Consider the following 57,671-nt stretch of genomic DNA (forward strand, 5'->3'; position numbering starts at 1 on the left):
GTGTCATCTTCGCTTTGGTTGCAATGCTTGCAACAGCTTCAAGAAGAGTTACCAGCTACAGAATTCAGTATGTGGGTACGTCCGTTACAAGCGGAGCTCAATGGTAATACTCTAACTCTATTTGCACCAAACCGATTTGTACTCGATTGGGTGCGCGATAAGTACCTAAATAGCATTAACCGTTTGCTACAAGAATATTGTGGTAATGATATCCCGCATCTTCATTTTGAGATTGGAAGTAAACGAGTCATTGCTCCAAGGTCTGAGGCTATCGCCCCTGCTCGTACACGTACCGCTGCTGATGTAGCTGCTGAGTCGTCTGCACCTGCGCAGCTGCAAGCACGCAAACCAGTACACAATATCTGGCGTGATGAAGAACCTGTAGCAGTTGACCTTAATCACCGTTCAAACGTGAACCCAAAACATAAGTTCAATAACTTTGTTGAAGGTAAGTCGAACCAACTGGGTTTGGCTGCGGCACGTCAGGTTTCTGATAACCCAGGAACCGCTTACAACCCGTTGTTTTTGTATGGCGGTACTGGTTTAGGTAAAACGCACTTGTTGCATGCGGTGGGTAACGCCATTGTTGATAATAAGCCGAATGCTAAAGTGGTTTACATGCACTCAGAGCGCTTTGTTCAAGACATGGTGAAAGCGCTCCAAAACAATGCGATTGAAGAATTTAAGCGCTACTACCGTAGTGTTGATGCATTGCTTATCGATGATATCCAATTTTTTGCTAACAAAGAGCGCTCTCAAGAAGAGTTCTTCCATACCTTTAATGCGCTGCTTGAAGGCAATCAACAGATCATCCTAACGTCTGACCGTTATCCAAAAGAGATCAACGGGGTAGAGGATCGTCTTAAATCCCGCTTCGGTTGGGGTTTGACGGTTGCGATTGAGCCACCTGAGCTTGAGACTCGTGTGGCGATCTTGATGAAGAAAGCAGAAGACCACCAAATTCATCTTGCGGATGAAGTGGCGTTCTTTATTGCGAAGCGTTTACGCTCTAACGTTCGTGAGCTAGAAGGCGCATTGAACCGTGTTATTGCGAATGCAAACTTCACTGGCCGTCCGATCACGATCGATTTCGTGCGTGAGGCACTGCGTGACTTACTTGCCCTGCAAGAAAAACTGGTCACCATTGATAACATTCAAAAGACAGTCGCTGAATACTACAAAATCAAAGTCGCTGATCTATTATCTAAACGTCGTTCTCGTTCTGTTGCTCGTCCGCGCCAATTGGCGATGGCACTGGCTAAAGAGCTGACTAACCACAGCTTGCCTGAGATTGGTGATGCATTCGGTGGCCGTGACCACACGACCGTGCTGCACGCTTGTCGTAAAATTGCTCAGCTGCGTGAAGAGAGCCACGACATTAAAGAAGATTATTCGAACTTGATTCGTACCCTTTCTTCTTAATACACAGTATTCTTAACCTTAATAAGCAGAATCTTGGCCACGTACTATGACGCAGTGCCATTTAGACCGTAAGAGCAAGATATGAAATTTACCATTGAACGTAGTCACCTGATAAAGCCATTACAACAAGTATCTGGCGCACTCGGTGGCAGGCCAACGCTTCCAATTCTAGGAAACCTACTGATTAAAGTAGAAGATAACGTGTTGTCGATGACAGCGACGGATCTAGAAGTTGAATTGATCAGCCGTGTAACGCTTGAAGGTGATTTCGAAGCGGGCAGCATTACCGTACCTTCACGTAAGTTCCTAGATATCTGTCGCGGTTTGCCAGATAGCTCAGTGATCACTGTGGTATTGGATGGTGACCGTGTTCAGGTTCGTTCTGGTCGTAGCCGTTTCTCATTGGCAACATTACCTGCGGCAGATTTTCCAAATATTGAAGATTGGAGCAGTGAAGTTGAAGTGTCAGTGACACAAGCTGAATTGCGCGGTCTTATCGAGAAAACACAATTCTCAATGGCGAACCAAGACGTTCGTTACTACCTCAACGGTATGTTGTTTGAGATTGAAGGTTCTATCTTACGTAGTGTTGCAACTGATGGTCACCGTATGGCGGTATCTCAAGCGCAACTGGGTGCTGATTTTGCTCAGAAGCAGATCATTGTTCCTCGTAAAGGTGTGCAAGAGTTGGTGAAGCTACTCGATGCTCCTGAACAGCCAGTAACGCTGCAGATTGGTAACTCTAACGTGCGTGCTGAAGTGAACAACTATGTCTTCACTTCTAAGCTGGTTGATGGTCGTTTTCCTGATTATCGCCGCGTAATGCCACAAAATACCACTAAGACATTAGAAGCCGGCTGCGATGAGTTACGTTCAGCGTTTTCTCGTGCTGCGATTCTGTCGAATGAAAAATTCCGTGGTGTTCGCGTTAATCTTGTAGATACCGAGATGCGTATTACGGCGAACAACCCAGAACAAGAAGAAGCGGAAGAAGTGCTAGACGTCACCTTCGACGGTGACGCGCTAGAGATTGGCTTCAACGTAAGCTACGTATTGGATGTATTGAACACACTGCGTTGTGAACAGGTTCGAATCTCAATGTCAGACGCGAATGCGAGTGCGTTGATTGAAAATGCACAAGATGACAGCGCGATGTACGTTGTTATGCCGATTCGTTTGTAACTGTGTTTATTTATACATTATGTTTGCTTATCAACAACGTTTGTCTATCGAGCCGTGATTGAAGATTAATATGAAGACGTTATGCCTTTATCGCGCTTAATCGTAAAGCAGTTTAGAAATATTGAAGCCTGTGACATTCAACCGTCATCAGGCTTTAACTTTCTTATAGGGGCTAACGGAAGCGGCAAAACCAGCGTCCTTGAAGCGGTGTATCTGCTCGGACATGGTCGCTCGTTCAAAAGCTCCTTAACCGGTCGTATCATTCAAAATGAGTGTAGCGAACTGTTTGTCCATGGCCGTTTTATGACCTCGGATCAATTTGAGCTGCCAATTGGCATTAATAAGCAGCGCGATGGCACCACAGAGGTTAAAATAAGCGGTCAAACTGGGCAAAAATTGGCTCAGTTAGCCCAAGTCTTACCTTTGCAGTTGATTCACCCCGAAGGGTTTGATTTACTAACCGATGGACCTAAGCATCGTCGCGCATTCATTGATTGGGGAGTCTTCCACAGTGAGTCGGGTTTTTATGATGCTTGGGGCAGGGTAAAGCGCCTCAATAAACAGCGTAATGCATTATTGAAAACGGCGACGAACTATCGAGAACTGAGCTATTGGGATCAAGAATTGGCCCGTTTAGCTGAAAGCATCAGCCAGTGGCGTGCCACTTACGTTGAACAGCTTAAAGAAGTCGCCGAAGAAATTTGCGCGACCTTCTTACCTGAGTTTGAGATAAAGATTAACTACTATCGAGGTTGGGATAAAGACACCCCATACGCCGAGATATTAGAAAAGAATTTTGAAAGGGATCAGCAGCTTGGTTACACCTTCAGTGGGCCAAACAAAGCGGATCTAAAGATAAAAGTGAACGGCACTCCAGTGGAAGATGTCTTGTCACGAGGTCAGTTGAAGTTGATGGTGTGCGCGCTACGAGTAGCACAAGGGCAACACCTCACTCAAATGACAGGTAAGCAGTGCATCTACTTGATAGATGACTTTGCTTCCGAATTAGATAGCCAACGCCGAGCACGTCTTGCTGAGTGTTTAAAGGCGACCAAGGCTCAAGTTTTTGTAAGCTCTATTACCGCTGATCAGATTGCAGATATGCATGACGAAAATAGCAGGATGTTTCATGTGGAACATGGCAAAATAGAGCAAGGATAATTAGTCAGAGAGTAACTATGTCAGATAATTACGATTCATCGAGTATTAAAGTACTGAAGGGTCTGGATGCGGTACGTAAGCGTCCTGGAATGTACATTGGCGACACGGATGATGGTACCGGTCTGCACCACATGGTTTTTGAGGTGGTAGATAACTCTATTGATGAAGCACTCGCTGGTCACTGTAATGACATCATCGTAACTATCCATGAAGATAGTTCTGTGTCAGTAAGCGATGACGGCCGTGGTATTCCAACTGAATTGCACCCAGAAGAAAAAGTATCAGCAGCAGAAGTAATCATGACGGTTCTTCACGCTGGTGGTAAGTTCGATGATAACTCGTACAAAGTATCTGGTGGTCTGCACGGTGTTGGTGTTTCAGTAGTTAACGCACTTTCTAAGCAAGTTACTCTGACTATCCATCGCGGTGGCAAAATCCACACTCAAACATACTGCCACGGTGAGCCTCAAGCGCCACTAGCGGTTGTAGGTGACACGGACAAAACAGGTACAGAGATTCGTTTCTGGCCGAGTGAAGAAACCTTCACTAACATCGAGTTCCATTACGATATTTTAGCTAAGCGTTTACGCGAGCTATCATTCTTGAACTCAGGTGTATCAATTAAGTTAATTGATAAGCGCGAAGAAGACAAAATGGATCACTTCGAATACGAAGGCGGTATCCAAGCGTTTGTTGAGCACTTAAACACCAACAAAACACCAATTATCCAGAAAATATTCCATTTCGATCATGAGCGTGAAGACGGTATTACCGTTGAAGTTGCGATGCAATGGAATGACGGTTACCAAGAAAATATTTATTGTTTCACCAACAACATCCCTCAGCGTGATGGTGGTGCTCACTTAGCGGGTTTCCGTGGTGCACTAACACGTACATTGAACAGCTTCATGGACAAAGAAGGCTTCTCGAAGAAAGCGAAGACTTCAACATCAGGTGATGATGCTCGTGAAGGTTTGACGGCGATTGTTTCGGTGAAAGTGCCAGATCCTAAGTTCTCAAGCCAAACTAAAGACAAACTGGTTTCTTCAGAAGTGAAGTCTGCGGTTGAGTCTACAATGGGTGAGAAACTGTCTGAGTTCTTAATTGAGAACCCAGGTGAAGCGAAAATCGTTTGTTCGAAAATTATCGATGCAGCACGTGCTCGTGATGCAGCGCGTAAAGCTCGTGAGATGACACGTCGTAAAGGCGCATTAGATTTAGCGGGTCTTCCAGGTAAACTAGCTGACTGTCAGGAAAAAGATCCTGCACTGTCTGAACTGTACATTGTGGAAGGAGACTCTGCTGGCGGATCAGCTAAGCAGGGTCGTAACCGTAAGAACCAAGCAATCCTACCGCTTAAAGGTAAAATCCTTAACGTAGAGAAAGCACGCTTCGATAAAATGCTGTCTTCTCAAGAAGTCGCAACGCTCATTACAGCACTTGGTTGTGGTATTGGTCGTGACGAATACAACCCAGATAAATTGCGTTACCACAACATCATCATCATGACCGATGCCGATGTCGATGGTTCTCACATCCGTACTCTGCTACTGACGTTCTTCTACCGTCAAATGCCTGAACTGATTGAACGTGGTTACATCTACATTGCTCAGCCACCGCTTTACAAAGTGAAGAAGGGTAAGCAAGAGCAGTACATCAAAGATGAAGATGCGATGAACCAGTATCAAGTATCTTTGGCTTTAGACAATGCAGAATTGCACGTAAACCCTGAAGCACCTGCGTTTACTGGTGAAGGCTTAGAGAAGCTTGTTCATCAATACAATGCAGGTATTAAGCTGGTTGATCGTATGAGCCGTCGTTACCCACGAGCACTGATTCACGAACTGATTTATGTACCTCGCCTAACCGCTGAGCAGTGTCATGATGAAACGGCAGTTGAAGCTTGGGGTAAGCAGCTTGTAGAGCAGCTAAATGGCAAAGAAGCGGGTGCGAGCCAATACTCTCTTGAAGTTGAAAAACACGAAGAGCTAGGTTTAAGCGTTCCTAAGATTGTAGTACGTACACACGGTGTAACTCATGAGCACGTACTCAGCATTGACCTTATCAACTCGAAAGAGTTTGGTAAGCTAGCAGACCTTTCTGAAGCGCTTGACGGCTTGATTGAAGAAGGCGCTTACATCAAGCGTGGTGAGCGAACTCAAGCGGTTTCTAGCTTTGTTGAGGCTCTGAACTGGTTAGTGAAAGAGTCTCGTCGTGGTCTGAGCCTACAACGATACAAAGGTCTAGGTGAGATGAACCCTGATCAGCTTTGGGAAACGACAATGGATCCTGAAACTCGTCGTATGATGCAAGTAACGATTGAAGATGCTGTTGGTGCTGATCTGTTGTTTACTACGTTGATGGGCGACCAAGTAGAGCCTCGTCGTAACTTCATCGAAGAGAATGCATTGAAAGTAGCAAACCTAGACGTTTAGTATCTTTGATACTTTGCTTTTTCGCTTAATTTCTGTGTCAGAGGTGCTCACATACATTCGTATGCTCCGCGCCTCTTCCTTGAACTAAAACGAAATAGCTTCGTCTCAAAAAACTAAATTTGTTATTAAAAAGACTGCCAAAAATGGCGGTCTTTTTTGTTTTTAAGTGATTGAAAAATATTGAGTTGAAAAAATAATTGAAAATAATCCCTTGAAACTATTTTGCTCAATCCACATATCTAGTTGTGAAGAGGATGACTGTCTTGCTCTACAAGAGAAGAAACAGAACCTTCATAACCGTTGCTAGAGTATCGCTCAATAGAGGATAACTTTGGCAGCACACAACTTAAAAATTGATTCATTGCCATGTCCCAGCGTTGTCGCCAATAGAGGTGAAACCCGAGGAATGCGAATTGAATCCCTTAGCTGTTTACTGGATCACTCACAGGTTCGATCTCAGTAAAAATCACGGCTAAGACTATTGCTTACTAAAAGGATAGCATTATGAGAACTGTAGATTTCACTCCACTTTACCGCAACGCAATCGGCTTCGATCGTCTATTCAACATGATGGAAGCGAACACGTCGAAAAATACTTCTGGCGGTTACCCTCCTTACAATATCGAGCAAAAAGACGAGAACAATTACCGTATTACTATGGCAGTCGCTGGTTTTGCAGATGATCAATTAGACCTTACTCAAAAAGAGAACATGCTAATTGTTAAGGGTGAGCGTAAAGCAGAAGCCGAGAAAACTTTCGTATATCAAGGTATCGCAGAGCGCGATTTCGAGCGTAAATTCCAACTGGCTGACTATGTAAAAGTGGTGGGCGCAAGCATGGAAAATGGTCTTCTTCACATCGACCTAGAACGCGAAATCCCAGAAGCGATGCAACCGCGTAAGATTGCTATCAACGGTAATGGTCTAATCGAAGGCTAATACCCGTCATACTTGAAGCTACAGCGTTGTTGACGTCGTAAATTCCCCCTAATCACATAGGTTCCCTATGCTCATCGGGTTGAATTTTCTAGTCGCCTAGCTGAACCCCCAATTATTTAGGGTATTCAAGTGACAAAAACTATCGGGAAGTAGAAGTGAAAGAGCACCAATACCTTGAAGAAGGATGGTGCTCTTTTTGTATTTGGCCTACAGTAACCTAAAAGGTCTTATTGCTGTTCTGAGTAAGCCTTTTTCACTTCTTCAGCAATGATAGCAATGCCTTTCTGCATCGCTTCATCATCTTGTACGTAGTTCATACGCAAGCACTGGTGAGCATGATCCCACTCGTCTTCTTGGCCGATAAAGAAGTATTCACCCGGAACAATCAATACGCCACGAGCTTTGAGGCGATCGTACAGCTCCATGGTGGTAATCGGCAGCTCATCAAACCATAGCCATAAGAAAATCGCGCCTTCAGGCTTGTGGATACGGAAGCGAGGGTCATCGATCGCTTCTTGTAAGAGCTCAACTGCACGTAGAGATTTATCTTTATAGAAAGGTTTGATTACCTCGCTGCTTAAGCGCAGTAAATCGCCTTTTTCAATCATGTGGTTAGCAATCGCAGGGCCAACACTATTAGGTGCTAGGCTGATAATGCCATTCATGTTGGTCAGTGCTTGTGTTACTTCTTCGCTCGCAATCACGATACCGCAGCGCACGCCTGGCAAGCCAAGCTTGGATAGGCTCATGCATAGAATCGTATTTTCATTCCAGAACGGTTCAACATCTTCAAAGATGATGTTTGGAAACGGTAAGCCGTAAGCATTATCGATCAGCAGAGGAATGTTGTTTTCACGCGCTAGCTTATCCAGTTTACGGACTTCTTCGTCGGTTAGTACGTTGCCGGTTGGGTTAGTTGGACGAGAAGCACAGATAGCCGCTACTGAATCATCAACCTTGAGCTTTTCAAAATCGACGTGGTATTTGAACTGTCTGTTTTCAAGCAACTCTATTTCTGGGTGATATGAGATAAATATATCGTCATCAATGCCAGCATCGCCGTAACCGATGTACTCAGGCGCGATTGGCAGCAAGATTTTCTTGTGTGAGCCATCTGGCTGCTGACCTGCTAACAAGTTGAATAAGTAGAAGAAGCCACTTTGGCTGCCATTAGTTAGGCTAATGTTCTTCTCACTGATGTCCCAGCCGTAAGTATCTTTTAGCATTGTAGCTAACGACTTGATGAAGCTGTCTTTGCCTTGCGGACCATCGTAGTTGGCGAGGGCGGCGATGAGTTCTCCACTGGCGAGCATGTCGGCACTGGCTTGGTTAAAGTAATCGAGCATGGCTGGGATAGCGGCTGGGTTGCCACCACCGAGCATGATTGCGCCAGGAGTGCGCAGGCCATCATTCAAATCATCCATTAAACGAGTGATTCCAGAGTATCGATTAAATTTTTCACCAAACTTAGAGAACTGCATTACTTATTTTACCTAATTCATTGTGATTGCTTGTTATGTGTCATTAAGGCAGACCTTATGTCTACCAACAGTGTATTCCTTGAACATACCGCAATGTTTTTGCGACGCATAGCGCCAAATGCTCTAACACGAAAAAAACTTCTATAAAGTTTAACTAATGAGTGTCTGCTTTCTTATTGAACGAGTGTTTCGTGATCAAAAAAAGGAGAAGCCTAAGCTTCTCCTTTTAATTCCTGTGGGTTATTTCAATCAGCGCTTACTTTGAGCCAGTATAAACGACTAATACCTTGTCATCTTGGTATTGGCGTTCGAACGCATAGTAGCCCTTGCTGCTACGGATGATGTGCTTACCTTGGGCTACCGCTGGGTGGCGTTGGCGGAATTGGCCAAGCGCTTGCCAGTGTTCCAGCAACTCTGCTCGTTCACCTGTGATTTGATCCCAAGGCATATTAGAGCGAGTGCCTTGCATTGGGTCGGAGCCTGTTGGGCCGAAATCACGAGCGATTTCATCACCGTAATAGATCTGCACTGCACCGGGAGCCAGCATCAACGCGTTTGCAGCTTTGGTCTGTTTCGCAAAGTCGCTGCCATGTTGTGTCCAGAATAGGGAGGTGTCGTGAGACGATAGGTAACTCAGTACGTTGAATTCGCTGTCGTTGTTGATCTTCTCTGCGTAACGAAGGTAATCAGCATCAAGATCGGATAGGCACTTGAGCGCCTTTGGTGCGATATCACTCTGGAATTCAAAGTTTATGATCGAATCAAAGCCGTTAGCAAAATAGTCTGATTTGACTACGCTGTGTGCCCATACTTCGCCTGTCATCCAAAAAGGTAGGTCATCCAGGGCTTTGTCTGGGTTGTTTTGCTTCCATTCTGCAAGCGCTTGGTTAGTGCTCTTTTTAAGCTCTGCCCACGCGTCTAACTCAACGTGCTTGGCGGTATCGACTCTGAAACCATCGACACCGTAGTCGCGCACCCAGTCAGACAACCAAGTGATGAGATGCTCTCGAGGTGTTTTGAGTTCATCCGTGGCGCTGGTGGACTTGTTGCGATAGAAATTAGGTAGCCCGGTTGTCTCTGTCGATTCTGTTTTGAAATCGGGTAGATGAGCCAAAGACATGGTGAGGTTGTTGTACCCCGGTGAGTCATAAGCGCCGATATCACTGCGCAACCACGCTTTACCCCACCACTTTTCCCAAGCGTCTTGGTCGCTGTAGGATATGAAGTTATTGAAGTAGTGCCATTTTTGACCTGCCTTTGGTTGCCAGTCGGTCCAGTTCTCACCAAGCGTTTGTTTAGCTTGGTCATCGGTCAGGTTGAGTTTACCAAAATCGAACTCTTGCATGTCGGCAAGTGTTGCGTAACCCGTGTGGTTCATTACCACATCCCAAACGACACGAATGCCTTTGCTGTGTGCTGTATCGATGAAGGTTTTCAGCTCGTCTTCGGTACCCATGTTGTCATCGAGCTTAGTCCAATCTTGATGGTAGTAGCCATGATAGCCGTAATGTTTGAAGTCACCGCGATCACCACCGCCAACCCAGCCGTGGATTTGCTCTAGTGGAGAGGTAATCCAGATAGCATTGGCCCCGAGCGATTCAATGTAGTCGAGCTTTTCGGTTAAGCCTGCTAGGTCACCACCGTGGAAGGTGCCGATTTCATCTTGTCCATCTTGACTGCGACCATAGCTATTGTCGTTGTCAGGGTTACCGTTGTGGAAGCGATCGGTCATCACGAAGTAAACCGTGGCGTTGTCCCAACTAAAATCAGCTTTGGTTTCTGGTTCTACTTTCTCTAGTAGCAGAACACCTTGGCTGTTTTCTGCAGGCTGCATGGTGACGCTGCCATTAGTTACTGTGACTTGTTTGCCTGAAAGAGCGTCTCTTACCACGGTGCCATCATCAAAGGTTTGAGCAACATCGATAGTGGTTGGCTGATCACTAGGAACCGGACAAGCAAAGCTTTGTACTTGTTGCTGCTTTGGCTTTACTTGAACCGTCAGCTCATTAGTCTGAGGGTTGAGCGTAAATTGGTAGGTGTTAGCACGAAAGACCTTAATATCAATTTCAGATTTATCGGCGCAGTCGTCTAGGCGAAGGGGCTTATTGAATTTGATGCGGCTCTCTTCAGCCAGCGCAAAGTTGGTACCACAGGTATTTTGAGTATCGCTGATAGAGAAGGTATAGCTACCTTTAGCGAGTTCCTGTTCAGCAATAACTGTGCCTTTACCTGTTGATTCAAATACGACAGTGTTGTTATCAATTGTCAGCAATAAGCTGTCATCACTGGTTTGGCTGCATGCGCTGAGTGCGAGTATTGAAAGCGCGAGTACTGTTTTTTTCATTGTTCCCTTCCCCTGAATAAACAGGTTATTTATAGCAAACAATGCCCTCTACAGTCTGAGTGCTGATTCATTCAGTTAATCAATAACACCTCTACAAACAAATGCTTGGTTCACAAAAACAAAAAGGGAAGCTTTCGCTTCCCTTTGGGTGTTTACAGTTAGTTACTCAGAGTATGACTTAGAGCAACAATCTCACTCGTGCTTATTTTTGCAGTAGAGAGATGTCAGCAATCTGTAGGAACAGGTTACGTAGGTTGTTCAGTAGCGTTAGACGGTTCTTCTTAAGCGCTTCGTCATCAGCCATCACCATTACGTTATCGAAGAATGCATCAACGGGTTCACGTAGGTCAGCAAGCTTGCTTAGGGCTTCTTGGTAGTTGCCTGTCGCGAATGCTGGTTCCAGTGCTTCCGTCATTACTTCAACGTTTTCAGCCAGCGCTTTCTCTGCGTCTTCTTGAAGAAGAGCTAGATCGATTTCTGCTGGTAGTTCGCCATCGAATTTCGCAAGGATGTTACCTACACGCTTGTTCGCTGCTGCTAGTGCTTCTGCTGCTTCCAGTTCACGGAAGTGAGAAACCGCTTTAACACGTTGGTCAAAGTCAGCTGGCTTGGTTGGACGACGTGCTAGTACCGCTTGGATGATATCAACGCTGAAACCAGCATCTTGGTACCATGCGCGGAAACGACCTAGCATGAAGTCGATAACGTCAGCTTCTACGTTGTCGTTAGTTAGCTTGTCGCCTAGTAGCTCTTTCGCTTTACCGATTAGATCAGTTAGGTCTAGGTTGTAGCCGTTTTCAACGATGATACGTAGCACACCTAGTGATGCACGACGTAGAGCGAATGGGTCAGAACCTTTTGGTGCTTGGCCAATACCGAAGATACCTACGATAGTGTCTAGCTTGTCTGCCATTGCTACAGCAGAAGATATGCCAGTGCTTGGTAGTGTGTCACCTGCGAAACGAGGCATGTACTGCTCGTAAAGTGCCAGTGCTACTTGCTCGTCTTCACCATCGTGCGTTGCGTAGTGCATGCCCATCACACCTTGAGTATCCGTAAATTCGAATACCATTGATGTCATTAGGTCACACTTAGCCAGTAGGCCTGCGCGCTTAGACTTTTCAACGTCAGCATCGATTTGCTCAGCAATGTAGCCTGCAAGTTCTGTGATGCGGTCTGTTTTGTCTTTGATAGTGCCCAGTTGCTTCTGGAAGATAGCTTGATCTAGTTCAGCAAGACGGTCGATAAGCGGGCGCTTACGGTCGGTGTTGAAGAAGAATTCAGCATCAGCAAGACGTGGACGTACAACTTTCTCGTTACCTTCGATAACGTGACGAGGCTCTTTAGACTCGATGTTCGAAACGAAGATAAAGTTCGGTAGTAGGTTTTTCTCTGAATCGTATACAGGGAAGTACTTCTGGTCGCCTTTCATGGTGTAAACCAAAGCTTCAGAAGGCACTTTTAGGAACTCTTGCTCAAACTTAGCAGTAAGCACTACTGGCCATTCAACCAAAGAGGTAACTTCTTCAACAAGGTCATCTTCTAGGTCAGCAATACCGCCAACCGCATCTGCTGCTTTTTTAGCATCAGCAAGAATGATCGCTTTACGCGCATCGTAATCTGCCATTACTTTACCGCGCTCTTCTAAGATCGCAGGGTATTGGTCAGCAGAGTCGATAGTGAACTCTTGTTCGCCCATGAAACGGTGGCCACGGATAGTACGAGCAGAAGCTACGCCTAGGATTTTGCCTTCAACAAGCTCATCACCTAGTAGTACTGTCAGTGTTTTCACTGGACGGATAAATTGGATGTCTGAGTTACCCCAGCGCATTGCTTTAGGAATGGGTAGGCCAGCCAGTGCTTTCGCAGCGATGTCCATTACCAATTTTTGAACTGGTTTGCCAGCCACTTCTTGTTTGAAAAGAAGCCACTCACCTTTGTCTGTTTTCAGACGGTCAGCTTGCTCAACAGTAATGCCGTTACCACGAGCCCAACCTTGTGCAGCTTTAGTCGCGTTGCCTTCAGCATCGAATGCTACAGAAATTGCAGGGCCGCGCTTCTCAACGACTTTGTCTGCTTGGCCTTCAGCCAGGGCGGTCACTTTAAGTGCTAGACGACGAGGTGCTGCGTACCACTTGATGCCTTCGTGAGAAAGCTCAGCCGTTTTAAGACCTGCTTCAAAGTTAGAAGCAAAGGCTTCTGCTAGAGAACGAAGTGCCGTTGGTGGAAGCTCTTCCGTACCCAGTTCAATTAGAAAATTCTTCGCCATGATTATTTACCTTCCTTTTCTTCTACAGATCGGCACATTGGGAAGCCAAGTGCTTCACGTGACGCGTAGTACGCTTCTGCAACAGCTTTAGTCAGGTTGCGGATACGAAGGATGTAACGTTGACGCTCTGTTACAGAGATAGCTTTGCGCGCATCAAGGATGTTGAATGCGTGACCTGCTTTTAGAATGCGCTCATAAGCTGGAAGCGGCAGTGGCTTCTCAAGCTCAAGTAGCTCTTTACACTCTTTTTCGCACTGGTCGAAGAAAGTGAATAGGAAATCTACGTCTGCGTGCTCGAAGTTGTATGTTGATTGCTCAACTTCGTTTTGGTGGAAGATGTCACCGTAAGTCACGTTAGAACCGTCTGGTGCTACGTTCCATACAAGGTCGTAAACAGAGTCTACTTCCTGGATGTACATTGCTAGACGCTCGATACCGTAAGTGATCTCGCCAGTTACAGGCTTACACTCAAGGCCGCCAACTTGTTGGAAGTAAGTGAATTGAGTCACTTCCATACCGTTTAGCCATACTTCCCAACCAAGACCCCATGCGCCTAGCGTTGGGTTTTCCCAGTTGTCTTCTACGAAGCGAATATCGTGAACAAGCGGGTCGACACCAAGAACTTCAAGAGAGCCTAAGTACAACTCCTGGATGTTATCTGGAGAAGGTTTTAGAGCTACTTGGAATTGATAGTAGTGCTGCAGGCGGTTCGGGTTTTCACCGTAACGACCATCGGTCGGACGACGAGAAGGTTGAACGTATGCCGTAGACATTGGCTCTGGGCCAAGTGCACGTAGACATGTCATTGGGTGAGAGGTGCCAGCACCTACTTCCATATCTAGTGGTTGAACAATGGTACAACCGTTTTGTGCCCAGTAATCCTGCAGCGCGAGGATCATTCCCTGGAAGGTTTTGATATCGTATTTTTGCATAGTCAGGTTCGCGCGATTCTTTTAAATGAATGAGAAAAATAACCTCTGAGTATACCGAGATATTGGTAAAGCGAGTAGGGGTAATCTTGTTTAATTAGTGGTCTAAAATGTCGTTTAGTGGATTTTTTTGCCTTTAATGTTTGTTTTTCGGCACAAGTGGATATTTTGATAACTTTGACACTTGTGTTTGAAAGCGTGGGTGATTAAAATCTCGCGGTCTTTGGGGAGTAGCTTACTTATTCATATCCTATTGAATGAGTTCGTCCGTCAACATAATTGATGCAAAATCATCATGGCGTTCGAGGCAACCACCACCTTGGTGGTGCTTAGCAAGACCTTAGACAAGCATCGTGAACCGGGATGGGGCGCGAGGTTTGTCTTTGGTTAAATATAATAATCTCCGTCCCAAATGAGCATGTCGTGAGCGTTTTAGCAATTTCAATTACAACTGTCGCCTTAGCCGAGATCGGTGATAAGACTCAGTTGCTATCCCTTTTATTAGCCAGTCGATATCGCAAGCCGATACCTATTATCGCGGCTATCTTCTTTGCCACCATTGCCAATCATGCTCTTGCTGCATGGCTCGGTGTCGTTATCGCAGATTACTTATCTCCTGAAATCTTAAAATGGGTGCTGGTGGTCAGTTTCATTGCGATGGCGGGCTGGATTCTGATTCCGGATAAATTGGATGACGATGAGCAGATCTCGAATCGAGGCCCATTTGTCGCCAGCTTTATCGCTTTCTTTATTGCTGAGATTGGCGATAAGACTCAGATTGCGACCTCCATTCTAGGGGCTCAATATTCGGATGCATTAACGTGGGTGATTCTCGGCACTACCATTGGTATGTTGCTGGCGAATGTGCCAGTGGTGATCATTGGTAAGTTATCGGCAGATAAGATGCCTCTTGACCTGATTCGCAAGATCACGGCTTTGTTATTCGTGGGTTTGGCTATCGCAGCGGCGTTCTATTAAGCGGTGGTATTGAGTCTTATTATACTCAACCAGTGGAGTAATGTGTTGTAGGTCATACTCTTACAGTATTGTGGGGTTTATCGAGCAAATGGACATATAACTGTCATACTTGTCATGATATTTTAACCTTGTGAGTTAAGAACACGAGGGCATGATTATGTTGACGCGTTATATGGGTATTACTCCACAAAGCCAAAGTTATCTATTTACCTTTGGTCTTGCACTTACACTATTAGGCATGGTGTTGACGGACATGTGGCTACCAATGGTGGCTGGTTCGATGATCATGACCGGGCTTGCAGTAGAAGCCTGGATTCGGGTCGCGCATATTATTCCTATGCGCAAAGATATCCGAGAAATTCAGCATCAGCTTGAGCATCTGCAAAACAAGTCTAGAAACGAATAAACAAAAAGCCGCTCGTACTCTGAGTTCTGTTTAAGAACATAAGGTACGAGCGGCTTTTTTGATGCTTGATATTTAGGTGAGGCGTTATGCCTCCAACCCTTTTCTTATCAAATATTGGTAAGGCAAAGCTTCAGTCGCTTGGCCGACTAACTGATGATCCATAAAACGACAAAAGCTCGGAATATCACGAGTTGTCGAAGGGTCGTCAGCTTTTACCAGTAACACATCGCCATCCTGCATGTTTCTAATTGTCTTCCTGACCATCATTACTGGTTCTGGGCAACGCAGGCCTTCAGCTTCTAAAGTATGGGTTGCCAGTTCAGGTTTGAATGTCATGGTTTGTATCTCTATATCTATCTAACGAGTGAATAATACGTCTGCAGAAAAAATATGCAATAAGTGCTTGGCAAGTGGAGTCATTTCCTATAACTTAATTAACAAGTTGATAACAACTTGAAGCAAAGGCAACTAGCTAAGGAGTGGCGATGTTGACAGGATTAGATAGATTAACAATTTATTCAGTTCTCTGTTTTATTTCTTTTTGTGCGTTAGTACTACGCTCATCGACAGAGACCTCACTGATGCCAATATTTGGCATAATAGCAACGATTATTGGTATTTGGGTAGAGATGCGCCGTTGGCAAGTCATAGCCGAAGAGCAAGAACACTAACCCGAATACAACAGCGAATTCCGATACGACAACATTCCGACACTATCCCCAAATTTTCTTGGGCTTCCCCGCGTAATTGCGGGATTTTTTTTATCTAAAGCATGCTATAAACAACGTAGTGATCAATGACAATTGTATACAGCTAGGTAAGTGGCGTGGAATTAGAAGACATCTATCGTAGAGACCTAAATTTATTGGTCGCCTTAAAGGTATTGATTGAAGAAGGAAGTGTTAGTCAGGCTGCGATTCGGCTTAACTTAAGCCAATCAGCAACCAGCCGTGTATTGGGACGACTTCGAGAGTTACTCAATGACCCTCTGTTTACACGCCAAGGTCAGCATCTTATTCCCACCAAGAAAGCACTCGAAATCAGTCAACGTATTGATCAACCTTTAGAGTCATTCCGTCAACTGCTTAGCCCGAGTGATTTTGACCCTTACTATTGCAGTGAGCGTTTTCTGATCGCAACCACCGACTACGCGATGCAAACCATCTTGCCGTATGCGTTACCTAAGATTTACGAGCAAGCGCCTAATATTTCTTTGGAATTTGCGCCGCTGCAGCATGAGCATTTGTTTAAGCAACTCAGCACCGAACGTGTCGATATGGCTATTTGTCGCCCGAGTGGCAGCATCGCACCACTTCATCAAGAAGTATTGGGGCCGGTCGGTGTGTCGTGTCTGTTATCTAAAAACCACCCATTGGCGGATCAGCCTTTAAGCCTTGAAGACTATGTATCACTGCCGCACGCGATGATTGCGATCAGTGATGGTGTTAAGGCTTTACTTGATAACGCTTTAGCTAATCAACAGCCTCGCAAAATGGTGCTGCGTGCTTATCACCTCGAAGCCGCATTGGCGATTGTCGATAGGATGCCGTTGGTGATTACTGTTCCTGCCGATTTGGCTTATTTGGTTGCTGAGCGTTATGACTTGGTCGTCAAGCCGTTGCCATTTGAGTTTATGCCGTTTGATTACTCATTGATTTGGCACTCACGTTGCGATTCTTCAGCTTCGCAACAATGGTTAAGAAGAGTGGTTAAAGAGGAGTGTGGCGAATTGATTCAAAAGCGTATTGCGGATGTTGGCTTAGGTTAACTGGGACTTAGCTTTGGTTTACTCGATCCTAATGACAAAAACACAAAAGGGCTGATTACTATCAGCCCTTTGTTATTTTGGGTTATCCAAATCTAAAGCTGTTGCTTAAGGTTTGATAACTTTATGTTTGAGAATCTATAGTTTAATGACTACGCGACCAGTGATTTGACCGTTAGTGATGTCTTCTGCTGCTTGAATTGCACCGTCTAAAGACACTTCTTTGGTTGCTTGCGCGTAGAAAGACTCAGGTAGCAATTCCGCTAGTTGTTCCCACGCTTTAATACGTTTTTCACGAGGGCACATTACCGAGTCCACACCTTGTAGGCGAACGTTACGTAGAATGAATGGCATTACCGTGGTTGGTAAGTCAAAACCGCCTGCTAGACCACACATTGCAACCGCACCGTTGTAATCAATTTGCGCCAATACTTTTGCAAGTACTTTGCTACCTACCGTATCGATAGCACCAGCCCACAGTTGTTTCTCAAGTGGCTTTGCCGGTTCTTCTAGTTCAGCACGCTCTACAATGCGTGATGCGCCTAGTGATTTTAATAGCTCGCCATTTGCAGAAGCACGACCAGTAACCGCAGCCACTTTATAACCTAGTTGGTTTAGTAGCGTAATAGACACGCTGCCTACGCCGCCACTTGCACCCGTTACTAGGATTTCACCGTCTTCTGGTTTGATGCCAGCATCTACAATAGCTTGAACACAAAGCATTGCTGTAAAGCCTGCTGTACCAATAGCCATTACTTTTTTAGCGTCTAGACCTAATGGCATTGGCACTAACCAATCACCGTTTAGGCTTGCTTTCTCCGCCATGCCGCCCCAGTGGCCTTCACCAACACCCCAGCCAGTTAGAACAACTTCGTCGCCCGCTTTGTAGCGTGGGTCTTCTGATTGTGAAACCACACCAGAAAGGTCGATACCAGGAACCATAGGAAAGTTACGAACAATGCGTCCTTTACCTGTAATCGCCAAACCATCTTTGTAGTTCAAAGAAGAGTAACTTACATCAACCTTCACGTTACCTTCTGGTAATTGAGACTCATCAATTTGAGAAACTGACGCGATAGTTTTTTTGTCTTCTTGGTTTAGTACAAGTGCTTTAAACATGATCTGCTCCGTGGGAGGAATATTAGGAAACTGAAGTAACTTTAGTTGAATCACCGAAGAAAAAATAATGAAACATCAACATTGAGTCTATGCATTTTGTGCATAGATGTGAGTGGCGCTTTTTCTCTTGCTAAGTTCGCTGAACGAATCGATACATTATTGGACGCCGAGCAATAAAAAGTGCAGCTATATAAATATAGCTGCACAAATTATTACCCTACAAGTATTACAATCAACGAGCGCTATGGGCGTTCAAATACCGTTGCAATACCTTGGCCTAAACCAATACACATGGTTGCTAAGCCGTATTTCACGTCTTGCGCTTCCATTAGGTTAATCAGGGTTGTTGAGATACGAGAGCCAGAACAGCCTAGTGGGTGACCCAGTGCAATGGCACCACCGTTAAGGTTTACTTTCTCGTCAACCACATCCAGTAGACCTAGATCTTTCGCACATGGAAGAGATTGAGCAGCGAATGCTTCATTCAACTCAATAACACCCATATCTTCAATTGTTAAGCCTGCACGTTTCAGTGCTTTCTTGGTTGCTGGTACTGGGCCGTAACCCATGATTGAAGGATCGCAGCCAGCGATAGCCATCGACTTCACGCGAGCGCGAATCTTCAGGCCAAGTGCGTTGGCTTTCTCTTCGCTCATGATAAGCATTGCCGATGCACCATCAGACAGTGCTGATGAAGTACCTGCTGTTACCGTGCCATTTGCTGGGTCAAATACCGGGCGAAGCTGAGATAGACCTTCAACTGTCGTTTCTGGGCGAATGACTTCATCGTAATCCAGAGTGAACAGTGAACCGTCTGCTGCGTGAGCTTCTGTTGGCAGGATTTCGTTTTTGAAACGACCTTCAACTGTTGCTGCTTGAGCTCGAGCATGTGAGCGTGCTGCGAATGCATCTTGGTCTTCACGGCTAATACCGTGCATTTTACCTAGCATTTCAGCGGTTAGACCCATCATACCGGCAGCTTTTGCTACGTGTTTAGACATGCCTGGGTGAAAATCAACACCGTGGTTCATTGGTACATGACCCATGTGTTCGACACCACCGATTAGGCAGACTTCAGCATCGCCAACCATGATAGAGCGGGTTGCATCATGCAGAGCTTGCATAGATGAACCACATAAACGGTTGACCGTCACCGCACCAATCTCAATCGGTAGACCAGCAAGCAAAGCAGCGTTACGTGCAACGTTGAAGCCTTGCTCTAGCGTTTGTTGTACACAACCCCAGTAAATGTCTTCAATCTCTACAGGGTTTACTTCTGGGTTGCGCTCTAAAATGCCTTTCATCAAATGTGCAGACAGATCTTCAGCACGAGTGTGACGGAAAGCTCCACCTTTGGAACGTCCCATTGGGGTACGAAGGCAATCAACAACAACTACATTATTCATTTTGCTATTCCTTTTCCAAATGTGGGTTACAGAGAACTGGCTTGTTGACCGTCGTAAAAGCTTTCGCCTTTCGCTGCCATATCAAGCAATAGTTGAGGAACTTGGTACATTGCACCTAAGTCTTGGTAGTTCTTCGCCATTTCAACGAAGTTACCAATACCCACACTGTCTAAGTAGCGGAATACGCCGCCTCTGAATGGAGGGAAGCCTAAACCGTAAACCAGTGCCATATCCGCTTCTTGCGGTGTCGCGATGATGCCTTCTTCTAAACAAAGCACCACTTCGTTGATCATTGGAATCATCACACGTTGGATAATTGTCTGGTCATCAAAGTCTTGTGGCTGTTGGCATACGTCAGCCAGGATAGGAAGAATGTCTTCAGAGAAGGTTTTCTTCGGGCGACCGCGTTTGTCTACGCTATACGTGTAGAAACCGCTGCCGTTCTTCTGGCCGTATTTTTCAGCGACATAAAGCGCGTCAATCGCATCACGCTCTTCTTTACCCATACGCTCAGGGAAACCTTGCGCCATTACTGCTTGGGCATGGTGTGCTGTGTCTAAACCAACAACGTCTAGTAGGTATGCTGGGCCCATTGGCCAACCGAACTTACGCTCCATGACTTTATCGATTTTAGTGAAGTCAGCGCCGTCACGTAACAACATGCTGAAACCGCCAAAGTAAGGGAAAAGTACACGGTTTACGAAGAAGCCAGGGCAGTCATTAACAACGATAGGGGATTTGCCCATTTTCGCTGCGTAAGCGACTACGCGATTAATTGTTTCTTCTGAAGTATGCTTGCCACGGATGATCTCAACCAAAGGCATGCGGTGTACTGGATTAAAGAAGTGCATGCCACAGAAGTTTTCTGGGCGCTTTAAAGATTTCGCTAACAGGTTGATTGGAATCGTTGAGGTATTTGATGTTAGAACCGTGTCTTCACCAACTAGGCCTTCAACTTCGCTCAGTACTGCTGCTTTTACTTTCGGGTTTTCTACAACCGCTTCCACAATCACATCAGATTGTTCAACACCAGCATAATGCAAGCTTGGAGTAATAGAAGACAGAATACCTGCCATCTTGAATCCATCTAGGCGACCGCGTGATAAGCGTTTATTCAACAGCTTAGAAGCTTCGTTCATACCAAGGTCAAGAGACGCTTGTGCTATGTCTTTCATCATCACTGGCACGCCTTTCAGCGCAGATTGGTAAGCAATACCGCCACCCATGATGCCAGCACCGAGTACGGCAGCACGCTCAGTTGCTTTATTTGCAGATTTACCAGCCTGTTTTGCTAAGCCTTTAATGTATTGGTCATTAAGGAATAATCCAACAAGAGCTTTTGCTTCTTCTGATTTCGCTAGTTTAACGAAGTGTTTACGTTCGATGTCTAATGCCGCATCGCGATCGCTACGTGCTGCTTCTTCAATAGCAATAACTGAAGTAATTGGCGCTGGGTAATGAGGGCCTGCTTTTTGAGCAACAAGGCCTTTAGCCATGGTAAAGCTCATCATCGCTTCTAACTTACTCAGTGATAGCGCTGATGTTTTTTGTTTACGACGTAGTTGCCAATCGATTTTTTCATTTGCAGCCAGTGAAACAGTATTAATCGCTGACTCTAGTAGTTTGTCTGTATCAACAATCGCATCTAACAAGCCAATCTTAAGCGCTTCATCTGCGCGGCATGCTTTCCCTTGCGTGATAATTTCCATTGCGCTGTCTGCACCGATAACACGAGGTAGGCGCACACAACCGCCAAAGCCAGGCATGATACCCAGTTTTGTTTCTGGTAGACCTATGCTGGTGGTTTTGTCGCCAATACGGAAGTCCGTTGCGAGTACGCATTCACAGCCACCGCCAAGAGCATGGCCACGCATCATTGAAAGAGTTGGTACAGGAAGATCTTCGAGCTTACTAAAGATTGAATTAGCGAATCTTAACCATTCATCAAGTTCTGCTTCTGGCTTAGCAAATAGGCCAAGAAATTCAGTGATGTCTGCGCCTACAATGAACGCGTCTTTGTTTGAAGTTAAGATTAAACCACGTAATCCAGCGTGAGCATTAAGAGCATCTAACGCTTTGTCTAGTGATTCTAAAGTAGCGAGGTCGAGTTTGTTTACAGATGCCGGCGCGCAGAAGCTTAGTTCAGCGATACCATCTTGTAATTCCTTTACCTGTAGGGTGTTAGCTTGGTAAATCATTGTCTATCTCCATGACATACAATCCACGATTGTTTGAGAGAATCTTGTTATCTTTCTATTATTGTAGAATACCTGGTAAGACCAGTTATCTTAGTCTGTACCTCTGCCTGATTAATTTCAATACATTTTTTAAACAATTGTTTAACATTGTGCGATGGCACAGATCCTCTAACCGTTATTATTCACGCGTGATACACTTCGCCGCTCTTAATAATTAAGTCAACGATATGAATGAACAGCCCTATTTAATACCGTCAGCATCGGCTCTGTTTGAAGAAGAGATAAAGAAGAGCGTCTTCATTACTCAGCTTGCTCATACACCAAGTGTAGAAGTTGCTAAACAGTTCGTAGAGCAGGTAAAAAAAGAGCATTCTTCAGCGCGACATAATTGTTGGGGGTTTGTGGCAGCGCGACCGGAAGACTCTATGAAATGGGGTTTTAGTGATGATGGCGAACCATCTGGTACTGCGGGTAAGCCTATCTTGGCGCAGTTATCGGGTTCAGGTGTTGGTGAATTAACGGCTGTTGTGACTCGTTATTCTGGCGTAATCAAGCTCGGAACGGGTGGTTTGGTTAAGGCTTACGGTGGAGGAGTACAACAAGCTCTCAAGCTGCTTCAAACTATCGAGAAAAAAATAACCACAAAATTACGGCTAGAGTTAGACTATAGCTTCGTGCCAATTGCACAATCTATTATGGCTCAGCATCAGGCTGTTGAGGTCCAAGCGGATTATGGTGTTCAAGTTGAGCTTATCATTGAGATAGAGCTCCTGCAGGTAGATTCGTTTACCCAGACCATGATCAATAAAAGCGGTGCCAAGGCACTGGTAACGAAAGTTAAAGACAACTAGGAAGTTTGAAGCATTTCGCTTCGTTCAATAGCTCATGCAATTTCGCTCAATTATTCGAATCGTCGGATTATTATTAGCACTTTTTAGTGTATCAATGCTCGCACCTGCGCTCGTCGCACTTATCTATAGAGATGGTGCGGGTGTGCCATTTGTGACGACTTTTTTCGTTCTATTATTCTGTGGGGCAACTTGTTGGTTCCCCAACCGACGATATAAACATGAGTTGAAAGCGCGTGATGGCTTTCTTATTGTTGTGTTGTTTTGGACGGTAATCGGCAGTGCGGGCGCATTGCCGTTTTTGATCGCCGATAACCCGAACGTTTCGGTTACCGATGCTTTCTTCGAATCGTTTTCTGCATTAACAACTACAGGTGCAACAGTTATTGTTGGCCTCGATGACCTACCTAAGGCAATTCTATTTTACCGCCAGTTCCTGCAATGGTTCGGTGGTATGGGTATCATCGTATTGGCGGTCGCCATCCTTCCTGTTCTCGGTATCGGTGGTATGCAGTTATATCGAGCTGAAATCCCAGGCCCAGTCAAAGACAGTAAGATGACTCCGCGTATTGCTGAAACTGCGAAAGCACTTTGGTATATCTACCTGAGTTTAACTATTGCCTGTGCCGTGGCGTTTTGGCTTGCCGGTATGAGTTTCTTTGATGCTATCAGCCATAGCTTCTCTACGATTGCGATTGGTGGCTTCTCGACTCACGATGCGAGCATGGGCTATTTCAACAGTCCTGCTATCAACATGATTACGGTCGTGTTCCTCCTTATATCAGCATGTAACTATTCACTTCACTTTGCGGCATTTGCTTCAGGTGGTGTGCATCCTAAGTATTATTGGAAAGATCCTGAGTTTCGCGCCTTTATCTTTATTCAAGTTGTACTGTTCTTAGTTTGTTTCTTATTGCTACTTAATCATCACTCTTACGATTCGTATTACGATGCTTTCGATCAAGCGCTGTTCCAGACAGTATCTATTTCAACAACCGCAGGCTTCACCACCACCGGTTTTTCTGAGTGGCCGTTATTCTTACCTGTACTGCTTCTGTTCTCTTCTTTTATAGGTGGCTGTGCAGGTTCAACGGGCGGTGGTATGAAAGTCATTCGAATCTTATTGCTTACTCTGCAAGGTGCTCGTGAAATGAAGCGTCTTGTTCACCCGCGTGCTGTCTATACCATCAAGGTTGGCGGTTCTGCGTTACCACAACGTGTTGTTGATGCGGTTTGGGGCTTCTTCTCTGCATACGCATTGGTTTTTGTGGTTTGTATGTTGGCTCTTATTGCTACTGGGATGGATGAGCTGAGTGCTTTCTCTGCCGTAGCGGCAACATTGAATAACCTTGGCCCGGGCTTAGGTGAAGTGGCAATGCACTTCGGCGATGTGAATGATAAGGCCAAATGGGTGTTGATCGTATCTATGCTGTTTGGTCGTTTAGAGATATTCACCTTATTAATTTTATTGACCCCTACGTTTTGGCGTAGCTAAGGACAACATTGTGGCAAAAGCTCTATTTTTGTATTCAAGCCGTGAAGGGCAAACCAAGAAAATCTTGAACTATATAAAAGAAGAAATGAATGAGTTCGAATGTGAGCTTCAAGATCTGCACACTGTTAGTAATGTCGACTTTGCTCAGTACGACAGAGTATTGATTGGTGCATCTATTCGTTACGGCCACCTTAATAAGAAGCTATACCAGTTTATTGATGCCAATCTTGCTCAGTTGCAATCAAACAAGGTCGCTTTCTTCTGCGTTAACTTAACGGCTCGTAAAGAAGACCAAGGTAAAGATACTCCTGAAGGTAGCGCTTATATTAAGAAGTTTCTTCTCAAGTCACCGTGGCAGCCGACTTTGATCGGTGTATTCGCGGGTGCCCTCTATTACCCTCGTTATAACTGGTTCGATAAAACCATGATTCGCTTCATTATGAATATGACAGGTGGAGAAACGGATACAACCAAGGAAGTTGAGTACACGAACTGGGAAAAAGTCTCTTTATTCTCTAAGAAACTGCAAGAGATGTAAGAGAAAAGCCTACTTTTGAGGCGTTTTGTGCTCTTTTTAATCGAACGAATAAAAAAACGAGAAAAACTTCAAAAAGGGCTTGCCAGTGTGATCGAAATCTCTATAATGCGACCTCGTTGAAACGGGAAGGCTTCGTAAGAAACCAAAACAAATCAGCAGGTCAAATTAGCCAAGCTAAGCGCTTGAAAAAAGTTTTGAAAATAGTGGTTGACACTAAAACTTAAATCGCTAAAATGGCCGTCCGATTTGAGCGAAGCTCAAAAAGGAAAAGCTCTTTAACAATTTAAACCTATCAATCTGTGTGGGCACTCGTTGATGAATATCAAAATGTTTTATCGTTAGATAAAACAGATTCTTCGGAATCAAAATTGATTTCAATGAACTGAGTGACCAATACGTTTAACTACTTGTAGTTATTCGGCACAGTCAATTCATTACCATTCTGTTGGAATGGTAATAGCTTTAGAATTACATGTTCATCAATCTTTTTCGAAAGAGCGAATGAATATTAGTTTTGAAGTCAGTATTCGTTGAGTCACAAAATCTTAAATTGAAGAGTTTGATCATGGCTCAGATTGAACGCTGGCGGCAGGCCTAACACATGCAAGTCGAGCGGAAACGACACTAACAATCCTTCGGGTGCGTTAATGGGCGTCGAGCGGCGGACGGGTGAGTAATGCCTAGGAAATTGCCTTGATGTGGGGGATAACCATTGGAAACGATGGCTAATACCGCATAATGCCTACGGGCCAAAGAGGGGGACCTTCGGGCCTCTCGCGTCAAGATATGCCTAGGTGGGATTAGCTAGTTGGTGAGGTAATGGCTCACCAAGGCGACGATCCCTAGCTGGTCTGAGAGGATGATCAGCCACACTGGAACTGAGACACGGTCCAGACTCCTACGGGAGGCAGCAGTGGGGAATATTGCACAATGGGCGAAAGCCTGATGCAGCCATGCCGCGTGTATGAAGAAGGCCTTCGGGTTGTAAAGTACTTTCAGTTGTGAGGAAGGGTGTGTAGTTAATAGCTGCGCATCTTGACGTTAGCAACAGAAGAAGCACCGGCTAACTCCGTGCCAGCAGCCGCGGTAATACGGAGGGTGCGAGCGTTAATCGGAATTACTGGGCGTAAAGCGCATGCAGGTGGTTCATTAAGTCAGATGTGAAAGCCCGGGGCTCAACCTCGGAACTGCATTTGAAACTGGTGAACTAGAGTGCTGTAGAGGGGGGTAGAATTTCAGGTGTAGCGGTGAAATGCGTAGAGATCTGAAGGAATACCAGTGGCGAAGGCGGCCCCCTGGACAGACACTGACACTCAGATGCGAAAGCGTGGGGAGCAAACAGGATTAGATACCCTGGTAGTCCACGCCGTAAACGATGTCTACTTGGAGGTTGTGGCCTTGAGCCGTGGCTTTCGGAGCTAACGCGTTAAGTAGACCGCCTGGGGAGTACGGTCGCAAGATTAAAACTCAAATGAATTGACGGGGGCCCGCACAAGCGGTGGAGCATGTGGTTTAATTCGATGCAACGCGAAGAACCTTACCTACTCTTGACATCCAGAGAAGCCAGCGGAGACGCAGGTGTGCCTTCGGGAACTCTGAGACAGGTGCTGCATGGCTGTCGTCAGCTCGTGTTGTGAAATGTTGGGTTAAGTCCCGCAACGAGCGCAACCCTTATCCTTGTTTGCCAGCGAGTAATGTCGGGAACTCCAGGGAGACTGCCGGTGATAAACCGGAGGAAGGTGGGGACGACGTCAAGTCATCATGGCCCTTACGAGTAGGGCTACACACGTGCTACAATGGCGCATACAGAGGGCAGCAAGCTAGCGATAGTGAGCGAATCCCAAAAAGTGCGTCGTAGTCCGGATTGGAGTCTGCAACTCGACTCCATGAAGTCGGAATCGCTAGTAATCGTGAATCAGAATGTCACGGTGAATACGTTCCCGGGCCTTGTACACACCGCCCGTCACACCATGGGAGTGGGCTGCAAAAGAAGTGGGTAGTTTAACCTTTCGAGGAGGACGCTCACCACTTTGTGGTTCATGACTGGGGTGAAGTCGTAACAAGGTAGCCCTAGGGGAACCTGGGGCTGGATCACCTCCTTATACGAAGATAGTCACGATGAGTGTCCACACAGATTGATTAGGTTTAGAAAAGCAAAGAGAAGAAGAACTCCCAAGGTTCTTCAAAGTTTGTTTCTACTTTTTAAAGTAGAGATAAATTGCAGTGTCCCGTTCGTCTAGAGGCCTAGGACACCGCCCTTTCACGGCGGTAACAGGGGTTCGACTCCCCTACGGGATACCATTGGGTCGTTAGCTCAGTTGGTAGAGCAGTTGACTTTTAATCAATTGGTCGCAGGTTCGAATCCTGCACGACCCACCATTTCCTCCCAAGGAAATAAAAATATGGGGCTATAGCTCAGCTGGGAGAGCGCCTGCCTTGCACGCAGGAGGTCTGCGGTTCGATCCCGCATAGCTCCACCATTCTTTCTCCATGAAGGAATTAAAACTATCATGGGCGATTAGCTCAGTTGGGAGAGCACCTGCCTTACAAGCAGGGGGTCACTGGTTCGAGCCCGGTATCGCCCACCATCTTTAAGCATTCTCGTAAGAGAGTATTTAGAAATGGTTTTGAAAGTTTAAAACTTGAAAAACTCTTGCTCTTTAACAATTTGGAAAGCTGACTGATTGATTACTTACGAGTAATTCAATCAAATTTAAAAGTTCTCAATGTTTATCTTTCATTAGATAAACACAACAAACACATTCAAGTGTCTTGTATTCGAATCAATGTTTACATTGATTCACAATTGAGTCCGGCAAACAGTTATCAAGAATTAACCCTTCTTGATGACAACCAAAAACCTTGGTTAGTTGCCATACGCTTATTTGTCTTCACTTTTTAAAGTGAAAGCAAATAGAAACCCTTTCGGGTTGTATGGTTAAGTGACTAAGCGTACACGGTGGATGCCTTGGCAGTCAGAGGCGATGAAAGGCGTAATAACTTGCGATAAGCCCAGATTAGGTAGTAATAACCTTTTGAGTCTGGGATTCCTGAATGGGGAAACCCACTTGCATAAGCAAGTATCCTGTTGTGAATACATAGCAACAGGAGGCAAACCGGGGGAACTGAAACATCTAAGTACCCCGAGGAAGAGAAATCAACCGAGATTCCGAAAGTAGCGGCGAGCGAAATTGGATTAGCCCTTAAGCTTTTAATGAGACAGACGAAGGCTCTGGAAAGTGCCGCAATAAAGGGTGATAGCCCCGTAGTCGACATCTCATAATCAGTGAAAACGAGTAGGGCGGGACACGTGATATCCTGTCTGAATATGGGGGGACCATCCTCCAAGGCTAAATACTACTGACTGACCGATAGTGAACCAGTACCGTGAGGGAAAGGCGAAAAGAACCCCTGTGAGGGGAGTGAAATAGAACCTGAAACCGTGTACGTACAAGCAGTAGGAGCACCTTCGTGGTGTGACTGCGTACCTTTTGTATAATGGGTCAGCGACTTAATTTTAGTAGCAAGGTTAACCGTTTAGGGGAGCCGTAGGGAAACCGAGTCTTAACTGGGCGTACAGTTGCTAGGATTAGACCCGAAACCAGGTGATCTAGCCATGGGCAGGTTGAAGGTTGAGTAACATCAACTGGAGGACCGAACCGACTAATGTTGAAAAATTAGCGGATGACTTGTGGCTAGGGGTGAAAGGCCAATCAAACCTGGAGATAGCTGGTTCTCCCCGAAAGCTATTTAGGTAGCGCCTCGGACGAATACTACTGGGGGTAGAGCACTGTTAAGGCTAGGGGGTCATCCCGACTTACCAACCCTTTGCAAACTCCGAATACCAGTAAGTACTATCCGGGAGACACACGGCGGGTGCTAACGTCCGTCGTGGAGAGGGAAACAACCCAGACCGCCAGCTAAGGTCCCAAAGTATAGCTAAGTGGGAAACGATGTGGGAAGGCTCAGACAGCCAGGATGTTGGCTTAGAAGCAGCCATCATTTAAAGAAAGCGTAATAGCTCACTGGTCGAGTCGGCCTGCGCGGAAGATGTAACGGGGCTAAGCTATACACCGAAGCTGCGGCTACGTACCTTAGGGTATGTGGGGTAGGGGAGCGTTCTGTAAGCCGTTGAAGGTGTGCTGTAAGGCATGCTGGAGGTATCAGAAGTGCGAATGCTGACATGAGTAACGATAAAGGGAGTGAAAAACTCCCTCGCCGGAAGACCAAGGGTTCCTGTCCAACGTTAATCGGGGCAGGGTAAGTCGACTCCTAAGGCGAGGCCGAAAGGCGTAGTCGATGGGAAACGGGTTAATATTCCCGTACTTCTTACAATTGCGATGGGGGGACGGAGAAGGCTAGGTGGGCCTGGCGACGGTTGTCCAGGTTCAAGTACGTAGGCGGAAAGTTTAGGTAAATCCGGACTTTCATTAACGCTGAGATACGATGTCGAGCTACTACGGTAGTGAAGTCATTGATGCCATGCTTCCAGGAAAAGCCTCTAAGCTTCAGATTGTAAGGAATCGTACCCCAAACCGACACAGGTGGTCGGGTAGAGAATACCAAGGCGCTTGAGAGAACTCGGGTGAAGGAACTAGGCAAAATGGTACCGTAACTTCGGGAGAAGGTACGCTCTTATCAGTGAAGTCCCTTGCGGATGGAGCAGACGAGAGTCGCAGATACCAGGTGGCTGCAACTGTTTATTAAAAACACAGCACTGTGCAAAATCGTAAGATGACGTATACGGTGTGACGCCTGCCCGGTGCCGGAAGGTTAATTGATGGGGTTAGACTTCGGTCGAAGCTCTTGATCGAAGCCCCGGTAAACGGCGGCCGTAACTATAACGGTCCTAAGGTAGCGAAATTCCTTGTCGGGTAAGTTCCGACCTGCACGAATGGCGTAATGATGGCCACGCTGTCTCCACCCGAGACTCAGTGAAATTGAAATCGCTGTGAAGATGCAGTGTACCCGCGGCTAGACGGAAAGACCCCGTGAACCTTTACTACAGCTTGGCACTGAACATTGAACCTACATGTGTAGGATAGGTGGGAGACTATGAAATTGCGTCGCTAGATGTGATGGAGTCGTCCTTGAAATACCACCCTTGTAGTTTTGATGTTCTAACGTTGGTCCCTGAATCGGGATTACGGACAGTGCCTGGTGGGTAGTTTGACTGGGGCGGTCTCCTCCCAAAGAGTAACGGAGGAGCACGAAGGTGGGCTAAACACGGTTGGACATCGTGTGGTTAGTGCAATGGCATAAGCCCGCTTGACTGCGAGAATGACAATTCGAGCAGGTGCGAAAGCAGGTCATAGTGATCCGGTGGTTCTGAATGGAAGGGCCATCGCTCAACGGATAAAAGGTACTCCGGGGATAACAGGCTGATACCGCCCAAGAGTTCATATCGACGGCGGTGTTTGGCACCTCGATGTCGGCTCATCACATCCTGGGGCTGAAGTCGGTCCCAAGGGTATGGCTGTTCGCCATTTAAAGTGGTACGCGAGCTGGGTTTAGAACGTCGTGAGACAGTTCGGTCCCTATCTGCCGTGGGCGTTGGAAAATTGAAAGGGGCTGCTCCTAGTACGAGAGGACCGGAGTGGACGAACCTCTGGTGTTCGGGTTGTCATGCCAATGGCATTGCCCGGTAGCTAAGTTCGGAATCGATAACCGCTGAAAGCATCTAAGCGGGAAGCGAGCCTTGAGATGAGTTTTCCCTGGCACTATAAGTGTCCTAAAGGGTTGTCGTAGACTACGACGTTGATAGGCAGGGTGTGTAAGTGCTGCGAGGCATTGAGCTAACCTGTACTAATTGCCCGTGAGGCTTAACCATACAACACCCAAGGGGTTTTGTGGACTCAGAAGTACCAGACCTTGAATGAGTTTGAAGAGAAACTTTTATAGCTCTATTAAATAGAGAAGCAGCTTTCCGAATTTTAAAATTTGCTTGGCGACCATAGCATTGTGGACCCACCTGATTCCATGCCGAACTCAGAAGTGAAACACAATAGCGCCGATGGTAGTGTGGGGTTTCCCCATGTGAGAGTAGGACATCGCCAGGCTTTAAATATCGTTACCTGTGTATGCATGTAACAACATCTACAGTGTACTAATCTGTTGATGACAATTTGTTGGAGGGATGGCTGAGTGGTCGAAAGCACCGGTCTTGAAAACCGGCAACCGTTAATAGCGGTTCTAGGGTTCAAATCCCTATCCCTCCACCACCATTGAAAAGCCCGCTGAGAAATCAGCGGGCTTTTTTCATATTTGTCGTTTAGAAAAACAAAAAAGAGCACTAACGTGCTCTTTATCTGTGACTCCACACCGGCTTGTTATCACTTATAGATAACTAGTCTTGGAGGTATTTACCTTCAGCGACCTGCCAAAATGCTCTAATTAAAGGATTTTCTAACTGCGATCGCTTACAGCACACTCCCAATTCAAACGGCTTGATTGGCTCTATTTTTAAGCGGTCGACTTTATCTCTCACAGGGCTGTTGTTAATTACAACGTCTGGCGCGATACCAACCCCACAACCAAGAGCAACCATACTTACGATCGCTTCATGACCTGATACCTGAGCGTAAATGTTGGGCTTTATCTTCATCTTTTTGAACCACGCGTTCGCACGTTCTCGTGCAGTACCTGCTTCTGGGATGATAAAAGGTACTTCATTCCAGTTTGGTTTATCTGATTGCAGCTGCTGGCTAAAACTACTCACACCGGATGGGATGATGACTGACAGTGGTATATCGCTGATGGTTTCGAACTCTAATCTTGAGGGAAGAATGTCTGGCTTCGCTGAGATAGCGATATCTGCTTCATCATTTAAAATTTTGTCGATAGATTGAGCCGGATCGCCTGTAGAGAGCTTAAATTCAATGTACGGATGAATAGCTCTGAATTCTGTTATGAGCTCAGGTAGATGGCTGTAACTAGCCGTTACCGAGCAAAATATGCGAATTTCACCTTTAAGTTCTTGCTCACCACCTTTCAGGTGAAGATTGTATTGCTGCCACTCTCCAACGATGCTTAATGCTACTGGCAATAGGTGCTTTCCTGCTGGAGTGAGATCAACACTGCGGTTATCTCTGATAAGCAATTCTTGCCCCGTTTCTTCTTCAAGTTTTTGTACCTGACGACTAAGTGCTGAAGGACTGACGTGCATAGCAGCAGCGGTTTTGCTGAAACTTTTGCTATCACATAAATGTATAAATAATTGTAGAGATTTTATGTTCATGTTTTGCGATCGTTTCCATGTTGCATTTATTGCAATAACTAATTGTGAATATATCACTTTCAGCAACGGAGTGTCTGTTTTAGTATGAAGTCATTCGATAGAGAGATATCGACCTTACGGACTTATTTTTAAAGGAGTGCCCTAGAATGGCTAACTATTTCAATACATTAAACCTTCGTGAACAACTTGACCAATTGGGTCGTTGCCGCTTCATGGATCGTGAAGAATTCACGACAGAAGCTGAATATCTTGAAGGTAAGAAAATCGTAATTGTTGGTTGTGGTGCTCAAGGCCTAAACCAAGGTCTGAACATGCGTGATTCTGGCTTAGACGTATCTTACGCTCTACGCCAAGCGGCAATTGATGAAAAGCGTCAATCATTCAAAAACGCTGATGAAAACGGCTTTGTTGTGGGTAGTTACGAAACGCTAATCCCTCAAGCAGATCTAGTTATCAACCTTACTCCAGACAAGCAACATACAAACGTTGTTGAAACAGTAATGCCTCTAATGAAGCAAGGCGCTGCTCTTGGTTATTCTCATGGCTTTAACGTTGTTGAAGAAGGCATGCAATTACGTTCTGACCTTACGGTTGTTATGGTTGCGCCTAAGTGTCCTGGTTCTGAAGTACGTGAAGAGTACAAGCGTGGCTTCGGTGTACCAACACTGATCGCTGTTCACCCAGAAAATGACCCTAAAGGCGAAGGTTGGGATATCGCTAAAGCTTGGGCTGCTGGTACTGGCGGTCACCGTGCAGGTTGCCTAGAGTCTTCTTTCGTAGCTGAAGTTAAATCTGACCTTATGGGTGAGCAAACTATTCTTTGTGGCATGCTTCAAGCGGGTTCTATCGTATCTTACGAGAAGATGATTGCTGACGGTATTGAACCAGGTTATGCAGGTAAACTTCTACAATATGGTTGGGAAACGATCACTGAAGCACTTAAGTTCGGTGGCGTAACTCATATGATGGACCGTCTATCTAACCCAGCTAAAGTTAAAGCGTTTGAGCTTTCTGAAGAGCTAAAAGATCTAATGCGTCCGCTTTACAACAAGCACATGGATGACATCATCTCTGGCCACTTCTCTAGCACTATGATGGCTGACTGGGCGAACGATGACGTGAACCTACTAGGCTGGCGTGAAGAGACAGGTGAAACTGCATTCGAAAACTACCCAACTTCTGACGTAGAAATCTCAGAGCAAGAGTACTTCGATAACGGTATCCTAATGGTTGCTATGGTTCGTGCTGGTGTTGAGCTAGCATTCGAAGCTATGACAGCATCTGGCATCATCGATGAGTCTGCTTACTACGAGTCTCTACATGAGCTTCCACTAATCGCAAACACAGTTGCTCGTAAGCGTCTTTACGAAATGAACGTTGTAATCTCTGATACAGCTGAGTACGGTAACTACCTATTCGCAAACGTAGCAACACCACTACTACGCGAGCAGTTCATGCCTTCAGTTGCAACTGACGTAATCGGTCGCGGTCTAGGTGAAACATCTAACCAAGTAGATAACGCGAAGCTAATTGAAGTAAACGAAGCTATCCGTAACCACCCTGTAGAGTACATTGGTGAAGAGCTACGTAGCTACATGAGCGACATGAAGCGTATCGCTGTAGGCGGTTAATTAGTCGCTTAGATACTGACAAATTTGCAGAAAAAGCGAAGCAGTATCACTAACTCCTTACAGGTTGGAGTTATAAATAAGCAACACAACATCTAATAAAAAGGCTTGGTCGCCGTTGACCAAGCCTTTTTGCTTTTAGTAACAAAGTCTTAAAAATCAATTAAATGAACATTGTTTGATCAATCTTCGTCGACTTTTAGTTCTTGATTGATCTTCAGAAATACAAAAGGGTTGGTGCTTTCACACCAACCCTTTCAGTTTTCTTGCTTTACGCTTACTTGTCGGCAATCTTTGCTTCTAAGTCCGTTAGCTTTTGTTCCATTTCAGTCAGCTTTTGGCGAGTGCGCAGTAGTACTTGTGTTTGAACATCAAATTCTTCACGGCTTACAACGTCTAGCTTGTTCAGTTGGCCTTGGATAACCTGACGAACTTTTTGATCTACGTCTGAACCAAGCTCTTTTACTGGTTGAGGCATAGAATCGTGGATCTGCTTAGCAATCTGCTCTAGTTTTTTTGGATCAAACATATCAATTAAAACTCCTGAATATTTATCACTATTCTATTTAATCACACTTGAGATGTCGCCTATGGCGTACAAAAAAAGGCCACCGAAGTAGCCTTTTTATTGTTATTACGACTTAGTGATTACTTATGATCAGCTAATTCTCTGTGCGCTGCTTTTGCTTCATCGACGCGAGCTAGCTTTTCTAGGTCTTTGTCTTCAACAAATACAGGTAGAGGTTTGTGTTTTTCAGCCAAGTAGCTGTAAATCACAGGCAGTACAAATAGCGTGAAGATAGTACCAATCGCTAGACCTGCAACGATTACGATACCAATACTGAAACGCTGAGCTGCACCCGCACCACTTGCGTACATCAGTGGGATTAGACCCGCGATCATCGCAGCCGTTGTCATCAGGATTGGACGAAGACGAACCTTCGCCGCTTCCATTACCGCTTCAATACGAGTCTTGTGATTGTGTAGCTGTTCTTCTTTTGCTACCTCACAGATCAAGATACCGTGCTTGGTAATCAGGCCGACCAAGGTGATCAAACCAACTTGCGAGTAGATGTTCATCGTTGCCGCACCCCAAGCCAGAGCGATTAGGGCACCACAAATCGCCAGTGGTACAGATACCATGATAACCAGTGGATCTTTTAGAGATTCAAACTGAATCGCCAATACCAAGAAGATGATAGCCAACGCTAAACCAAAGGTCGCGTAAAGTGCGCTACCTTCTGTTACGTATTGGCGTGCTTCACCCATGTAGTCATGGTTATAGCCACTTGGAAGCTTATTGGCAGCTGTGTCTTCAAACCACGCAATTGCATCACCCATTGCAGCGCCTGGAGCCGGTACCGCACCAATCGTAGCCGAGTTCAATTGGTTGAAGTGAGGAAGAGAGCGAGGCTCTGCCACAACATCAATCGTAATCAAACTACCTAGAGGAACAGCGTTACCATCAGCGGCACGTACGTAGTAGTTGTTCATCGACTCTGGATTCAAACGGAACTTACGTTCAACTTGAGGGATAACCTCATAAGATCGGCCATTCAAGTCGATACGGTTTACGTAGCCATCAGACATCATAGTACCAAGCGTGATACCGATATCTTGCATGGTCACGCCGTATGCGCCCGCTTTATCCTTGTCAATGTTGATCTTCATGGTTGCTGAGTCGTAGTTCAGGTCGAGATCTGAATACACGAACAGTGGATTTGAAGAGACATCAGCCAGAATGTCTGTGGTGATTTGGAACAAGCTTTCAAAACTGTTTGGCGTTGTAATAACAAACTGAATTGGAAGACCTGAACCGGCACCTGGTAGTTCTGGCATTTGGAATGCAGTTACCGCCATTCCTGGAACGTCTTTCACCAAATTACCAACGCGGTTTGCTACTTCAGACTGGCTTGCTTCACGCTCACTCCATGGAACCATAGATGCGATACCAAAAGCTTGGTTTGCATTAGGCACACCTGTAAATACTTGCGCGTAAGCTACTTCTGGCTGATCAGACAGAATCTTGTTTACGTCGTTCATGGTGTTTTGCATGAAGTCTAAGTTCGCATTCGACGGTGCTGTACCCATCAACATGATTACACCTTTATCTTCTGAAGGTGCTAACTCACTAGGGATGAACTTGAACAACAACGGCAAACTTGCAAATACGATGATAGCAAAACCAATAAATACTGGACGATGTTGCATTACCGCACTAAGCATACGCTCGTAACGGTTAGTCATGCCATCCAGCACGCTGTGAACTTTCTGCTCAAACTTACTCGGCTCAGCGTGAGCTTTTAGCATTTTTGAACACATCATTGGCGATAGCGTTAGTGCCACGATACCCGAAACAAAAACTGAACCGGCTAGGGTTAACGCAAACTCTTTAAATAGCGAGCCTGTGATACCACCCATCATTGCGATTGGAGCGTATACCGCACCTAGCGTTAATGTCATTGCAATAACAGGGATCGCAATTTCACGAGTACCGATAATTGCTGCTCGGAAAGGGGATTCCCCGAGCTTGATATGCCGGTCGACGTTCTCTAGTACTACGATTGCATCATCTACTACCAGGCCGATGGCGAGTACCATTGCCAGTAGTGTCATCAGGTTCCAAGAGAAGCCCATTGCCTGCATCACCATTGCCACACCAATCAAAGACAGTGGAATAGTCACGATAGGGATCAGTACCGCTCGGAATGAACCTAAGAACAAGGTAATTACGATCAATACGATTAATGCTGCTTCAAGGATGGTCTTAATAACCTCTTGAATTGATTCGTTAATCGCAATGGTTGAATCGTACATTACATTCATAGAGATGTTGCTTGGTAGGTTCTTCTCTAGTTGAGGAAGAAGCTCAAGTACATCTGCAGCGATGTTGATTGGGTTAGCACTTGGTGCCGCGTTAATAGCTGCAACAACCGCTTCTTGACCATTAGCACTTGCGCGGTAAATGTCGTGGCTTTTCTCTAGCGAAACCTTAGCGATGTCGGATAGGCGAATGATCTCACCTTCACCGCTCTTCACTACTAGGTTTTCTAATTCTTCAGTGTTTGATACCTGAGTATCTGCACTGCCGTTGTAAAGCACGAACTCACCGGTCGCTTGACCTGTCGCGGATTGGTAGTTGTTAGCGTTCAGTACCGTCATCACATCAGATGCAGTTAGGCTAACCGCCGCCATTTTTGATGGGTCTAGCCATACGCGCAGTGCGTATTTCATACCACCATATAGGTCAACTTTGGATACACCATTTACCGTAAATAGCTGCGGGTTGATTACACGCTCTAGATAATCAGTAATTTGGCTCGACACCAACTCGTCACTGGTAAAGCCAATGTAGAGTACCGCTGTCGTTGAACCCGTAGACATAGTTACGGTTGGATCTTCGGCTTCTTTAGGAAGCTGAGACCGTACCGAGTTTGTCTTGGCCAGTATGTCTGACAACGCCGCATTCGGGTCGGTGTTCAGCTTCATGTTTACGGTAATCGTAGAACTACCAAGTACAGAAGAAGAAGTCATATAGTCGATATTATCCGCTTGAGCCACAGCCTGTTCGAGGGGCTGGGTGATAAAGCCTTGGATAAGATCGGCACTTGCACCGTAGTAACTCGTGGTTACGGTTACTACGGTATTCGTCATTTCAGGGTATTCACGCACCTGCATTTTGAAGATTGCTTGTAAGCCAAGCAGAGCAATCAAAAAGCTGATGGATACCGCTAGAACTGGACGTTTAATAAAAACATCAGTAAAGCGCATTGTGCCTCCAGTTACAGCTTAGGTGTTTCAGATGGTGGAGTGATTGCATCACTTTCAACAACCTTAACTTTGGCACCGTTACTTAGACGTACTTGGCCAGAAGTTACAACCGTATCGCCGGCTTTAACGCCTTCAAGGATGTGTGCAATCTCAGCGGTACGCTCACCTACTTTTACAACATGTTGAGCAACACGTTGAACGCCGTCTTCTTCCGTCAGGATGTAAACATTGTCACCATATAGAGTGAAAGTAATCGCTGTTTGAGGCAACGTTACTTGGTTCTCTAGCTTAGGCAGAATGATGTTAGCGCGAGCGAACATGCCGCTACGAAGTTGGCCATCATTGTTTGGAATATCTGCCTGAACTTGAATAAGACCACTTTGGATACTAACTGCGGGTTCGATTGCACTGATAGAGCCTTCAAACGGTTTCTCTGGGTAAGCATCAACAAAGATGTCGATAGCCTGACCAACATTGATACGAGAGATATCTGTTTGAGATACCGTAAAGCGTAGGCGCATCACGCTGGTATCTTCTAAACGAACGATATCTGTACCTGATTGCAGGTATTGACCTAAGTACACGTTACGAATACCCACTTTGCCATCGAAAGGAGCACGAATTTCACGGCGTTCGATAGATGCTTTTAGGCTTTCAATATCAGCAGATAGAGAGTAGTAGTTTGCTTCTGCTTCATCGTATGCTTCTTTTGAAATAGAACCTTTCTTATACAGGCCTTGGTAGCGTTTGTATTTTGCTTTTGCCGCAGGCAGGCGAGCTTCAGAACTCTTTAGATTTGCCTTTTCTACGCCAGAATCAAGGCGAACAAGAAGTTGGTCATTTTTAACATCAGTACCAGAACCAAAGGAGATTTGGTCAATAACACCGCTGGTTTCATTTGCTAGCGTGACACCTTGGTTAGGTTCGATGAAGCCGATAGCTTCAATTACTGGAACCCAGTCGATCGGCTGAACTTCAGTAACCGTTACTGGAAACTCTGGTTCAGGGCGGTTGGCCATATACTCAGCAATTTTTTGTTGTTTGAACATGTTGAACCCAATAACGCTGCCGAAAAGAAGTACAGCGATGAGTAACATGAAGAAAGTCCACTTTTTCATTATGGTCAAAACTCCGATCTAGTGTTTAATTATTGCATCCCAACTGGCTTCTATTGCAGATTCTAGTTCTGCCTCGTCGAGTTGGTAAAATCCTAAAGAATGCTTTCGCGCTAGAGATACGCTAGCCGCTAAGCTCAAGCCACCTAATACTTCGTTATTAAGTGGTTTAAACAGTCCTTGCTCTTTACCTTCATTAAATAACAGCTCAACTTGGGCAAACATTTCACGTTCTAGTTCCCTGAAGTTTAGGCTATTTTTGATGGGTAGAGAGTCATACTGAACCCGATTTTTTATCGCGGCTAAGTTCGTTCCTGCTAAGTTCCATATGTTTAACCACATAGTACGATAGCGTTGCTTAATTGGATCCGAATCATTAACCCCTTCTTGAACAGCATCTGCTACCCGTTGAGTCACGAGCACTCGAACATCATCGATCAAGTGGTCTTTATCGTCGAAGTAGCGGTAGATAGTGCCTGCAGCCACTCCTGCTTCTTTTGCTAATTTTTGCATTGAAAGGCCTTGAAAACCGACCTCTGCAATGAGCTTTTCAGCGGCAGAAAGTATTTGTTGGCGTTTATCCTGAGGTGCATGAGTTGTCATTATTCCATCACCAATGAATGAACGTTCATTCATTATAGCCCAAGAACCATACACATGTGCAACAAAGTTTTACACAAACGCCGTAAAAATCTTGTATAAGAGAACGTAGCATTCGTGCTATTGCAGCATTATTATAGGCGCGCAATTGAATTCGCCCCTCTAGACCAAATTGAGAATCAAATGAGACTGAACCCAAGACAAGATGAAGCCGTGAAGTATGTTTCTGGCCCCTGCTTAGTATTAGCGGGCGCTGGATCGGGTAAAACACGTGTTATCACCAACAAGATTGCTTACTTGGTTCAAGAGTGTGGCTACAAGGCTCGTAATATTGCAGCGGTAACCTTTACCAATAAAGCGGCACGTGAGATGAAAGAGCGTGTGGGTCAAACTCTCGGTAAAGGTGAATCTAAAGGTCTGATCGTTTCAACGTTCCATACTATGGGTTTAACAATCATTCGCCGAGAATACAAAGCGCTGGGTCTGAAAGCGGGCTTCTCGTTGTTTGATGACCAAGACCAGTTAGCTCTACTTAAAGAACTAACCGAAACACAGATCGATGGTGATAAGGATCTGCTGCGTTCTTTGATGAGTACCATCTCAAATTGGAAGAACGACATGCTGACGCCAGATCAGGCGAAAGCAAGAGCTCAAGGTGAACAAGAGCAGTTGTTTGCATTCTGTTTTGAGATGTACCAGAAACAGATGAAGGCCTATAACGCACTCGATTTTGATGATCTGATTGCGATGCCAGTATTGCTACTGAAAACCAATCAAGAAGTGCGTGAACGCTGGCAGTCTCGTATTCGTTATTTGCTGGTCGATGAATATCAAGATACCAACACTAGCCAATATGAGTTGGTTCGTTTACTGGTGGGTGAACGTGGTCGTTTGACGGTCGTAGGTGATGATGACCAATCTATTTACTCATGGCGTGGCGCAAAACCACAAAACTTGGTTCTGCTAGGTGAGGATTACCCGAACCTACGTTTGATCAAACTAGAGCAAAACTATCGCTCAACCAGTCGAATATTACGTGCGGCGAACATCTTGATCGCCAACAACCCACACGTTTATGAAAAGTCACTGTTCTCAGAGATCCCGGACGGTGAAAAGCTCAAGGTACTGAATGCTAAGAATGAAGAGCATGAAGCAGAGCGTATTACCGGCGAGATCATCGCCCACAAGTTTCTGAATCGCACAGAATATAAAGATTACGCAGTACTTTACCGAGGTAATCATCAATCGCGCTTGATTGAAAAAGCCTTGATGCAGAACCGTGTGCCTTACAAGATCTCTGGTGGTACCTCTTTCTTTGCTAGAGCTGAGATTAAAGACATCATGGCTTACCTACGTGTGTTGGTGAACCCTGATGATGACAACGCCTTCCTGCGTATTGTGAATACGCCGCGTCGTGAGATCGGCCCTGTTACGCTGGAAAAATTAGGCAGCTACGCCAACATGCGCGGTAAAAGTCTGTTTGAAGCCAGCTTCGAAATGGGTTTAGAGCAAACGCTGACGGGCCGTGGTTTAGAAAACCTACGTCGCTTCGGTGATTGGATTGTTCGAATTTCAGATAATGCTGAACGTGGTAATACAGTTGAGGCGGTTCGCTCTTTGGTTCGTGACATCAATTACGAAGATTGGCTCTACGAAACCTCTCCAAGCCCGAAGGCCGCAGAGATGCGAATGAAGAACGTGTCTGATCTCTATAGTTGGATTGTGGCCGACCTCGAAGGTGATAATTATGATAAAGAAGAGAAGACGCTACGAGAGGTTGTTCAACGTTTAACTTTGCGCGACATGATGGAGCGTGGGGAAGATAATGACGATGCAGACCAAGTTCAACTAATGACATTGCACGCTTCGAAAGGCCTAGAGTTTCCGTATGTATTCTTGATGGGGGCCGAAGAGGGCATCTTGCCACACCAAACCAGTGTTGATGAAGGTAATGTAGAAGAAGAGCGTCGTCTTATGTACGTAGGGATTACGCGAGCGCAGAAAGAGCTGACTTTTACTAAGTGTCGTGAACGTCGTCAGTACGGTGAATTGATTAAGCCAACACAAAGTCGCTTTCTTGATGAGTTACCTCATGATGATGTGGAGTGGGAAAGCGTGAAGAAGCCTCAATCCGCAGAAGAAAGAATGGAGAAAGGACAGGCACACATTGCTAATATTCGTGCGATGTTCAACAAAAAGTAGCGTCTGGTTCTGAAAGCATTAAATAGAGACAAATAAAAAGGTGACCATAGGGTCACCTTTTTTGAATCTGGCATTTTTAATTATAGATCGGTAAATTACAGACCAGCAATCATGTGCTCGATAGCATCTTTGATTTCGTCGTCTGAACAGTCCATACATGAACCTTTCGCTGGCATTGCATTAAAGCCGTTGATTGCGTGGTTAGCTAGGATATCGCGACCTTGAGCTATACGAGGTCCCCAATCACCAGCATCACCTGTTTTAGGGGCGCCACTTACGCCAGATGCGTGACAAGCGATACAAAAGGTACCGTAAACTGTTGCGCCATCACGAGGGCCTGTTGGTTCTGCGGCTACTGGTTCGCTGCCGACTAGGTAAACTTGACCAACTGGTTTGATGCGTTCAGCAATTGCATCTTGCTCTGCTTCGCTAAGACCTGAAGCCATTGCGCCAGTTGAAAAGGTTAAAACTGCGATGACAACGCTTAAAATTCGACGAGACATATCCATTAAACTCACTTTACATTCCCAAGGTAAGTACGTGCTTACCAATTTATAGTGTTGGAGGGTGTTTTGGCTTCACCAGCAAAGAGCAACTGTTAAACCAATGTAAATAATGGGTGATTATATCCCGATAAGTTGTTGCAATAAACAACAACTTATAAGCTGTGGCGGGTTGTAGTACTCAAATAAGGGGTTTATCACATATTAACTGTCGAAAAAGAGACCAAACAGAAAAAAAAGTTAAAAAAGTACTAGACGGCATTGGGTGATATACGTATTATTCCACTCCGCCGACAGGGCATGCGCCTGTAGCTCAGCTGGATAGAGCGTTGGCCTCCGGAGCCAAAGGCCGAAGGTTCGAATCCTTTCAGGCGCGCCATCCGGTCTCTTACTTCGGTAAGTGAGAAATTGGCAAAAAAGAAATAATGGTGGCTATAGCTCAGTTGGTAGAGCCCTGGATTGTGATTCCGGTGGTCGCGAGTTCGAATCTCGTTAGCCACCCCATTCTTTCTTTACAAAATATCGGTAGCTTCGGCTTCCAGTGTTGATTCATTATTCCCAAGAGTCGATACAAAATTAGTCGGTGAATAGCGCAGCTTGGTAGCGCATCTGGTTTGGGACCAGAGGGTCGGGGGTTCGAATCCCTCTTCACCGACCACTATTTCAATAATCGCTTTTAAGCGGTTATATAAAAAATTAGTGGTGGCTATAGCTCAGTTGGTAGAGCCCTGGATTGTGATTCCGGTGGTCGCGAGTTCGAATCTCGTTAGCCACCCCATTAATTTTGGTAACTTCTTTGAAGTTCCCAGTTTGAGAAATCAAACGAAACGTCTCGGTGAATAGCGCAGCTTGGTAGCGCATCTGGTTTGGGACCAGAGGGTCGGGGGTTCGAATCCCTCTTCACCGACCACCTTAAGAAGCCTCGTCAGAAATGACGGGGCTTTTTTACGCCTGGAATTTAGATAATTTGAGACCAGAGGGTCGTGGGCTGGATCGCCAGTCCGATCAAATCCCTCTTCACCGACCACCTTAAGAAAGCTCATCAGAATTGATGAGCTTTCTTTCTATCTGGAGAAAAGATAATGGTGTATTCGGGGGCTGGAAGCCCAGTCGCATCAAATCCTTCTTCACCGACCACCTTTAAGAAAGCTCATCAGAAATGATGAGCTTTTTTTTCATCTGTAGATCACTAGATTGGAACCCAAGTGGGGTTCGCCTGATGTTCAAAGAATGTCTCTTCACCTATCACTTAAGAAGCCTCAACTAGCCGTCCGCGTCAGAAATGACGGGGCTTTTTTACATCAGGAATTTTAGATAGTTGGGGCCAGAAGATCGTGGGCTGGATCGGCAGCTCGGCGGTTCGTCAGGCCACAGGAAGCGCTTCCGTGCCGAATCTCTCTTTATTTACCACAATAGAGGCTTCAGTCGAAAGGTTGAGATTTTTGACATCTGTCGTTGAAGTTATTTTTGATTTTGAATACTGATACCCTAAATATTTCAACGTCTTGTTTGATATAGCCTTCGCAAGATCCATCGTTTTATATAAAGCGATCTCTTACCTTTTTTCTAGATTATCGCGCCTTTCTAGAGGTGTCTGCTTTATTAAATGGGCTGATCGATATCTAATTTTATATAAAATTCACCGCCAATCATTCGACAAATTAATAGGTTTGGTCTAAAGATTTCTATGAAAAGTGAAATTTGACGCTAAATATGTTCTCTAAGGCCTGTATTTGACAGTTTTCTTTACATCAAGTCGCTCAAAATCGTCTCCATTTTAGTAAGTTTTTCGTTTCACTGGTTGGTATTCGTTGAAATGATGTTAGGGGTAATATATATGGTTAATATGCTTCTATCTGGTTGTTTTGTTTGCTTAAATGACAAAAATTAGTGTTTGTTTCTATAGTGTTAATTGTTTTTTGGAATAATTATTTGTTTTTAGTGACTAGTAGTGAGATCTGCTTTTAACCATAGGTTTAACTCTACAAGTAAGTGGTAGTAAGGGATTTGTGAGTATTTGTTATCGACAATAGAATGTTGATTTTTATTACTATATGCTCTCTGGGTGAATAGTTATGTGGTGCTTTTGCTTGTTAAGCGTTTAATGTCGACTTTTTATCCTATTTTTGTTGCTTTTCTGTGAATTATTTGCCAAATTGTCAACCGTATAAAATATCAGAACAATATTCTGGTAAGAATGGATTCAATTTTGCAGACAGGGCAGAGAGCTGCCAAAGCAGTAGAGGTCTGGTAATGTCACTTTTAGAAGTAAAAAATCTTCGTATCGAATACCCATCTCGTCATGGAGTTCACGCAGCAGTAAAATCGCTTTCGTTCAACATTGAACGTGGTGAGATTGTTGGCGTTGTAGGGGAGTCTGGTGCCGGTAAATCAACAGTAGGCAATGCTGTGATCGATCTACTGAGCCCTCCTGGTCGCATTGCTAGCGGCGAGGTATTTTTGGATGGCGAAAAAGTCTCTGGCTTATCTCCTGAACAGATGCGTTCTGTTCGCGGCTCAAAGATTGGTTTTATCTTCCAAGACCCAATGACTTCTCTTAACCCTCTATTCACAGTAGAGCAGCAGTTAAAAGAAACGATTCATGCCAACATGAAGGTTTCGGATCAAGAAGCTTACCAACGCTCATTAGACTTGATGAACCAAGTTGGTATTCCGCAACCAGAAAACCGTTTAAAGCAGTACCCACACCAATTCTCTGGCGGTATGCGTCAGCGTGTTGTTATCGCGATCGCATTGGCAGGTGAACCTGACTTAATCATCGCAGATGAACCAACAACCGCACTGGATGTGTCTATCCAAGACCAGATTTTGGGTTTAATTCGCGACCTATGTATTAAGAAGAACGTAGGTTGTATGTTGGTCACGCACGACATGGGTGTCGTATCTAACGTTACCGATCGCGTAGCGGTTATGTATCGTGGTGATTTAGTTGAGTTTGGCCCGACGGCGAAAGTCCTTGGTACTCCTGAACACCCTTACACGCACAGTCTTATCTCAGCGGTTCCGCGTTCAGATCGTAAACTCGATCGTTTCCCTCTTGTGAGCTACATCGAAGAAGCGCACGAGATGGAACCACTTGATGTGAAAAACCACTGGTTAGGTCAAAGCCAAGATCACCGTGATTACACTGGCCCGTTGTTGAATGTTGAAAACGTCAACTTACGCTTTACCACCAAGGATTCTTTCTTTGAGAGTCGTCGTGAGTACGTTCAGGCGTCAAACAATGTGAGCTTTGAAGTACACGAAGGTGAAACTTTTGGTCTTGTGGGTGAATCTGGTTCGGGTAAATCAACGATTGCTCGTGTGATTGCTGGCTTGTACGCACCCAACTCAGGCAAAGTGACCTTTGAAGGTATTGACCTTACTGGGCTTAAGTCTGAGAAAGAGCGTCGCCCAATGCGTCGCCAAATGCAGATGGTGTTCCAAAACCCATACACATCAATGAACCCTCGAATGAAGATCTTCGACATCATTGCTGAACCTATCCGATTCCATAAGCTTACGCGCAACGAGAATGAAACTCGTCAGATCGTTCACGACCTGCTAGAGCACGTTGGTTTAGGCAAGATGGCTGGAGTTAAATACCCACACGAATTCTCAGGTGGCCAACGTCAGCGTATTTCTATCGCTCGCGCCTTGGCAACTCGCCCACGTCTTCTGATTTGTGATGAACCTACGTCGGCGCTGGATGTGTCGGTACAGGCTCAGATTCTTAATCTATTAAAAGACTTACAAGACGAGCTCAACCTAACCATGCTGTTCATCAGTCACGATTTACCGGTTATTCGTCAAATGTGTGATCGTGTTGGTGTGATGCAAATGGGAGAGCTATTGGAAGTAGCGCCAACAGAGCAGTTGTTCCAATCGCCTCAGCATGAATACAGCAAACACCTAATTTCTTTAATGCCTGAATTTACGGGTTTAAGAGAAGAAAAAGCAGTGGCAAAAGCCGCGATATAAAAATCAGCAGGCTGGAGTTTGGCTTGCTAAAAACAATAAACAGACGCAAATACAACAACTAGGGATCTGGATTCCCGCATGAAGGAGTTATGCAATGAAAACCATGAAAAGCAAATTAGCAGTAGCTTTAATGGCAGCTGGCCTAAGCTTTAGTGCAGCAGCAGCAGATATTACCGTTGGCTACGCAGCTGACCCGGTATCACTTGACCCGCACGAGCAGCTGTCTGGTGGCACACTGCAAATGTCTCACATGGTGTTTGACCCTCTAGTACGTTTCACTCAAGAGATGGATTTTGAAGGCCGCCTAGCATCTAGCTGGGAGCGTGTTGATGATACGACTTTCCGTTTTAACCTACGTAAAGGTGTGAAATTCCACTCTGGTAACGAACTGACTGCTGATGATGTTGTGTGGACTTTTGAACGTCTACAAGCTTCTCCAGACTTTAAGTCTATCTTCACGCCATACGAAAAAATGGTAAAAGTGGATGACTACACAGTTGAGCTAGTATCAAAAGCGGCTTACCCACTAGTACTACAAACAGCAACTTACATCTTCCCAATGGACAGCAAGTTTTACTCTGGTCAAACAGCGGAAGGTAATGATAAATCTGAGCTAGTTAAGCACGGTAACTCGTTCGCTTCGACTAACGTTTCAGGTACTGGCCCATTCATCGTAACTCAACGTGAGCAAGGCGTTAAAGTAACGTTCGAGCGTTTCAACGATTACTGGGATACAGAAACTGAAGGTAACGTAGACAAGCTAACACTTGTGCCAATCAAAGAAGATGCAACGCGTGTAGCAGCTCTTCTTTCTGGTGACGTGGATATGATTCATCCTGTAGCACCAAACGATCACAAGCGTGTTAAAAACGCTAAGAACATCGATCTAGTAACGCTACCTGGTACTCGTATCATTACGTTCCAAATGAACCAAAACAGCAACGAAGCACTGAAAGATGTGCGCGTTCGTCAAGCAATCGTTCATGCGATTAACAATGAAGGTATTGTTAAGAAAATCATGAAAGGTTTCGCGACAGCTGCTGGTCAGCAAAGCCCAACAGGCTACGCGGGTCACAACGAAGATCTAGTTCCTCGTTACGATCTGAAAAAAGCGAAAGAGCTGATGAAAGAAGCGGGCTACGAAGATGGCTTTACACTAACTATGGCAGCGCCTAACAACCGTTACGTGAACGATGCGAAAGTAGCGCAAGCGTCTGCGGCGATGCTGTCTAAGATTGGTATCAAAGTTGATCTTAAGACGATGCCTAAAGCACAGTACTGGCCTGAGTTTGACCTATGTTCAGCAGACATGATGATGATCGGCTGGCACTCAGATACAGAAGATTCAGCTAACTTCAACGAGTTCCTAACAATGACTCGTAACGAAGAGACTGGCCGTGGTCAATACAACTGTTCTGGTTACTCAAACCCAGAAATGGATGCGATTGTAGAAGCTTCTAACACTGAAACTGACCCTGTTAAGCGTTCTAAGATGCTGAAAGGCGTTGAAGCAACACTTTACAACGATGCAGTATTCGTACCTCTACACTGGCAAAGTGAAGCGTGGGGCGCGAAATCTAACGTAGGTGCAGCAGACGTAGTAAACCCAATGGTTATGCCTTACTTCGGCGACCTAGTTGTAAAATAATCTAGCTTGCTAGAATCGAGAGCCTGAAGCTTTCAGGCTCTCAATATTATTAAGATATAGATTTAAGTTTCGGTATTTGGTCTTCCTTCAGTCTGGCTAAATACCTTTTTTAAGACTGAATTTTTTGTTGTCTAGTCGCGGATTTCGATTAGACAGTCATGGATAGATAAGGGGCAAGGAATGGTTACGTTTCTGGTCAAGCGCCTGTTTCAGGCACTGATAGTGATGTTTGTGATCAGTTTGGTGGCGTTTGCCATTCAGGATAACCTGGGCGACCCGTTACGTGAGTTAGTCGGTCAATCTGTTTCAGAGGCGGAGCGTCAAGCGCTACGCGATGAACTCGGCTTAAATGATCCCTTCGTTACAAAATATACTCGCTTTATAGGCGCAGCCCTACAAGGTGATCTTGGTACTTCATATTTCTTTAAACGCCCTGCTGTGGACGTAATTTTAGACAAATTGGTCGCGACGCTTGAACTTGTGTTCGGTGCTTCTCTGATTATTGTTTGTCTGTCGATTCCATTAGGCGTTTATTCTGCAATACACCCAAAAAGTTTCTTCACTAAATTGGTCATGGCGGGCAGTAGTATCGGCATCTCGGTACCTGTTTTCTTAACTGCAATCATGCTGATGTATGTGTTCTCTATTGAGCTAGGTTGGCTACCGTCATTTGGACGTGGCGATACTGCAAACTGGTTTGGTTGGGAGTCTGGCTTCTTAACGCTCGATGGCCTTGCACACTTGGTACTGCCGAGCATTGCTCTAGCATCTATCATGCTGCCTCTGTTTATTCGTCTAGTTCGTTCTGAAATGCTAGAAGTTCTAAGTTCTGAATACATTAAGTTTGGTAAAGCGAAAGGCCTAGCGCTAAACAAAATCTATTATCAACACGCATTGAAAAACACCATGCTACCGGTTCTTACTGTTGGTGGTGTTCAGATTGGTACTATGGTGGCATACACCATTCTTACTGAAACGGTTTTCCAGTGGCCCGGCACAGGTTTCTTATTTTTAGAAGCGATCAACCGTGTAGATACACCACTGATTACCGCATACGTTATTTTTGTTGGTCTTATTTTCGTAGTGACTAACACGATTGTTGATTTGCTTTACGGTGTTATCAACCCAACCGTTAACATCACAGGGAAAGGAGCATAATCATGGAACAGACATCGACAGTGCCGTCTCGCTGGGAACGTTTTAAGCAATCAGACATTGTGTATTACTTCTTACGCGACAAAGTGGCAATGGTGAGTTTCGCCATTTTCTCAATCTTTTTAGTGATGGCATTAGCAGCACCTATTCTAGCGCCAACAGACCCGTACGACGTGACATCGATTGATATCATGGATTCAGAGCTTCCACCATCATGGATGGAAGATGGCGAAGAACGTTTCTTGCTCGGAACGGATGAGCAAGGCCGTGATATTTTATCTACTATGCTTTACGGTTCGCGCTTATCACTGACCATTGGTTTCTTAGCGGTAGGCCTACAACTGACGCTTGGTATCATCATTGGTTTGTCTGCGGGTTATTTCGGTGGCCGTATTGATAGCTTCTTGATGCGTTTTGCTGATGTTCAGCTTTCGTTCTCAACCATGATGGTTGCGATCATTGTCTCGGCCATCTTTAAGGCAAGTTTCGGTAGTGACTTCTACGCGCAATATGCCGTTGTTATGCTGGTGGTGATCATCGGTATTGCAGAATGGCCACAGTATGCGCGTACTATCCGTGCATCGGTATTAGCAGAGAAGAAGAAAGAATACGTAGAAGCGGCACGTGTGATGGGCTTTAGAGCGCCTCGCATCATGTTCCGTCATATTCTGCCTAACTGTTTATCTCCAATTTTGGTTATCTCTACGGTACAGGTGGCAAATGCCATCATGTCAGAAGCGGCACTTTCTTTCCTAGGTTTAGGTCTTCCGGTAGACCAACCGTCACTGGGTGCTCTGATTAGTACAGGTTTTAACTACATTTTCTCAGGAGCATGGTGGATCACAGCATTCCCAGGTGTGCTTTTGGTAACATTGGTTCTAGTTATTAACCTATTAGGCGACTGGTTACGTGACGTGTTTAACCCTAAAATTTATAAAGGGTGATAGCTCTGATTGATTTTTAGATAAAAAAGTCACTAAATTAAGAGCCGTAAGCAATTACGGCTCTTTTTTTGCTTAATGGATCTGGAACTTAGTATCATTGATAGTGTCAATAATACTTAAAATGGAATTCATGTTTTATCGACATTGATTCGGTAATAATTAACCCGTAAGGGTTTAAGTGGTGGTTATGAAATTGACAATGAATGCTGTATGTCGTGCTGTGATGAGAAATTATCGTATGGGGCTTATCGCTGCATCTCTTTTGGTCTCGAGCCAAGTGAATGCAGAGTCGGTTCTATGTGATGCCACTCAAGCAAGCACCAACCAATTACCACAGCTAGAGCAGTCATGTCCGATCGGTAAGGGTGTGTGGGGAAGCAAGGCGCCTAAACGTCATTCAGATAACGAGCTGTTTTGGGTTCAATGTGGCCTGCTGAACAAGCCTTTGTCACTGAACCGAGCAAAGTCCCTATATGAGAAGATCTCAACTAACGTTTGGATGAAGCCTGAAGGCGGAGACTATCGTTGCTTAATCGGACCTTATTCTACCTTCTCTGATGCGAGAAAAGACTTAGCTCAGGTGCGCAAGGTTCCCGGCTATGGTGAAGCCTTTATTCGCATGGTCGATAAGTCGAAAACCTCATCACAGCCTATCGTTGCAAAAGCGGCAGAGCCAAAAATGGTTAAGCCTAAGGCTCCTGTAAAACCAAAACCTGCTCCGAAACCTGTGGCAGCTAAGCAAGCGGCAGCGGTAACGAGTGCTGCAGCTATTCAGGCGCTACCAAGCGGTAACGCGAATTCAGATAACGATTTGGAAATTGAGATCCGTGTGACAGCCAATGTTGCGGGTAGCCAATATGCGATTCCTTACCTTCTAGACCATCAACAACAGTTCTATATGGAGCAAGGTAAGCCTTGGAGCCGCCTAGATTTCGATAGCGCTGAATTGGTGTGTAGTCAGGTCAACATGAAGCTGATTAGCGAAAAGCAGTGGCAGAGCATCTTGAGCTCAAAGGTTATGGAAAAACAGAACTGGCCAATGCATCTACCTTATTGGGGCGCAGATAAGAAAGGCCTGTTTACCAACGGAAACGTAAACCAATTGAAAGGTTCTTCACTGCTTAATGTCATGTGTGTGAAGTAGCGTTAAGAGTCTTGGAGTTACCGTAGGCCGAAAGGCACCGATAAAAGAAACCCCAGCGATGTGCTGGGGTTTTTTAATGTTAGTCAACTGACATCATTGGTAGGTTATTTACAATGCTGAACATTTTGTCTTTATCAATAGAGAACAGACCGTATTCAGGCGCTGATTGGTAGACTTGGCCTGGTACTTGACCTGGTTCACGGCTCCATTTCATACCGATGTAAAAATCTCCAAAATCACGACCGATATAACGGAAGCGAGTTTTGTAATCCGACATTTCACCCGTTTCTTGTGCTTGTAGTAGTGGGTTGTTTAAATCATCTGCCACTAGAGTCCACTCTCCAGGAGTATGGAAGCCTTCCGGCATAACAGAGTCATAGTCATAAGTTGTTTGGTCATAGCTGTACTGGCCAAAACTGTATGTTAGCTGCGTGCTATCATCTTCACCTTCGTTTTCTACCATCAAATCAAATTCAACGATACCTTCGTTTACTTTATTCTCAACAGGCTGAATATGAGCGAATGGCATGTTTGTTGAATCTAACCAGAACAATTCATCAGTACCGATCTTTACAAGAATTTGATATTGGGTTTCGCCATTTACTTCCGTTTTCTTTTGGTAAAGCATTTCGTAGCGACTTTCGCCGTCATCTAGCTTTCCATCGCTCAGACTTACAGGCCAGCAATCTTTCTCTTGAGAATCTAAGTATCCAGTTGCATCATCAAGTTCGGACAGCATCTCTATGATTTCACTACCGTCGTTAAGACCTAATCCACTATTTCTGAAGCTATAGCCTATGTTAGCTTCATAAGGCGAATTGTCACCATTAGTCGCACCCCAACAGAATCTTAAGCCGCTATTTGAGTCACTTTTCATTAGGCTAGCGTAAGCAATTTCACCGTCATTTGGAGCAAAGCTACCCATCTTCCACTCTTGATTGTTGAAGTGTGCTTCAGTAAAGCCAAGTTCTGGTGCTGGTGGATCAACTTCATCACTTGGCTTTACGTTTGGTAATGAAAAACTAACCATTTCAGATTCAATATCATTCTCTTTACCACCAGAGAAGTTGATACCTTTAGCGACGTAAAGCATGACACCGTTAGTTTCAGCTGTTGGTTTTCCAGTTAAGGTTACTAGGCCGCTATCGTCAACCTGCACAGAAACACCAGGAATTGAGTTGTGTGCTGGTTCATTGTCGTGAGCCGCATAGTTTGCGTAATATTCAACATCACCAGACACATTTGAGGTAAATAACTCGCTAATATCTAGCTGTTCAGAGAATGCTTCACCGGCTTTAAGTGACCAAGTATTTGTAATAGTCTTTTGCAGATTGGCTTTCACTGTCGGTTCAATAGTAATATCACCTAGTGAAATAGTTGGTAGATCAAAACTTGCAGGCTCAGACACCATGAATGTCGCAGCGTGGCCATCATCAGCCGTGATGTTGAACTGTTTTGTGTCTGCGGTTGGTACCTCCGGATGACCAGAGATAAGCAGTTTGCCCGATTTGGCGTCGTACTTTGATGTCAGTCCTTTTACGACATTACTAATGTTGGAATCATAAGTTAGAGTATCGTTCTCGCGATCTGTAAATAGGCCGTTAACCATTAGCTCTGCTGAGAAAGCTTCACCCTGTTTCATTGTCCAGTTATCAGTAATCTCGTGCTGTAATTCTGATTGTGCTTCCGGATCTACTTTTGGTGCAGTATTTACCAGTGAAACATCGAATGAGAATGTAGTGCTTAGCTCACTCAGTACTTTGGAGCTAGCAGTGGCACGATCAACTGCTGTTAGAGTAACAATGTAGCTGCTTAGCGTAGGAACAAAGCTATCTTTTGCTGAGATAGTTAATGTCTCGCCTTCTAGCGTTATCGTAATTTCTTGCTCACCATTCACTTCAGAACGAGCGATAGCGATGTTTTGATATTTATCTTCAGAACTGTACTTATCTTGGAATAAGTTTTCAGGAACAGTGATAGTCTGCTCAAACCCTTGACCTTCAACTACCTCTAGCTTTGCAAATTCTGATTCGAGATCAGCTTGCGCAGTAGGGTCTACCAGCAACTTGTAGTTAGGCACAGCTGTTTCTGGTTGGCTTGGATCGATAACAGGCTTCTCGTTAACGATCTCCTCAGAGCCCTTGTTCTCTTCTGTTACGATCTTTTTAGAAGTTTCAGCAGCGGTCTCGGTAATGCTATTTACATTATTTTCGTAGGCTGCAGGATCTTGTGCTTTGGATTCAGTAAGAATTTGTGCAGTTTTGTGCAACTGTGCGCTTTCAAGATCATCTTTTGAAGTTGCTACAAAGTCTGAAAATAGATCGATAGGTTCTTCAATCGTTCCGCCTAAATTTTCGTTTACAGATGTCGTAGCATCTTCGAATGAGCTATTGTTTTTCTGCATTTCAATAGCAACAAGGTCGGTAATTGGAGAGATAACTAATGCAGTTTTATCGGTACCTTCAGGCGTGCGGAATACAACGCTGTTAGCCATTGGTTGGCCTTCATGGTCCATATCTGTGGTGTAAACATCCATAAAATCAGAATAGCTATCCGCTTTAGAGCTCAACGCTGAAAGCTCTTCAGCAAGCGCTTTAGTCATATCGCCTGGACGAAGTGTTTTTATGGCTAGTTTTCCATCAATTTCAGTATCTACTGGAAGTGTGATTTTACCATCTTGGTCTGTTAAGCCAAAGATAGTATCTGTGCCTACTTCTAAAACGCCAGATTGACCGACATCGTCAAATATAACTGCATTTTTAAAGTAGCCGTCGAAGCCAGTAATCACGATACCGCCTGGGGTTGCTTCGTCAGATGAACCACCATCTGAACCGCCACAACCTGATAATGCAATAGCCACTGACGCTGCTAGTAAACTAACCTTCTTCATTCTTTCCATCCTTACCGAGTGAAATCTATTATTTTTTTGAAGTTATATAAAAACGGGCTAGTTTTTACAGCTTGTATTCGGTAGGTGCAAGATACGAAAATTAATAGAAAATCCGTAAAAATTGTCATTAAAAACAATTTGTGGAATTGGTTATTTGCAATGTGTATGTTCGGGATTGATCGTATTGGCTGTGGGAATGAAAACCCCGCCGGAGCGGGGTATTGACATCAATGTGTTCCGTTAGTCTTTGTTAGATATGCCTGTCCATTCAATGTTGAATTTAACTGCTTCTAGGTATTCGCTATCGCTGTCTTTTACCTTACCAATTACGCTGTATACGTTATTAACAGTTAGTGCTGGTAAGTCAAAGTCAACAGATGCATAGTTGACGCCGTTTTCTTCATTTGTGTAGCACTCAATCGGTGTGCTATTGAACTCTTTAGATTGCAGTGAATCAATATCTTCACCTGTGAAGTAAAAGCCTGAGAAGAATTCTTTAACGGTTTTACATGTAAAATCATTGTTTGGAACATCAAAGTATAAATTTGCGTCCATAGTACCTTCATCACCGTTACTTATATCTTCAGTTAGCGATAAAGTAATAACGCCAAGGTTGTAAGTTATGTCTGCTTCTGCTGGTAAGTAAGCGTTAAAGCCGCGCTCATCACCTGACATTTCAGATGTCACATTGATGCGCTTTTCGATGTCTGCTTTATTGCTGAAATATGTGTATCGTTCTGCTGAATCTTCAGTAGAGTCTTTCATTCGGTGAATGATTGTTTTAGCACCAGTAGAAATATCATCTGCGTCTTCAAACACTTCGACTTGGAAGGTTTCAACTAGGTTTTGTCCATCTTCTACGAATTCAAATGTCGCAAAAAGCTTACCGTCGATAACTTCGTAAGTTGCATTTTCAGTTTGAGTATCAGCAGCAGAACAGCTTGTTTTATTTGCGATGCTTCTTACGTTGCCTAGTACAATGCCGTCTTCAAACTTGATTGAATCACACCAGATGCTTGCGTAGTTCTGCTCATTTTCACCGTTTGAACTACCGTGCTCTAGCATGTACCAAGTCTTACCTTCTAGAGGGTGAAGGTCTGGTTCTGGAACCACACCTTCAGCGACTTTAGGTATCAACATTTCTTGGTAAGCTGCAGCGCCTTCGTTATCAACACCACCAACCATGAATGCTTCAGAAGCGTCAGCAGCCGTTGCTTTGGTTGGCGTACCCGAAATGGTAATGATTGGGTTCGTACCTTCTTGTGGAGATACAGTTAGCCCTGGGATTGTCATAGCACCAGTACGGTAAGAAACAATGTCACCATCTTTGTCTGTGAATAGGTTTACAATATTGATGGTTTGTTCGAATGGAACGCCAACCTCTAGCTGCCAGTTGCTAATTTCAGCTTGTAAAACATTATATTCCGCATGGTCAACAGTAGGAACTTGGTTCGCAGCTTCAATTTTAACGTTGAAAGTCGCGATCGCAGAGCCAACGACTTCCGGTGTTAAGTCTTTATCTTCTGCCGTTAAAGTAACTTCAAAGTCACCAGAAGCATTGATGTAATCTGATGCGAATAGAGTCAGAGTATTATCTGTTAGAGTGACAACAATACCGCTTGCTGCTGGGATGTTGTGAGTAACAACTGGTGTGATTAGGTTTTGGTCTTTATCAACAAATAAGCCCGTTATATCAAGAACGATATTTGATGAGCTACCATTCTCTTCTAGTATTGAGATTTTACCTTGCTCTGTTTCTAAAACGCTTGCTGTTACAACCAGCTTATTGTTGGCTACAACAACAGGGTCAAGATCGTCACCAGGAGCTGCATTATCTCCAATAACTGGTTTTAAATTGTTGTCTGCTAGTTGTGCTGGAGTTAGCGTATCAACGATCGCATCTGCTTTTTTTGCAAACTGCTCGGATTTTTCTACATAAGTAGTAGGGTTAGCCGCTTTCGATTCCGTTAGGATCTGTGCTGTTTTGTGTAGTTCAGCATTTGCATCAGCACCTGAAACGAAATCAGAGTAAGGGTCGATAGGCGCTTCTTCTGTGCCACCTAAAGCTGTGCTAACAATCGCTACTGCTTCTTCTTCAGTCACTGGCGCAGCGTCTGTGCCTTTTGCCATTTCAATCGCAACTAAATCGGTAATTGGAGAGATTACATCCGATGAAGTTGGAGCTCGGAACACAAGCTCATGAGCCATTGCTTGAGCTGGGTGATCCATATCGATTGTGTATTTGCCCGCGTATTTGCTGCTATCGTGGTTCGCAAGTGCAGTTTGCACTGCGCCGCTAGGTGTTAGTGTTTGAAGTGCTAGTGCACCTGAAACGTCGCCAGATATCTCAATTTGGCCTTGGTCGTTAGTAAGACCGAAAATAACGTCAGATCCAATGTCCAAAACGCCATTGTTGTTTTTATCATCAAACACAACCGCTTGGTTAAAGTAACCATCAAAACCTGTAATTGTTACACCGCTCGGAGAAGGCGAAGTTGAATCACCATCTGAACCACCACAGCCTGTTAGGGCGAAAGCCACTGACGCTGCTAGTAAACTAACTTTTTTCATGTCATATCCTTTGTAAAGAGCTCTAGCCAAGCTCTGTTTGCTTATTGTTTTGAGTTTTATATTTCCCTGGTGAATGTTTTACTGGGTATAGATCGTTTTATCAACACACGTAAATTCTGAAAAAATCCATAAAATATATTTGATTTTATTTATAGGTTTCGAGTTTACGACTGTCGTTATCAAGCGGATGTCGAAGGAACGGTGAGTTATGAAATGATGTAGGGGTTACATTGGGTTAGTATGCGGTGTTTGGTTATGAGAAACGCTTCCAATCGGATACTGAAACTGTGATGACCATGTATTGTAAAACCATGGTTGATGGAGTGTGTACAGATTACGTAACAGAACAAAAAAATGCGACCTTACCTGAAGCCGATACTTATATATTCAGTACCGGCTTACAGGCTCTTTGGAACTTCTAGGCGTTAGGGTCTAGATATTGAACATTGAGTTTGATCTCTTCGACTTTATGACGCCACTCAGTTTTAGGGCGAAGGATTATGCTAAAGACTTCGCCATGCTTGAATTCATCGAATTCGAGAAAGTCGACATCAAAGTAAGAGTATTGAAGGTTGCCCAATGGCTGCTCATCACACTCGATAGGTTCATAGGCCTCACCGATGGTTTGTCCGATGATCTCACCGTACACCCCTTGCCCGCCGATAGAATAGTGATCAAACTTGTTGAGTAAATCTTCGCAAATAACCGTTGTATTGTAAGACTGTATATTGAGGTCGCCATCCATCTTGTCCGGCCAGGTGGGGTCTTTTAGTTGGTAATTACCAATGTGCATGCCATACCAACCAAGGTAGTATTGGCCATCGTTGGCGAGATACATGTAGTTCTGCATAGTCATCTGCAGCGCTTCTAAGCCTGTTGTGGTATTTATACGCTGTTCTATTTGAGTTTTTGAGGCGAGCGTATAAGTTTCATAGTCATTGTTCATTTTCACTTGTGCCACATGAGCGGTGGTGAAAGTAGGGTGACTTGGGTACGTCTCTAAGATTTTCCAGCTCATGTCATTGTCAAATATTGACTGGGTGCTAGAGGCGATAATAGTGTCGTCATCAACATAATAACTCCCCACTTTCCTCAGTTCATATTCATTTGGGCAGGTGGTTAAGGTGTTCGAAGATGCGAAGAACACTTCATCATTGATGAACTTAAAAGCTTCGCAGTATACCTTTTCATAATTGTAAGTTTTGCCTGCAAATCGATGGCTGGTTTCCAGTCGATACCAAGTTTCACCAATCAAAGGGTGCAAGCCATCTTCCTCTAGCCCTGAAGAGATTGAAGGGAGAGAAAAGCTGGTCGTAACCCATGCATTCTCTTCTGAACCATGGTAATTATCTTTGGCGCGAGCAATA

General features: G+C 44.9%; 38 protein-coding genes, 10 tRNA genes, 3 rRNA genes and 1 riboswitch (1 of these 52 running past the window's edge). Of the genes, 33 read left to right on the plus strand and 18 right to left on the minus strand.

All coding sequences use genetic code 11. The features are described from left to right. From dnaA to gyrB, 4 genes are all read left to right on the plus strand, one after another. Nucleotides 1-1,422 (plus strand): chromosomal replication initiator protein DnaA, encoded by a 1,422-nt coding sequence (gene dnaA, locus AC3CID_RS00005; protein WP_017081729.1) that lies wholly within the window; start codon nt 1-3, stop codon nt 1,420-1,422. An 81-nt stretch (nt 1,423-1,503) separates the two neighbouring features. Beyond that, entirely contained in the window at nt 1,504-2,604 is a 1,101-nt protein-coding gene (dnaN, locus tag AC3CID_RS00010; protein ID WP_017073815.1) for a DNA polymerase III subunit beta, read from the plus strand. An 81-nt stretch (nt 2,605-2,685) separates the two neighbouring features. After that, entirely contained in the window at nt 2,686-3,765 is a 1,080-nt protein-coding gene (gene recF, locus AC3CID_RS00015) for a DNA replication/repair protein RecF (protein ID WP_010433158.1), read from the plus strand. 17 nt (nt 3,766-3,782) lie between these two features. Then, complete coding sequence (gene gyrB, locus AC3CID_RS00020) at nt 3,783-6,200, plus strand: DNA topoisomerase (ATP-hydrolyzing) subunit B (protein WP_488526752.1); 2,418 nt, start codon at nt 3,783-3,785, stop codon at nt 6,198-6,200. 239 nt (nt 6,201-6,439) lie between these two features. On the opposite strand, the gene AC3CID_RS00025 is transcribed toward gyrB, so the two are convergent. Next, complete coding sequence (locus tag AC3CID_RS00025) at nt 6,440-6,562, minus strand: hypothetical protein (protein WP_261809197.1); 123 nt, start codon at nt 6,560-6,562, stop codon at nt 6,440-6,442. 142 nt (nt 6,563-6,704) lie between these two features. Here AC3CID_RS00025 and AC3CID_RS00030 point away from each other — a divergent pair, with 142 nt between their 5' ends. Then, on the plus strand, nt 6,705-7,139 hold the full coding sequence (locus tag AC3CID_RS00030; RefSeq protein WP_473576493.1) for an Hsp20 family protein: 435 nt from the start codon (nt 6,705-6,707) through the stop codon (nt 7,137-7,139). A 227-nt stretch (nt 7,140-7,366) separates the two neighbouring features. Here the strand turns inward: AC3CID_RS00030 and AC3CID_RS00035 are convergent, their stop codons facing one another. The 4 genes from AC3CID_RS00035 to glyQ all read right to left on the minus strand — a co-directional run bounded on the left by AC3CID_RS00035 (nt 7,367) and on the right by glyQ (nt 14,165). Then, nucleotides 7,367-8,620 carry a valine--pyruvate transaminase gene (locus AC3CID_RS00035; protein ID WP_479275289.1) on the minus strand — a complete coding sequence of 418 codons (1,254 nt, stop codon included), beginning with the start codon at nt 8,618-8,620 and terminating at the stop codon, nt 7,367-7,369. A gap of 256 nt (nt 8,621-8,876) precedes the next feature. Next, nucleotides 8,877-10,964: an alpha-amylase gene (locus AC3CID_RS00040; protein WP_488526753.1), complete on the minus strand. Its 2,088-nt coding sequence runs from the start codon at nt 10,962-10,964 to the stop codon at nt 8,877-8,879. Nucleotides 10,965-11,166: 202 nt separating this feature from the next. Next, a complete protein-coding gene (gene glyS, locus AC3CID_RS00045; protein ID WP_114634135.1) occupies nt 11,167-13,233 on the minus strand; it encodes a glycine--tRNA ligase subunit beta in 2,067 nt (688 codons plus the stop codon). A gap of 2 nt (nt 13,234-13,235) precedes the next feature. Beyond that, nucleotides 13,236-14,165, minus strand: coding sequence for a glycine--tRNA ligase subunit alpha (gene glyQ / locus AC3CID_RS00050; RefSeq protein WP_004736678.1), 930 nt, complete (start codon nt 14,163-14,165; stop codon nt 13,236-13,238). 210 nt (nt 14,166-14,375) lie between these two features. Beyond that, nucleotides 14,376-14,493, plus strand: a riboswitch (yybP-ykoY riboswitch). Nucleotides 14,494-14,585: 92 nt separating this feature from the next. Here glyQ and AC3CID_RS00055 point away from each other — a divergent pair. Beyond that, nucleotides 14,586-15,140 (plus strand): TMEM165/GDT1 family protein, encoded by a 555-nt coding sequence (locus AC3CID_RS00055; RefSeq protein WP_017077289.1) that lies wholly within the window; start codon nt 14,586-14,588, stop codon nt 15,138-15,140. 151 nt (nt 15,141-15,291) lie between these two features. Then, the gene (locus tag AC3CID_RS00060) at nt 15,292-15,546 is read left to right on the plus strand and encodes a hypothetical protein (RefSeq protein ID WP_004736676.1); all 255 of its coding nucleotides are present in this window, start codon (nt 15,292-15,294) and stop codon (nt 15,544-15,546) included. An 84-nt stretch (nt 15,547-15,630) separates the two neighbouring features. On the opposite strand, the gene tusA is transcribed toward AC3CID_RS00060, so the two are convergent. Further along, a complete protein-coding gene (tusA, locus tag AC3CID_RS00065) occupies nt 15,631-15,882 on the minus strand; it encodes a sulfurtransferase TusA (RefSeq protein ID WP_017055492.1) in 252 nt (83 codons plus the stop codon). Nucleotides 15,883-16,031: 149 nt separating this feature from the next. Between tusA and AC3CID_RS00070 the strand changes: the two genes are divergently transcribed. Both AC3CID_RS00070 and AC3CID_RS00075 read left to right on the plus strand, forming a co-directional pair. Then, the gene (locus AC3CID_RS00070) at nt 16,032-16,217 is read left to right on the plus strand and encodes a hypothetical protein (protein WP_488526754.1); all 186 of its coding nucleotides are present in this window, start codon (nt 16,032-16,034) and stop codon (nt 16,215-16,217) included. A 155-nt stretch (nt 16,218-16,372) separates the two neighbouring features. Next, nucleotides 16,373-17,314 (plus strand): LysR family transcriptional regulator, encoded by a 942-nt coding sequence (locus AC3CID_RS00075; protein ID WP_048657790.1) that lies wholly within the window; start codon nt 16,373-16,375, stop codon nt 17,312-17,314. A 135-nt stretch (nt 17,315-17,449) separates the two neighbouring features. On the opposite strand, the gene acuI is transcribed toward AC3CID_RS00075, so the two are convergent. From acuI to fadB, 3 genes are all read right to left on the minus strand, one after another. Then, nucleotides 17,450-18,430, minus strand: coding sequence for an acrylyl-CoA reductase (NADPH) (gene acuI / locus AC3CID_RS00080; protein WP_171309151.1), 981 nt, complete (start codon nt 18,428-18,430; stop codon nt 17,450-17,452). A gap of 242 nt (nt 18,431-18,672) precedes the next feature. Beyond that, nucleotides 18,673-19,836, minus strand: coding sequence for an acetyl-CoA C-acyltransferase FadA (fadA, locus tag AC3CID_RS00085; RefSeq protein WP_488526755.1), 1,164 nt, complete (start codon nt 19,834-19,836; stop codon nt 18,673-18,675). Nucleotides 19,837-19,862: 26 nt separating this feature from the next. Continuing rightward, the gene (gene fadB / locus AC3CID_RS00090) at nt 19,863-22,034 is read right to left on the minus strand and encodes a fatty acid oxidation complex subunit alpha FadB (protein WP_488526756.1); all 2,172 of its coding nucleotides are present in this window, start codon (nt 22,032-22,034) and stop codon (nt 19,863-19,865) included. A gap of 227 nt (nt 22,035-22,261) precedes the next feature. Here fadB and AC3CID_RS00095 point away from each other — a divergent pair, with 227 nt between their 5' ends. The 11 genes from AC3CID_RS00095 to AC3CID_RS00145 all read left to right on the plus strand — a co-directional run bounded on the left by AC3CID_RS00095 (nt 22,262) and on the right by AC3CID_RS00145 (nt 31,136). Beyond that, nucleotides 22,262-22,885 (plus strand): YigZ family protein, encoded by a 624-nt coding sequence (locus AC3CID_RS00095; RefSeq protein ID WP_488526757.1) that lies wholly within the window; start codon nt 22,262-22,264, stop codon nt 22,883-22,885. Nucleotides 22,886-22,919: 34 nt separating this feature from the next. Next, complete coding sequence (locus tag AC3CID_RS00100) at nt 22,920-24,377, plus strand: TrkH family potassium uptake protein (protein WP_010433127.1); 1,458 nt, start codon at nt 22,920-22,922, stop codon at nt 24,375-24,377. 10 nt (nt 24,378-24,387) lie between these two features. Continuing rightward, nucleotides 24,388-24,915 carry a menaquinone-dependent protoporphyrinogen IX dehydrogenase gene (gene hemG, locus AC3CID_RS00105; RefSeq protein ID WP_065104235.1) on the plus strand — a complete coding sequence of 176 codons (528 nt, stop codon included), beginning with the start codon at nt 24,388-24,390 and terminating at the stop codon, nt 24,913-24,915. 547 nt (nt 24,916-25,462) lie between these two features. Then, nucleotides 25,463-27,017: ribosomal RNA gene (locus tag AC3CID_RS00110) — 16S ribosomal RNA — on the plus strand. 123 nt (nt 27,018-27,140) lie between these two features. Further along, nucleotides 27,141-27,216: transfer RNA gene (locus tag AC3CID_RS00115), tRNA-Glu, on the plus strand. Between the two features lie 2 nt (nt 27,217-27,218). After that, a tRNA-Lys gene (locus AC3CID_RS00120) sits at nt 27,219-27,294 on the plus strand. 25 nt (nt 27,295-27,319) lie between these two features. Then, nucleotides 27,320-27,395, plus strand: a tRNA-Ala gene (locus AC3CID_RS00125). A gap of 32 nt (nt 27,396-27,427) precedes the next feature. After that, a tRNA-Val gene (locus tag AC3CID_RS00130) sits at nt 27,428-27,503 on the plus strand. A 348-nt stretch (nt 27,504-27,851) separates the two neighbouring features. Beyond that, nucleotides 27,852-30,745, plus strand: a 23S ribosomal RNA gene (locus AC3CID_RS00135). 113 nt (nt 30,746-30,858) lie between these two features. Next, nucleotides 30,859-30,974: ribosomal RNA gene (gene rrf / locus AC3CID_RS00140) — 5S ribosomal RNA — on the plus strand. The 16S, 23S and 5S rRNA genes sit together here with 5 tRNA genes alongside, the layout of an rRNA operon. 71 nt (nt 30,975-31,045) lie before the next feature. After that, nucleotides 31,046-31,136, plus strand: a tRNA-Ser gene (locus AC3CID_RS00145). Nucleotides 31,137-31,261: 125 nt separating this feature from the next. Here AC3CID_RS00145 and ilvY read toward each other — a convergent pair. Then, nucleotides 31,262-32,152: an HTH-type transcriptional activator IlvY gene (gene ilvY, locus AC3CID_RS00150; RefSeq protein WP_054548024.1), complete on the minus strand. Its 891-nt coding sequence runs from the start codon at nt 32,150-32,152 to the stop codon at nt 31,262-31,264. Between the two features lie 146 nt (nt 32,153-32,298). Between ilvY and ilvC the strand changes: the two genes are divergently transcribed. After that, a complete protein-coding gene (gene ilvC / locus AC3CID_RS00155) occupies nt 32,299-33,783 on the plus strand; it encodes a ketol-acid reductoisomerase (protein WP_054548023.1) in 1,485 nt (494 codons plus the stop codon). A gap of 274 nt (nt 33,784-34,057) precedes the next feature. On the opposite strand, the gene ubiK is transcribed toward ilvC, so the two are convergent. The 4 genes from ubiK to AC3CID_RS00175 form a co-directional block, all read right to left on the minus strand. Continuing rightward, nucleotides 34,058-34,309 carry a ubiquinone biosynthesis accessory factor UbiK gene (ubiK, locus tag AC3CID_RS00160; protein ID WP_004735787.1) on the minus strand — a complete coding sequence of 84 codons (252 nt, stop codon included), beginning with the start codon at nt 34,307-34,309 and terminating at the stop codon, nt 34,058-34,060. Nucleotides 34,310-34,428: 119 nt separating this feature from the next. Next, nucleotides 34,429-37,551: a multidrug efflux RND transporter permease subunit gene (locus AC3CID_RS00165; RefSeq protein ID WP_488526758.1), complete on the minus strand. Its 3,123-nt coding sequence runs from the start codon at nt 37,549-37,551 to the stop codon at nt 34,429-34,431. 11 nt (nt 37,552-37,562) lie between these two features. Then, nucleotides 37,563-38,669: an efflux RND transporter periplasmic adaptor subunit gene (locus AC3CID_RS00170; protein ID WP_065207387.1), complete on the minus strand. Its 1,107-nt coding sequence runs from the start codon at nt 38,667-38,669 to the stop codon at nt 37,563-37,565. Between the two features lie 18 nt (nt 38,670-38,687). Continuing rightward, nucleotides 38,688-39,269, minus strand: coding sequence for a TetR/AcrR family transcriptional regulator (locus tag AC3CID_RS00175; protein WP_017076482.1), 582 nt, complete (start codon nt 39,267-39,269; stop codon nt 38,688-38,690). A gap of 180 nt (nt 39,270-39,449) precedes the next feature. Between AC3CID_RS00175 and rep the strand changes: the two genes are divergently transcribed. Beyond that, on the plus strand, nt 39,450-41,468 hold the full coding sequence (gene rep, locus AC3CID_RS00180) for a DNA helicase Rep (RefSeq protein ID WP_488526759.1): 2,019 nt from the start codon (nt 39,450-39,452) through the stop codon (nt 41,466-41,468). 95 nt (nt 41,469-41,563) lie between these two features. Here the strand turns inward: rep and AC3CID_RS00185 are convergent, their stop codons facing one another. Further along, nucleotides 41,564-41,977, minus strand: coding sequence for a c-type cytochrome (locus AC3CID_RS00185; protein WP_054548019.1), 414 nt, complete (start codon nt 41,975-41,977; stop codon nt 41,564-41,566). A gap of 296 nt (nt 41,978-42,273) precedes the next feature. Here AC3CID_RS00185 and AC3CID_RS00190 point away from each other — a divergent pair. The 10 genes from AC3CID_RS00190 to AC3CID_RS00235 all read left to right on the plus strand — a co-directional run bounded on the left by AC3CID_RS00190 (nt 42,274) and on the right by AC3CID_RS00235 (nt 50,843). Further along, nucleotides 42,274-42,350: transfer RNA gene (locus tag AC3CID_RS00190), tRNA-Arg, on the plus strand. A 49-nt stretch (nt 42,351-42,399) separates the two neighbouring features. After that, nucleotides 42,400-42,475 (plus strand) — tRNA-His (locus AC3CID_RS00195). A 77-nt stretch (nt 42,476-42,552) separates the two neighbouring features. Continuing rightward, nucleotides 42,553-42,629: transfer RNA gene (locus AC3CID_RS00200), tRNA-Pro, on the plus strand. A gap of 44 nt (nt 42,630-42,673) precedes the next feature. Beyond that, nucleotides 42,674-42,749 (plus strand) — tRNA-His (locus AC3CID_RS00205). Nucleotides 42,750-42,804: 55 nt separating this feature from the next. Further along, nucleotides 42,805-42,881: transfer RNA gene (locus AC3CID_RS00210), tRNA-Pro, on the plus strand. Between the two features lie 1,343 nt (nt 42,882-44,224). Beyond that, nucleotides 44,225-45,952 (plus strand): dipeptide ABC transporter ATP-binding protein, encoded by a 1,728-nt coding sequence (locus AC3CID_RS00215; protein WP_004735537.1) that lies wholly within the window; start codon nt 44,225-44,227, stop codon nt 45,950-45,952. Nucleotides 45,953-46,046: 94 nt separating this feature from the next. Continuing rightward, complete coding sequence (locus AC3CID_RS00220) at nt 46,047-47,600, plus strand: ABC transporter substrate-binding protein (protein WP_054548018.1); 1,554 nt, start codon at nt 46,047-46,049, stop codon at nt 47,598-47,600. A 180-nt stretch (nt 47,601-47,780) separates the two neighbouring features. Then, nucleotides 47,781-48,758, plus strand: a complete 978-nt coding sequence (locus tag AC3CID_RS00225; RefSeq protein WP_004735540.1) for an ABC transporter permease — start codon at nt 47,781-47,783, stop codon at nt 48,756-48,758. 2 nt (nt 48,759-48,760) lie between these two features. Next, nucleotides 48,761-49,699, plus strand: a complete 939-nt coding sequence (locus AC3CID_RS00230) for an ABC transporter permease (RefSeq protein WP_004735541.1) — start codon at nt 48,761-48,763, stop codon at nt 49,697-49,699. Nucleotides 49,700-49,886: 187 nt separating this feature from the next. Next, a complete protein-coding gene (locus AC3CID_RS00235; RefSeq protein WP_488526760.1) occupies nt 49,887-50,843 on the plus strand; it encodes an SPOR domain-containing protein in 957 nt (318 codons plus the stop codon). Nucleotides 50,844-50,922: 79 nt separating this feature from the next. On the opposite strand, the gene AC3CID_RS00240 is transcribed toward AC3CID_RS00235, so the two are convergent. Both AC3CID_RS00240 and AC3CID_RS00245 read right to left on the minus strand, forming a co-directional pair. Continuing rightward, nucleotides 50,923-53,733: a hypothetical protein gene (locus tag AC3CID_RS00240; RefSeq protein ID WP_488526761.1), complete on the minus strand. Its 2,811-nt coding sequence runs from the start codon at nt 53,731-53,733 to the stop codon at nt 50,923-50,925. A gap of 240 nt (nt 53,734-53,973) precedes the next feature. Next, the gene (locus AC3CID_RS00245) at nt 53,974-56,304 is read right to left on the minus strand and encodes a hypothetical protein (protein WP_069595468.1); all 2,331 of its coding nucleotides are present in this window, start codon (nt 56,302-56,304) and stop codon (nt 53,974-53,976) included. Nucleotides 56,305-56,549: 245 nt separating this feature from the next. On the opposite strand from AC3CID_RS00245, the gene AC3CID_RS00250 reads away from it, so the two are divergent. After that, nucleotides 56,550-56,726, plus strand: coding sequence for a hypothetical protein (locus tag AC3CID_RS00250; RefSeq protein ID WP_186732986.1), 177 nt, complete (start codon nt 56,550-56,552; stop codon nt 56,724-56,726). On the opposite strand, the gene AC3CID_RS00255 is transcribed toward AC3CID_RS00250, so the two are convergent. Continuing rightward, nucleotides 56,723-57,671 carry the 3' portion of a hypothetical protein gene (locus AC3CID_RS00255; RefSeq protein ID WP_146454009.1) on the minus strand. The gene runs 605 nt beyond the window's last position, so only the last 949 of its 1,554 coding nucleotides appear in the window; its start codon lies beyond the right edge, outside the window; the stop codon is at nt 56,723-56,725. The genes AC3CID_RS00250 and AC3CID_RS00255 overlap by 4 nt on opposite strands.

It is taken from the genome of Vibrio sp. QJM3NY_21, assembly GCF_057785975.1.

Bases quoted from the DNA above. Each gene is read 5' to 3' on its own strand.
- gyrB (WP_488526752.1), top strand. From the start codon at position 3,783: ATGTCAGATAATTACGATTCATCGAGTATTAAAGTACTGAAGGGTCTG.
- AC3CID_RS00060 (WP_004736676.1), top strand. From the start codon at position 15,292: ATGATTATGTTGACGCGTTATATGGGTATTACTCCACAAAGCCAAAGT.
- AC3CID_RS00095 (WP_488526757.1), top strand. From the start codon at position 22,262: ATGAATGAACAGCCCTATTTAATACCGTCAGCATCGGCTCTGTTTGAA.
- AC3CID_RS00040 (WP_488526753.1), bottom strand. From the start codon at position 10,964: ATGAAAAAAACAGTACTCGCGCTTTCAATACTCGCACTCAGCGCATGC.
- AC3CID_RS00240 (WP_488526761.1), bottom strand. From the start codon at position 53,733: ATGAAGAAGGTTAGTTTACTAGCAGCGTCAGTGGCTATTGCATTATCA.
- AC3CID_RS00175 (WP_017076482.1), bottom strand. From the start codon at position 39,269: ATGACAACTCATGCACCTCAGGATAAACGCCAACAAATACTTTCTGCC.
- AC3CID_RS00215 (WP_004735537.1), top strand. From the start codon at position 44,225: ATGTCACTTTTAGAAGTAAAAAATCTTCGTATCGAATACCCATCTCGT.
- acuI (WP_171309151.1), bottom strand. From the start codon at position 18,430: ATGTTTAAAGCACTTGTACTAAACCAAGAAGACAAAAAAACTATCGCG.
- AC3CID_RS00165 (WP_488526758.1), bottom strand. From the start codon at position 37,551: ATGCGCTTTACTGATGTTTTTATTAAACGTCCAGTTCTAGCGGTATCC.
- AC3CID_RS00170 (WP_065207387.1), bottom strand. From the start codon at position 38,669: ATGAAAAAGTGGACTTTCTTCATGTTACTCATCGCTGTACTTCTTTTC.
- AC3CID_RS00030 (WP_473576493.1), top strand. From the start codon at position 6,705: ATGAGAACTGTAGATTTCACTCCACTTTACCGCAACGCAATCGGCTTC.
- recF (WP_010433158.1), top strand. From the start codon at position 2,686: ATGCCTTTATCGCGCTTAATCGTAAAGCAGTTTAGAAATATTGAAGCC.
- AC3CID_RS00220 (WP_054548018.1), top strand. From the start codon at position 46,047: ATGAAAACCATGAAAAGCAAATTAGCAGTAGCTTTAATGGCAGCTGGC.
- glyS (WP_114634135.1), bottom strand. From the start codon at position 13,233: ATGGCGAAGAATTTTCTAATTGAACTGGGTACGGAAGAGCTTCCACCA.
- ilvY (WP_054548024.1), bottom strand. From the start codon at position 32,152: ATGAACATAAAATCTCTACAATTATTTATACATTTATGTGATAGCAAA.
- ubiK (WP_004735787.1), bottom strand. From the start codon at position 34,309: ATGTTTGATCCAAAAAAACTAGAGCAGATTGCTAAGCAGATCCACGAT.
- AC3CID_RS00025 (WP_261809197.1), bottom strand. From the start codon at position 6,562: ATGAATCAATTTTTAAGTTGTGTGCTGCCAAAGTTATCCTCTATTGAG.
- tusA (WP_017055492.1), bottom strand. From the start codon at position 15,882: ATGACATTCAAACCTGAACTGGCAACCCATACTTTAGAAGCTGAAGGC.
- AC3CID_RS00035 (WP_479275289.1), bottom strand. From the start codon at position 8,620: ATGCAGTTCTCTAAGTTTGGTGAAAAATTTAATCGATACTCTGGAATC.
- AC3CID_RS00235 (WP_488526760.1), top strand. From the start codon at position 49,887: ATGAAATTGACAATGAATGCTGTATGTCGTGCTGTGATGAGAAATTAT.
- fadB (WP_488526756.1), bottom strand. From the start codon at position 22,034: ATGATTTACCAAGCTAACACCCTACAGGTAAAGGAATTACAAGATGGT.
- dnaN (WP_017073815.1), top strand. From the start codon at position 1,504: ATGAAATTTACCATTGAACGTAGTCACCTGATAAAGCCATTACAACAA.
- AC3CID_RS00225 (WP_004735540.1), top strand. From the start codon at position 47,781: ATGGTTACGTTTCTGGTCAAGCGCCTGTTTCAGGCACTGATAGTGATG.
- glyQ (WP_004736678.1), bottom strand. From the start codon at position 14,165: ATGCAAAAATACGATATCAAAACCTTCCAGGGAATGATCCTCGCGCTG.
- AC3CID_RS00230 (WP_004735541.1), top strand. From the start codon at position 48,761: ATGGAACAGACATCGACAGTGCCGTCTCGCTGGGAACGTTTTAAGCAA.
- ilvC (WP_054548023.1), top strand. From the start codon at position 32,299: ATGGCTAACTATTTCAATACATTAAACCTTCGTGAACAACTTGACCAA.
- AC3CID_RS00100 (WP_010433127.1), top strand. From the start codon at position 22,920: ATGCAATTTCGCTCAATTATTCGAATCGTCGGATTATTATTAGCACTT.
- rep (WP_488526759.1), top strand. From the start codon at position 39,450: ATGAGACTGAACCCAAGACAAGATGAAGCCGTGAAGTATGTTTCTGGC.
- AC3CID_RS00185 (WP_054548019.1), bottom strand. From the start codon at position 41,977: ATGGATATGTCTCGTCGAATTTTAAGCGTTGTCATCGCAGTTTTAACC.
- AC3CID_RS00070 (WP_488526754.1), top strand. From the start codon at position 16,032: ATGTTGACAGGATTAGATAGATTAACAATTTATTCAGTTCTCTGTTTT.
- AC3CID_RS00245 (WP_069595468.1), bottom strand. From the start codon at position 56,304: ATGAAAAAAGTTAGTTTACTAGCAGCGTCAGTGGCTTTCGCCCTAACA.
- fadA (WP_488526755.1), bottom strand. From the start codon at position 19,836: ATGAATAATGTAGTTGTTGTTGATTGCCTTCGTACCCCAATGGGACGT.